The sequence below is a fragment of the Halobellus ruber genome (assembly GCF_014212355.1).
In the GTDB taxonomy this organism is placed as follows: Archaea; Halobacteriota; Halobacteria; order Halobacteriales; family Haloferacaceae; genus Haloquadratum; species Haloquadratum rubrum.
Map to the genome: position 1 here is coordinate 112141 of NZ_JACKXD010000005.1, position 57671 is coordinate 169811.

The 57671-nt window shown below is 66.6% G+C and carries 53 protein-coding genes (2 of these 53 only partly in view); 36 read left to right on the top strand and 17 right to left on the bottom strand.

The window, feature by feature from the left end; all coding sequences use genetic code 11:
- The 12 genes from H5V44_RS13730 to argF form a co-directional block, all read left to right on the top strand.
- Positions 1-467: the 3' portion of a dolichol kinase gene (locus tag H5V44_RS13730; protein WP_185193704.1), read on the top strand. Its footprint begins 202 nt before the window's first position; only the last 467 of its 669 coding nucleotides appear in the window; the start codon falls outside the window, past its left edge; the stop codon is at positions 465-467.
- A 54-nt stretch (positions 468-521) separates the two neighbouring features.
- A complete protein-coding gene (locus tag H5V44_RS13735; protein ID WP_185193705.1) occupies positions 522-1007 on the top strand; it encodes a cation:proton antiporter regulatory subunit in 486 nt (161 codons plus the stop codon).
- Positions 1007-2197, top strand: a complete 1191-nt coding sequence (locus H5V44_RS13740) for a cation:proton antiporter (RefSeq protein ID WP_185193706.1) — start codon at positions 1007-1009, stop codon at positions 2195-2197. Before H5V44_RS13735 ends, H5V44_RS13740 begins: the two co-directional genes overlap by 1 nt.
- A gap of 332 nt (positions 2198-2529) precedes the next feature.
- Positions 2530-3750: an argininosuccinate synthase gene (locus H5V44_RS13745; RefSeq protein WP_185193707.1), complete on the top strand. Its 1221-nt coding sequence runs from the start codon at positions 2530-2532 to the stop codon at positions 3748-3750.
- Between the two features lie 3 nt (positions 3751-3753).
- Positions 3754-5244, top strand: coding sequence for an argininosuccinate lyase (gene argH, locus H5V44_RS13750; RefSeq protein WP_185193708.1), 1491 nt, complete (start codon positions 3754-3756; stop codon positions 5242-5244).
- A gap of 201 nt (positions 5245-5445) precedes the next feature.
- Entirely contained in the window at positions 5446-5625 is a 180-nt protein-coding gene (gene lysW / locus H5V44_RS13755; RefSeq protein WP_185193709.1) for a lysine biosynthesis protein LysW, read from the top strand.
- A 1-nt stretch (position 5626) separates the two neighbouring features.
- On the top strand, positions 5627-6493 hold the full coding sequence (gene lysX, locus H5V44_RS13760) for a lysine biosynthesis protein LysX (RefSeq protein WP_185193710.1): 867 nt from the start codon (positions 5627-5629) through the stop codon (positions 6491-6493).
- Positions 6490-7569 (top strand): N-acetyl-gamma-glutamyl-phosphate reductase, encoded by a 1080-nt coding sequence (argC, locus tag H5V44_RS13765; RefSeq protein WP_185193711.1) that lies wholly within the window; start codon positions 6490-6492, stop codon positions 7567-7569. Before lysX ends, argC begins: the two co-directional genes overlap by 4 nt.
- A 35-nt stretch (positions 7570-7604) precedes the next feature.
- Positions 7605-8612, top strand: coding sequence for an acetylglutamate/acetylaminoadipate kinase (locus H5V44_RS13770; protein ID WP_185193712.1), 1008 nt, complete (start codon positions 7605-7607; stop codon positions 8610-8612).
- Positions 8609-9748, top strand: coding sequence for an aspartate aminotransferase family protein (locus H5V44_RS13775; RefSeq protein ID WP_185193713.1), 1140 nt, complete (start codon positions 8609-8611; stop codon positions 9746-9748). The genes H5V44_RS13770 and H5V44_RS13775 overlap by 4 nt, the downstream gene beginning before the upstream one ends.
- Positions 9745-10875 carry a [LysW]-lysine hydrolase gene (locus H5V44_RS13780; protein ID WP_185193714.1) on the top strand — a complete coding sequence of 377 codons (1131 nt, stop codon included), beginning with the start codon at positions 9745-9747 and terminating at the stop codon, positions 10873-10875. The genes H5V44_RS13775 and H5V44_RS13780 overlap by 4 nt, the downstream gene beginning before the upstream one ends.
- A gap of 6 nt (positions 10876-10881) precedes the next feature.
- The gene (gene argF / locus H5V44_RS13785; RefSeq protein ID WP_185193715.1) at positions 10882-11781 is read left to right on the top strand and encodes an ornithine carbamoyltransferase; all 900 of its coding nucleotides are present in this window, start codon (positions 10882-10884) and stop codon (positions 11779-11781) included.
- Here the strand turns inward: argF and H5V44_RS13790 are convergent.
- On the bottom strand, positions 11745-12506 hold the full coding sequence (locus H5V44_RS13790) for a hypothetical protein (RefSeq protein ID WP_185193716.1): 762 nt from the start codon (positions 12504-12506) through the stop codon (positions 11745-11747). The two genes, argF and H5V44_RS13790, sit on opposite strands and share 37 nt — an antisense overlap.
- A 318-nt stretch (positions 12507-12824) precedes the next feature.
- Here H5V44_RS13790 and H5V44_RS13795 point away from each other — a divergent pair, with 318 nt between their 5' ends.
- On the top strand, positions 12825-13025 hold the full coding sequence (locus tag H5V44_RS13795; RefSeq protein WP_185193717.1) for a ribbon-helix-helix protein, CopG family: 201 nt from the start codon (positions 12825-12827) through the stop codon (positions 13023-13025).
- 679 nt (positions 13026-13704) lie between these two features.
- Here the strand turns inward: H5V44_RS13795 and H5V44_RS13800 are convergent.
- Positions 13705-14532 carry a hypothetical protein gene (locus H5V44_RS13800; protein ID WP_185193718.1) on the bottom strand — a complete coding sequence of 276 codons (828 nt, stop codon included), beginning with the start codon at positions 14530-14532 and terminating at the stop codon, positions 13705-13707.
- A 63-nt stretch (positions 14533-14595) separates the two neighbouring features.
- On the opposite strand from H5V44_RS13800, the gene H5V44_RS13805 reads away from it, so the two are divergent.
- The 5 genes from H5V44_RS13805 to H5V44_RS13825 all read left to right on the top strand — a co-directional run bounded on the left by H5V44_RS13805 (position 14596) and on the right by H5V44_RS13825 (position 23595).
- Positions 14596-19008, top strand: a complete 4413-nt coding sequence (locus tag H5V44_RS13805) for a vWA domain-containing protein (protein ID WP_185193719.1) — start codon at positions 14596-14598, stop codon at positions 19006-19008.
- Positions 19008-20636 carry a CARDB domain-containing protein gene (locus H5V44_RS13810; RefSeq protein WP_185193720.1) on the top strand — a complete coding sequence of 543 codons (1629 nt, stop codon included), beginning with the start codon at positions 19008-19010 and terminating at the stop codon, positions 20634-20636. Before H5V44_RS13805 ends, H5V44_RS13810 begins: the two co-directional genes overlap by 1 nt.
- Positions 20637-21338: 702 nt before the next feature.
- Positions 21339-21836, top strand: a complete 498-nt coding sequence (locus tag H5V44_RS13815; RefSeq protein ID WP_185193721.1) for an SHOCT domain-containing protein — start codon at positions 21339-21341, stop codon at positions 21834-21836.
- A 55-nt stretch (positions 21837-21891) separates the two neighbouring features.
- A complete protein-coding gene (locus H5V44_RS13820) occupies positions 21892-22986 on the top strand; it encodes an AAA family ATPase (RefSeq protein WP_185193722.1) in 1095 nt (364 codons plus the stop codon).
- Between the two features lie 3 nt (positions 22987-22989).
- The gene (locus H5V44_RS13825) at positions 22990-23595 is read left to right on the top strand and encodes a protein sorting system archaetidylserine decarboxylase (RefSeq protein ID WP_185193723.1); all 606 of its coding nucleotides are present in this window, start codon (positions 22990-22992) and stop codon (positions 23593-23595) included.
- Positions 23596-23619: 24 nt separating this feature from the next.
- Here the strand turns inward: H5V44_RS13825 and H5V44_RS13830 are convergent, their stop codons facing one another.
- Together H5V44_RS13830 and H5V44_RS13835 are read right to left on the bottom strand one after the other, a co-directional pair.
- Positions 23620-24036 carry a hypothetical protein gene (locus H5V44_RS13830; RefSeq protein ID WP_185193724.1) on the bottom strand — a complete coding sequence of 139 codons (417 nt, stop codon included), beginning with the start codon at positions 24034-24036 and terminating at the stop codon, positions 23620-23622.
- Positions 24037-24152: 116 nt separating this feature from the next.
- Positions 24153-25142 (bottom strand): TIGR01177 family methyltransferase, encoded by a 990-nt coding sequence (locus H5V44_RS13835; RefSeq protein WP_185193725.1) that lies wholly within the window; start codon positions 25140-25142, stop codon positions 24153-24155.
- A 133-nt stretch (positions 25143-25275) separates the two neighbouring features.
- Between H5V44_RS13835 and H5V44_RS13840 the strand changes: the two genes are divergently transcribed.
- Both H5V44_RS13840 and grpE read left to right on the top strand, forming a co-directional pair.
- Entirely contained in the window at positions 25276-26208 is a 933-nt protein-coding gene (locus H5V44_RS13840) for a hypothetical protein (RefSeq protein WP_185193726.1), read from the top strand.
- A gap of 63 nt (positions 26209-26271) precedes the next feature.
- Positions 26272-27000, top strand: coding sequence for a nucleotide exchange factor GrpE (grpE, locus tag H5V44_RS13845; RefSeq protein WP_185193727.1), 729 nt, complete (start codon positions 26272-26274; stop codon positions 26998-27000).
- Between the two features lie 89 nt (positions 27001-27089).
- Here grpE and H5V44_RS13850 read toward each other — a convergent pair whose 3' ends face one another.
- Together H5V44_RS13850 and H5V44_RS13855 are read right to left on the bottom strand one after the other, a co-directional pair.
- Positions 27090-28613, bottom strand: a complete 1524-nt coding sequence (locus H5V44_RS13850; RefSeq protein WP_185193728.1) for an Hsp70 family protein — start codon at positions 28611-28613, stop codon at positions 27090-27092.
- Positions 28614-28724: 111 nt separating this feature from the next.
- Positions 28725-29909: a vWA domain-containing protein gene (locus H5V44_RS13855; RefSeq protein WP_185193729.1), complete on the bottom strand. Its 1185-nt coding sequence runs from the start codon at positions 29907-29909 to the stop codon at positions 28725-28727.
- Positions 29910-30048: 139 nt separating this feature from the next.
- On the opposite strand from H5V44_RS13855, the gene H5V44_RS13860 reads away from it, so the two are divergent.
- The 4 genes from H5V44_RS13860 to H5V44_RS13875 all read left to right on the top strand — a co-directional run bounded on the left by H5V44_RS13860 (position 30049) and on the right by H5V44_RS13875 (position 35906).
- Positions 30049-30996, top strand: coding sequence for a hypothetical protein (locus H5V44_RS13860; RefSeq protein ID WP_185193730.1), 948 nt, complete (start codon positions 30049-30051; stop codon positions 30994-30996).
- Between the two features lie 123 nt (positions 30997-31119).
- A complete protein-coding gene (locus H5V44_RS13865) occupies positions 31120-33678 on the top strand; it encodes a tubulin-like doman-containing protein (RefSeq protein ID WP_185193731.1) in 2559 nt (852 codons plus the stop codon).
- 305 nt (positions 33679-33983) lie between these two features.
- Positions 33984-34919: a hypothetical protein gene (locus H5V44_RS13870; RefSeq protein ID WP_185193732.1), complete on the top strand. Its 936-nt coding sequence runs from the start codon at positions 33984-33986 to the stop codon at positions 34917-34919.
- Between the two features lie 33 nt (positions 34920-34952).
- Positions 34953-35906 (top strand): hypothetical protein, encoded by a 954-nt coding sequence (locus H5V44_RS13875; RefSeq protein WP_185193733.1) that lies wholly within the window; start codon positions 34953-34955, stop codon positions 35904-35906.
- A gap of 13 nt (positions 35907-35919) precedes the next feature.
- Here the strand turns inward: H5V44_RS13875 and H5V44_RS13880 are convergent, their stop codons facing one another.
- A complete protein-coding gene (locus tag H5V44_RS13880) occupies positions 35920-36669 on the bottom strand; it encodes an endonuclease/exonuclease/phosphatase family protein (RefSeq protein ID WP_185193734.1) in 750 nt (249 codons plus the stop codon).
- 146 nt (positions 36670-36815) lie between these two features.
- Here H5V44_RS13880 and H5V44_RS13885 point away from each other — a divergent pair, with 146 nt between their 5' ends.
- From H5V44_RS13885 to H5V44_RS13900, 4 genes are all read left to right on the top strand, one after another.
- The gene (locus tag H5V44_RS13885) at positions 36816-37397 is read left to right on the top strand and encodes a hypothetical protein (RefSeq protein ID WP_185193735.1); all 582 of its coding nucleotides are present in this window, start codon (positions 36816-36818) and stop codon (positions 37395-37397) included.
- A 56-nt stretch (positions 37398-37453) separates the two neighbouring features.
- Positions 37454-38065 carry a DUF7125 family protein gene (locus tag H5V44_RS13890; protein ID WP_185193736.1) on the top strand — a complete coding sequence of 204 codons (612 nt, stop codon included), beginning with the start codon at positions 37454-37456 and terminating at the stop codon, positions 38063-38065.
- Between the two features lie 435 nt (positions 38066-38500).
- On the top strand, positions 38501-39064 hold the full coding sequence (locus H5V44_RS13895) for a TATA-box-binding protein (RefSeq protein ID WP_185193737.1): 564 nt from the start codon (positions 38501-38503) through the stop codon (positions 39062-39064).
- A gap of 22 nt (positions 39065-39086) precedes the next feature.
- Entirely contained in the window at positions 39087-39470 is a 384-nt protein-coding gene (locus H5V44_RS13900) for a DUF7473 family protein (protein ID WP_185193738.1), read from the top strand.
- 50 nt (positions 39471-39520) lie between these two features.
- Here H5V44_RS13900 and hisG read toward each other — a convergent pair whose 3' ends face one another.
- Entirely contained in the window at positions 39521-40366 is an 846-nt protein-coding gene (gene hisG / locus H5V44_RS13905; RefSeq protein WP_185193739.1) for an ATP phosphoribosyltransferase, read from the bottom strand.
- Between the two features lie 138 nt (positions 40367-40504).
- On the opposite strand from hisG, the gene hisB reads away from it, so the two are divergent.
- Entirely contained in the window at positions 40505-41164 is a 660-nt protein-coding gene (gene hisB / locus H5V44_RS13910) for an imidazoleglycerol-phosphate dehydratase HisB (protein ID WP_185193740.1), read from the top strand.
- A gap of 22 nt (positions 41165-41186) precedes the next feature.
- On the opposite strand, the gene H5V44_RS13915 is transcribed toward hisB, so the two are convergent.
- Both H5V44_RS13915 and H5V44_RS13920 read right to left on the bottom strand, forming a co-directional pair.
- Positions 41187-41978: a hypothetical protein gene (locus tag H5V44_RS13915; protein ID WP_246403992.1), complete on the bottom strand. Its 792-nt coding sequence runs from the start codon at positions 41976-41978 to the stop codon at positions 41187-41189.
- 134 nt (positions 41979-42112) lie between these two features.
- On the bottom strand, positions 42113-42901 hold the full coding sequence (locus H5V44_RS13920; RefSeq protein ID WP_185193741.1) for a sulfurtransferase: 789 nt from the start codon (positions 42899-42901) through the stop codon (positions 42113-42115).
- Between the two features lie 251 nt (positions 42902-43152).
- Between H5V44_RS13920 and H5V44_RS13925 the strand changes: the two genes are divergently transcribed.
- Positions 43153-44022: a sulfurtransferase gene (locus H5V44_RS13925; RefSeq protein WP_185193742.1), complete on the top strand. Its 870-nt coding sequence runs from the start codon at positions 43153-43155 to the stop codon at positions 44020-44022.
- Between the two features lie 183 nt (positions 44023-44205).
- On the opposite strand, the gene H5V44_RS13930 is transcribed toward H5V44_RS13925, so the two are convergent.
- Positions 44206-45729 carry a stage II sporulation protein M gene (locus tag H5V44_RS13930; protein ID WP_343067758.1) on the bottom strand — a complete coding sequence of 508 codons (1524 nt, stop codon included), beginning with the start codon at positions 45727-45729 and terminating at the stop codon, positions 44206-44208.
- Positions 45730-45811: 82 nt separating this feature from the next.
- Complete coding sequence (locus H5V44_RS13935; RefSeq protein WP_185193744.1) at positions 45812-47527, bottom strand: peroxidase family protein; 1716 nt, start codon at positions 47525-47527, stop codon at positions 45812-45814.
- A 200-nt stretch (positions 47528-47727) separates the two neighbouring features.
- Between H5V44_RS13935 and H5V44_RS13940 the strand changes: the two genes are divergently transcribed.
- Positions 47728-48666, top strand: coding sequence for a hypothetical protein (locus H5V44_RS13940; protein WP_185193745.1), 939 nt, complete (start codon positions 47728-47730; stop codon positions 48664-48666).
- 109 nt (positions 48667-48775) lie between these two features.
- The gene (locus H5V44_RS13945) at positions 48776-49384 is read left to right on the top strand and encodes a transcription antitermination protein (RefSeq protein WP_185193746.1); all 609 of its coding nucleotides are present in this window, start codon (positions 48776-48778) and stop codon (positions 49382-49384) included.
- An 86-nt stretch (positions 49385-49470) separates the two neighbouring features.
- On the opposite strand, the gene H5V44_RS13950 is transcribed toward H5V44_RS13945, so the two are convergent.
- Entirely contained in the window at positions 49471-49740 is a 270-nt protein-coding gene (locus H5V44_RS13950; protein ID WP_185193747.1) for a DUF7553 family protein, read from the bottom strand.
- Between the two features lie 126 nt (positions 49741-49866).
- Between H5V44_RS13950 and uvrB the strand changes: the two genes are divergently transcribed.
- Together uvrB and H5V44_RS13960 are read left to right on the top strand one after the other, a co-directional pair.
- A complete protein-coding gene (uvrB, locus tag H5V44_RS13955) occupies positions 49867-51978 on the top strand; it encodes an excinuclease ABC subunit UvrB (protein ID WP_185193748.1) in 2112 nt (703 codons plus the stop codon).
- A gap of 233 nt (positions 51979-52211) precedes the next feature.
- Positions 52212-53294, top strand: a complete 1083-nt coding sequence (locus tag H5V44_RS13960; protein ID WP_185193749.1) for a sulfite exporter TauE/SafE family protein — start codon at positions 52212-52214, stop codon at positions 53292-53294.
- 96 nt (positions 53295-53390) lie between these two features.
- On the opposite strand, the gene H5V44_RS13965 is transcribed toward H5V44_RS13960, so the two are convergent.
- Positions 53391-53546 carry a hypothetical protein gene (locus tag H5V44_RS13965; protein WP_185193750.1) on the bottom strand — a complete coding sequence of 52 codons (156 nt, stop codon included), beginning with the start codon at positions 53544-53546 and terminating at the stop codon, positions 53391-53393.
- 62 nt (positions 53547-53608) lie between these two features.
- Positions 53609-54784 carry an SPFH domain-containing protein gene (locus H5V44_RS13970; protein WP_185193751.1) on the bottom strand — a complete coding sequence of 392 codons (1176 nt, stop codon included), beginning with the start codon at positions 54782-54784 and terminating at the stop codon, positions 53609-53611.
- A 102-nt stretch (positions 54785-54886) separates the two neighbouring features.
- On the opposite strand from H5V44_RS13970, the gene H5V44_RS13975 reads away from it, so the two are divergent.
- Complete coding sequence (locus H5V44_RS13975) at positions 54887-55096, top strand: DUF7554 family protein (protein WP_185193752.1); 210 nt, start codon at positions 54887-54889, stop codon at positions 55094-55096.
- Between the two features lies 1 nt (position 55097).
- On the opposite strand, the gene H5V44_RS13980 is transcribed toward H5V44_RS13975, so the two are convergent.
- On the bottom strand, positions 55098-55649 hold the full coding sequence (locus H5V44_RS13980) for a hypothetical protein (protein ID WP_185193753.1): 552 nt from the start codon (positions 55647-55649) through the stop codon (positions 55098-55100).
- 84 nt (positions 55650-55733) lie between these two features.
- Between H5V44_RS13980 and H5V44_RS13985 the strand changes: the two genes are divergently transcribed.
- On the top strand, positions 55734-56258 hold the full coding sequence (locus tag H5V44_RS13985; RefSeq protein WP_185193754.1) for a 2'-5' RNA ligase family protein: 525 nt from the start codon (positions 55734-55736) through the stop codon (positions 56256-56258).
- Between the two features lie 149 nt (positions 56259-56407).
- On the opposite strand, the gene H5V44_RS13990 is transcribed toward H5V44_RS13985, so the two are convergent.
- On the bottom strand, positions 56408-57671 hold the 3' portion of the coding sequence (locus H5V44_RS13990) for an ATP-dependent DNA helicase (protein ID WP_343067759.1). 914 nt of this gene lie beyond the right edge of the window; only the last 1264 of its 2178 coding nucleotides appear in the window; its start codon lies off the right edge, out of view — the gene reads right to left on this strand; the stop codon is at positions 56408-56410.

The window sequence follows — 57671 nt, forward strand, 5'->3', positions numbered from 1 at the left end:
CGATCTACGACGAACTCACCCGCCCGTACGAACAGGAGAACGTGGCGGGCTACGGGCTGTACATGTTCAGCATCACCGCAGTCGTGCTGGTCTTCGCGCCGCAGGTCGCCGTCCCGGCGACGCTGATGCTGACGATCGGCGATCCGGTCTCGGGGCTGCTGTCGGGGTCCCGCGAGGCGGGCGAACCGAAGCGGCCGCGCACGCTCGCGGCGATGTTTCTGGTCTGTCTCGCCGTCTCGGTGCCGTTCCTGGTGCCGGCCGCGGGACCCGCGGCCGGCGTCGTCGCGGCAGTTGCCGCCGCCGCCGCCGCGACGCTGGCCGACGGGTTCACGCCGGTGATCTCGGGGTACGTCGTCGACGACAACGCCTCGATCCCGCTCGTTGCGGCCGTCGCCGGCGGCGCGGTACTCGCCGCTACCGGCGCCGCGCCCGTGTTCGATGTCGGTGTCGTCCCCGCGCTCGCGTAATCAGTCCCCTCCCGCGGAGCACAACTTTTGTACGGCGCCGACGAACCACCGGGCGTGACCGTCTACGAGAGCGACCTCCCGGGCGTCGGCAAGAAACACGAGATCGACGTGCCGGACGGCTCCCGGCTCGTGGTCGTGACCCACAACGACGGCCACCGGGAGGTCTTCCTGCGGGAGACCGCCGACAGCGACTCCGAGAAGCTCTTCGAGCTGCCGGACGACCTGGCGCGCCGCGTCGGCACGATCCTCGAAGGCGCGTACTTCCAGCCGGTCCGCTCGGAGGACGTCGCGACGCTCCTCGGCGGCGACACGATGCTGGAGTGGGTCGAGGTCGGCGAGGAGTCGCCGCTCGCGGGGCGGACGCTGGCCGACTCCGACCTCCGCGCGGAGACCGGGGCGTCGATCGTCGCCATCGAGCGCGGCGACGAGGTGCTCCCCTCACCGGGGGGTGAGACGACGGTCCACGCCGGCGATATGCTCATCGCCGTCGGCTCCCGCGACGACTGCGACGCCCTTGAGTCGTGGGTGACGGGCGAGTAATGGCGGCCGGGCTCTTCGAGTTCGGCGAGGTGCTCCTCGTGTGTGCCGTCGCCGGGGCGCTCGCGCTCCGGATCGGCCTCTCCGTGATCCCGCTGTACGTCGTGGGCGGAATGCTCGCGGGTCCCTTCGTCGCCGGCCGGGTCGGGCTCCCCGCGGTCCCGCACGGGGAGGTACTCGCCGTGCTCGCGGAGGTCGGGATCGTGCTCCTGCTTTTCTTCCTCGGGCTGGAGTTCAGCCTCGACCGGCTGTTCGCCGCCCGCTCGCAGATCAGCCGCGCGGGCGTCGTCGACGCGGCGTTGAACCTGCCGCTGGGGATCGCGCTCGGACTCGCTTTGGGGTGGTCGGCGACGGAGGCGCTGCTGCTCGGCGGGATCGTCTACATCTCGTCGTCGGCGATCATCACGAAGACGCTCATCGACCTGGGGTGGATCGCCGACCCCGAGGCCGATCCGATCCTCGGCACCCTCGTCTTCGAGGACCTGTTCATCGCGGTGTATCTCGCGGTGGTCACATCCCTCGTCGTCGGCGGGGGCGACGTGGCCGAGTTGGGGCGGTCGCTGGCGGTGGCCTTCGCCTTCTTAGGGGCGCTTCTCGCCGCCGTGCAGTACGGGACGGGCTTTTTCACCAGGGTGTTGGACGTGGCCGACACCGAGTCGTTCGTCCTCCGCACCCTCGGGGTGGTGGTCCCGGTCGCCGGCGTCGCGCTGACGCTCGGCGTGAGCGAGGCGGTCGCGGCCTTCTTCATCGGGATGGGGTTCGCCACCAGCGGCCACCGCGACCGGATCGAGCGGCTGCTCACGCCGGTCCGGGACGTCTTCGCCGCGGTCTTCTTCTTCTGGATCGGCGTCGGCACCGACCCGCGGCTGGTCGTCGGCGTCGTGGTCCCGCTGGCGGCGGCGGTGTTGCTAACTACCCCCGCGAAGCTACTCTCCGGCTACCTCGGCGGTCGCGTCTACGACCTCTCGGCGCACCGGTCGCTCCGCGTCGGGGTCGGGCTGGTGCCCCGCGGGGAGTTCTCCCTTGTCATCGCTGCCCTGGCCGCAAGCGGGTCGACCGTGGTGATGCGGGAGACCATCCCCGCCTTGGCGGTGGGGTACGTCCTGGTGATGAGCGTCCTCGGGACGGTGCTGATGCAGCACTCCGACGCGGTCGAAGGCGCCGCCCGCCGCCTCCGACCCGCAGGGGGATGATCGGACCCCCGCGGCGGGACCTCGGCCGCTCTCGAAACCGTTTAGTGGGAGAGGAGAGTTACGTCAATCGATGACGCGGCTCCACACGCGGGACGGCCGTCGCGCCCCGGGAGCCGCGCGTCCGGCCGTCTCGGCCCCCGAGAGCCGCGGTCCGGTCCGGTCGGCCGGCGTCGCGCGACCGCGACGACGGGCCGCGTAGGCCCAGTATTACCTCCTCCACGTCGTATCGACTGACTGGGAAGCGACCAGCGTCTCCAGAGGCATCCTCGCGTTTTGTTTCCAACCCCCTAAACCGTGTAATTTATACGGGAGAGCGTCCGAGACGGTGGTATATGACAAGCGTGGCGCTCGCCTTCTCCGGCGGGTTGGACACGACGGTGTGCGTGTCGCTCCTCAAAGAGGAGTACGGGTACGACGAGGTCGTCGGCGTGACCGTCGACGTGGGACAGCCCGAATCCGAGTTCGCGGAGGCACGAGAGACCGCAGAGGCCCACGGGCTCGACCTCCACGTCGTGGACGCGAAAGCCGAGTTTGCCGACCTGTGTTTCGAGTCGGTCCGGGCGAACGCGACCTACCAAGGGTACCCGCTGGGGACGGCGCTGGCGCGGCCGGTGATCGCCGAGGCGATCCTCGAGGTGGCCGAGACCGAGGGGTGTGACGCCCTCGCCCACGGCTGCACCGGGAAGGGCAACGACCAGCTCCGGTTCGAGGCGGTCTGGCGGCGCTCCGACCTCGAGGTGGTCGCGCCGGTGCGCGAACTCGAACTCACCCGCGAGTGGGAGATGGCGTACGCCGAGGACAACGACCTCCCCGTCCAGTCGGGCAACGACGGCGTGTGGTCGATCGACACCAACCTCTGGAGCCGGTCGGTCGAGGGCGGCGACCTCGAGGACCCCGGCCACGTCCCCGGCGAGGAGATCTACGAGTGGACCACGGACCCCGCAACCGCGACGGAGACCGAACTCGTGGAGATCGGCTTCGAGGACGGCTATCCCGTTGCCCTGGATGGCGAGGAACTCGATCCCGTCGAGCTGATCCGGAGGCTCAACGACCGCGCCGGCGCCCACGGCGTCGGGCGCACCGACATGATGGAGGATCGGATGCTCGGGCTGAAGGTCCGCGAGAACTACGAGCACCCCGCGGCGACCACGCTGCTCGCCGCCCACGAGTCGCTCGAAGGCCTCGTGCTCACGAAGGACGAACGCGACTTCAAGCGCCGCGTCGACGACGAGTGGGCCCAGAAGGGGTACGAGGGGCTGGTCGATCACCCGCTCGTGGACGCCCTGGAGGGGTTCGTCGCGGAGACCCAAGCCCGGGTCACCGGTACGGTGACGATCAAGTTCGAGGGCGGGCGCGCCCGCCCGGTCGCCCGCGAGTCCGAATACGCCGCGTACTCCGAGGACGCGGCGTCGTTCAACACCGAGGACGTGGGCGGGATCACCCAGAAGGACGCCACCGGCGTCGCGAAGTACCACGGGTTCCAGGGGCGGCTCGCCAACGCCGCACGGGACGCCGTCGAGGGGCGCGAGGACGACGAGGGCGACTGGGAGTGAGCGATGCCGGGCGAGGAGGCGAGTGACGACGGGGGCGACGGCGACGCCGGGAGCGTCGTGCGCCGGGACCGCTTCAGCGGCGGCCCCGCCCGCGGGTTCCTGTCGAGCCTCGCGGCCGACGAGCGGATCTTCGACGCCGACCTCGCGGTCGACCGCGCCCACGTCGTAATGCTGGCCGAGCAGGGGATCGTCGACGACGGCGTCGCCGGCGGGATCCTGACCGCCCTCGACGACGTCGAGGCCGCAGGCCACGGCGCGCTCCCCGACGGCGAGGACGTCCACGAGGCGATCGAGACCGCCGTGATCGACCGCGTCGGCCCCGACGGCGGTCGGATGCACACCGCCCGGAGTCGGAACGACGAGGTCGCGGCGTGCATCCGCTACCGCCTGCGCGAGGACCTGCAAGACGCCGCCGAGGCGACGGTCGCGCTCCGGGAGGCGCTTCTCGACGCGGCCGCCGACCACGTCGACACGGTGATGCCGGGCTACACCCACCTCCAGCCCGCCCAGCCGACCACGGTCGCGCACTATCTGGCCTCCTACGAGTCGGCGGTCGCCCGCGACACCGCCCGCCTGCTGGAGGCCTACGACCGGGTCAACCGGTCGCCGCTGGGGGCGGCGGCGTTCGCGGGCACGCCGTTCGACGTCGACAGGGAGCGGACGGCGGAGCTTCTGGGCTTCAACGGCGTCGTCGACAACTCGATGGACGCCGCCGCGGGGCGGGACTTCCTCGCGGAATCGACCGCGGCACTCGCGACCCACGCCGTCACCGTCTCGGGGCTGGCGGAGGACCTCGTCGTCTTCGCCAACAAGGGCTACGTCGACCTCGACGACGCCTACGCCTCCACGTCGTCGATCATGCCCCAGAAGGTCAACCCCGACAGCCTGGAACTCGTACGGGCGGTCGCCGGCGACGCGGTCGGCGGGCTCTCCGGCCTGCTGACCACGCTGAAGGGGCTGCCGCGGGCGTACAACCGCGACCTCCAGCGGGCGACCCCCCACGTCTGGGAGACGGTCGACGCGGTCACGGAGGCGACCGCGGTCGCCGCGGGCGCGGTCGGCACCGCCGAGTGGCCCGCGGAGACGCTCGAAGCCGCCGCGGGCGAGGGGTTCTCCACCGCGACCGGCGTCGCCGACGCCCTCGCGATGGCGGGGGTGCCGTTCCGGACCGCCCACGAGGTGCTCGCGGCCGCGGCCGAGCGCGCCGACGGCGGGACGCCCGACGTCGACGCCCTCGATGCGGTCGCGACCGACGTGCTGGGGGAGTCGCTGTTCGAGTACGTCCCCCGCGAGCGCATCGAGGCGGTGCTGGACCCCCGCGAGAGCGTCGCCAGCCGCGACTCCGCGGGCGGTCCGGCACCCGAGGCGGTGGCGGCGCACCTCGACGCCGCGGAAGCGGGGATCGACGCCGACGCCGCGGCGCTCGCCGACCGTCGGGACGCGCTCGAAGACGCCGCCGGGGCGCTGGAACGGGAGGTCGCGTCGTATGTCTGACCGCGACGCCCGCGGCCGCGGCACGGAGTTCCCCCGGTGCCGACGCCGAGCCCCGCCCGGGGCTATTAACATACGAAATCAGACATAGGTTTCACGCGGACCGATCGTTCGACTGTTCCACGCCGTTAGTGGCACCGCTACTCAGTTAAGAGATCCGATACTTTCGATGGGTTTAAGTCTCCGCCACGCCGACAGCGAAGTATGGCAGACACGATCACCGCGGAAGACCCGCTGACAGGCGAGGAGATCGAGATCCCGTCCGACGTCGAGGTCGGCGAGATCGTCGACAGTCCCGCGACCGGCGCGGAACTGGAAGTAATCTCCGTCGACCCCGTCGTCTTGGAGGAAGCCCCGGAGCTCGAAGAGGACTGGGGCGAGTGAGATGAAGGTCGGGCTGCTGTACTCCCGGATCCGTCGGGACGAGAAGCTTCTCCTCTCGGAGCTCCGCGACCGCGGACACGAGGTGGCGAAGATCGACGTCCGGGACGAGCAGTTCGGCCTCTCAGATCCGCCGGAAGCGTTCGACGGCGTCGACGTCGTGGTCGACCGGTGTCTGGCGACCAGCCGGAGCCTCTACGTCACCCAGTTTCTGGACGCCTACGACGTGCCCGTGGTCAACGGCTCCGACACGGCGGACGTCTGTTCGGACAAGGTGAAAAACAGCCTGGCGCTGGAGGCCGCCGGCGTGCCGACGCCGACCACGGAAGTTGCGTTCACGACCGACAGCGCCCTCGAAATCATCGAACGGTTCGGCTACCCCTGCGTGATCAAACCCGTCGTGGGGTCGTGGGGACGGCTGATGGCGAAAGTCGAGTCCCGTTCCGCGGCGGAGGCCATCCTCGAACACAAGGCCACGCTGGGGCACTACCAGCACAAGGTGTTCTACATCCAGGAGTTCGTCGAAAAGCCCGGCCGCGACATCCGCGTCGTCGCGGTCGACGGCGAGCCGATCGCCGCGATGACGCGCTCCTCGGATCACTGGCTGACCAACGCCGCGAAGGGGGCCGAGGTGGAGCCCTTCGGGCCCGACGACCGGGTCCGCGACCTCGTCGCCACGGCCTCCGACGCCGTCGGCGGCGGCCTGCTGGGCGTCGACCTGATGGAGGCGGGCGATGATTACACGGTCCACGAGGTCAACCACACCGTCGAGTTCAAGGCGCTGAACGACGCCGTCGATGTCGACGTGCCCGCCGAAGTCGTCGACTGGCTGGAAACGAAAGTCGCAAACGAGACGGAGGCGGCCGTATGAGCGGCGGCGACGGGGGCGAGTCGACCGCGGCCGCCGACCCGACCTACACCGCCTCGGTCGTCGGCGGCTCCGGCTTCACCGGCGGCGAACTCCTCCGCTTGCTGTACCAGCACCCCGAGTTTTCCGTTGTCCAGGCCACCAGCCGCTCGAAGGAGCGCAAGACCGTCGGCCACGTCCACCCCAACCTCCGGGCGATGGACCTGCGGTTCACGTCGCCGGCGGAGCTGGAACCCGTGGACGTGCTGTTCGCGGCGACGCCCCACGGCGTCTCGATGGAGCGGATCGACGCGTTCCGGGAGGCCGCCGACACGGTCGTCGACCTCTCGGCTGACTTCCGGCTCGATTCCGAGGCCGAGTACGACGAGTGGTACGACGGCCACTCGCGGCCCGACCTGCTCGCGGAGTCGGAGTACGCTCTCCCCGAGCTCAACCGCGGGAACCTCCCGGGCGCCGACCTGATCGCTTCTGGAGGCTGTAACGCCACCGCCGCGATCCTCGGGTTGAAGCCGCTGTTCGACGCCGAAATCCTAGCGGGCGACGAGCAGGTCGTCGTCGACGTGAAGGTCGGCTCCTCGGAGGGCGGGGCGGGCGGCGGCGACGCCTCCAGCCACCCCGAACGCTCCGGGATCGTCAGGCCCTACGCCCCCACCGGCCACCGCCACGAGGCCGAGATCGAGGCGTTCCTCGGCACGTCGGTGTCGTTTACGGCCCACGCGGTCGATATGACCCGGGGCGCGAGCGCGACCTGCCACGTCTACCCGGAGAGTCCGGTCTCGACGGGCGACCTCTGGGGCGCCTACCGCGACGCCTACGCCGAGGAGCCGTTTATGCGGACGGTCGCAGGCGGCGGCGGGGTCTACCGCTACCCCGAGCCGAAGGCGGTCGCGGGCACGAATTACGGAGAGGTCGGCTTCGAGCTCGACCCCGGCAACCGCCGGGTGGTCGTCTTCTCCGCGATCGACAATATGATGAAGGGCTCGGCCGGACAAGCCGTCCACGCGGCGAATCTCGCCCTGGGACTCGACGAGACCGCCGGCCTGGAGTTCGCCGGGCTCCACCCCGTCGGCGCTCCCTGACCCGGACACACGGATTTCCATACTGACTGTACACGATGACGCACGAACATCACACACACGACGCGCGCGACGCTCGCCGGACGACACCCGCCCCCGGAGCCGAGCCGCGACCCCGAGCCGACGGCGGCGATCCGGGGCGGGAAGTCGACGAGCTCCGGCCCGACGGCGGGACCGACGCGGCGCCCGTCGTGGTGAAGATCGGCGGCGCCCGCGCCGTCGACCCCGAGGGCGCGGTCGGCGACGTCGCAACGCTGGTCGACTCCGGGCGGGAGGTCGTCGTCGTCCACGGCGGCTCGACGGCCGTCGATGACACCCTCGAAGCGCTCGGCGAGGAGCCGACCTACGTCGAGACGCCGGGTGGCGTGGTCGGCCGGTTCACCGACGAACGCACGATGGAAGTCTTCTCGATGGTGTTGCCGGGGAAGCTCAACACCGATATTACTGCGTCGCTCCGCGGGGCCGGCGTCGACGCCCTCGGGCTCTCCGGCGTCGACGGCGGGCTCCTGACCGGCCCGCGGAAGTCGGCCGTGCGCGTGATCGAGGACGGGAAGAAGAAGATCAAACGCGGCGATCACTCCGGGAAGATCACCGACGTGAACGGCGACCTGCTGGAGACGCTGCTCGGCGACGGCTACACCCCGGTCGTGACCGTCCCGATGCTCGCCGACGACGGCGTCGCGGTCAACGCCGACGCCGACCGGGCCGCGGCGGCGGTCGCGGGGGCGCTCGGCGCCGACCTCGTGGTGCTGTCCGACGTCGAGGGGGTCTACGCCGACCCCGACGACCCCGCGACCCTGATCGGATCGGTCGCGACCCCGGAAGAATTCGACGGGCTAAAGAACGCAGCGGACGGGTTTATGCGCAAGAAAGTGATGGCAGCCGAAGAGGCGCTCGAGGCGGGGGCACGCGCCGTCGTCGTCGCGAGCGCGAACGCCGACGACCCGATCACCGCCGCGCTCGCGGGGAGCGGCACGCACATCGCGGCGAGCGCGGTCGTGACCGACGAGGAACCGACGGACGTCGAGGGGGAGGCAACAGGATGACCGGCGGGTTCGTCTTCTCGGAGAAGCCGATCGAGATCGAGTCCGGCGAGGGCGCGTACCTCTACGGGACCGACGGCACCGAGTATCTCGACTTCGGCGCCTCCTACGCCGTGGCCGCGATCGGCCACTCCCACCCTGCGGTCACCGAAGCCGTCCAAGAGCAGATCGAACGCCTCACCTACGTCCAGGCGTCGTACCCCGTCGAGGTCCGGACGGAGCTCTACGAGAGGCTGGCGGCGCTCGGCCCCGGCGACGCCGACAACGTCTGGCTGTGTAACTCCGGGACCGAGGCCAACGAGGCGGCGATGAAGTTCGCCCGCTCGGCGACCGGCCGCTCGAAGATCGTCGCCACCAAGCGCGGCTTCCACGGCCGGACGCTGGGGGCGCTCGCGATGACCTGGAAGGACAAGTACAAGAAGCCCTTCGAGCCGCTGGCCGGCGGCATCGAGTTCGTCCCCTACGGCGACGGCGAAGCGCTCGCAGAGACCGTCGACGAGGAGACCGCCGCGGTCTTCTTAGAGCCGGTCCAAGGCGAGGGTGGCATCCACCCCGCCCCCACGGAGTACCTCCGGGCCGCCCGCGAGGCGACCGAAGACGCCGGTGCGGCCCTGGTCTTCGACGAGATCCAGACCGGCGTCGGCCGGACCGGGTCGCTGTGGGCCTGCGACGGCGTCGGCGTCGAGCCCGACATCCTCACCGCCGCGAAGGGGATCGCAAACGGCCTTCCGCTGGGAGCGACGCTCGTGAAAGACTGGATCGCCGAGGACTCCGGCGACCACGGCTCGACGTTCTCCGGCGGGCCGGTGGTGTGTGCGGCGGCCAACGCCACCCTCGATACGGTCGTCGACGAGGACGTCCCCGGTAACGCCGCGGCGGTCGGGGAGTACCTCCGGAGCGAACTCGAAGCCGCGGTCGAAGAGCACGACCTCCCCGTCCGGGAGATCCGCGGCGTCGGCCTGATGATCGGCGTCGAGGTGAAACGCGGCGCCAACCGCGTGCTCAAGAACCTCGCGCTGTCCGAGCAGGTGCTCGCGCTCCCCGCCGGCCGGACGGTGGTTCGGCTGCTCCCGCCGCTGACGATCGACGAGGCCCACGCCGACCAGTTCGTCGATTCGTTCGTGGAGGTGCTGGGATGAGCACGGAACTCGATGTCGACGAGGTCGACGCCGAGGAATCGCCCGACGACGCCGTCGGGTTCCTCGCGGATCACGACGTCTTCGACGTCCAGCCCGGGCTGACCGAGGGGCTGACCGAGGCGCAGACGCTGCTTGCGGACCTGGTGTCGATCCCCTCGCCTTCGGGGCAGGAGGCCGCCGCGGCCGAGCGGTTGGTGGAGTTCTTCGAGGCCAACGACCGCGAGGTCCGGATCGACGACGCCGGCAACGTCCGGGCGCCGGCCGACGACGCCGTCCTCCTGACCTCCCACGTCGACACCGTCCCCGGCGACGTGCCGGTGAAGATCGAGAACGGCGTGCTCTGGGGCCGCGGCAGCGTCGACGCCACCGGCGCCCTGGCGGCGATGGCGGTCGCGGCGGTCGAGACCGGCGTCTCCTTTGCGGGCGTGGTCCGGGAGGAGACCGGCTCCAACGGGGCGTGGCACCTCGTCGAGGATCGCGACGCCCCCGATGCCGTCATCAACGGCGAGCCCTCGGGGTGGGACGGCATCACCCTGGGCTACCGCGGGTTCCTGTCCGGGACCTACGTCGCCACGAGCGAACTCGGGCACTCCTCGCGGCCCGACGACAACGCGATCCAGTCGGCGGTGAACTGGTGGTCGAGCGTCGCGGCGTTCTTCGAGGTCGACCACTCGGAGGGCGTCTTCGACACCGTGACCACGAAGCCGGTCCGCTTCGACGGCGGCCCGACCGAGGACGGCCTCGCCGTCGAGGCGACCGTCGACGTCCAGTTCCGCGTCCCGCCGAAGTACACCATCGACGACGTCCGGGAGGTCGCCGAGGGCGAACTCGACCACGGCGGCGTCCACTGGGAGACCCCCATCCCGCCGGTGATGGCGAGTCCGCGCACGCCGGTCGCCCGCGCGCTTCGGGCCGCGATCCGCGGGGCCGGCGGGGAGCCGCGGCTCCTCCGGAAGACCGGCACCAGCGATATGAACATCTACGCCGGGTCGTGGGACTGCCCGATGGCGACCTACGGGCCGGGGGATTCCGACCTGGATCACGCGCCGAACGAACACCTCGATCTCGCGGAGTACGACAGCTCGATCGGCGTGCTGGTCGACGTCTGTGAGCGCCTCGCGGACTGATCGACGATGCTTGAGACCGACCACTTCCTCGACATCGACGACCTCGCGCCCGCCGAACTGGAGACCGTCCTCGACCGCGCGGCGGCGATCAAAGCCGGCGAGGACGCGGCCCGGCTCCCCGACCACACCCTGGGGATGCTGTTCGAGAAGCCCTCGACCCGCACCCGGATCTCCTTCGAGACCGGGATGACACAGCTCGGCGGCCACGCCATCTTCCTCGGGCCGGAGGACATCCAACTCGGCCACGGCGAGCCCCTGTCGGACACCTCCCGGGTGCTCTCGCGGTACGTCGACGCCGTGATGGCCCGGCTGTTCGACCACGACGACCTCGTCGAGATCGCCGAGTACGCCGACGTCCCGGTTATCAACGGCCTCACCGACGACGCCCACCCGTGTCAGACCCTTGCGGACCTGCTCACGATCCGGGAGGCCTACGGTGGGTTCGACGGGGTCGAGGCGGCGTGGGTCGGCGACGGCAACAACGTGGGCCAGTCGCTCGTCGTCGGCGCGGCGATGGTCGGGCTGGACCTGACCGTCGCGACGCCCGAGGGCTACGGAATGGACGACGACGTGCTTGAGCAGGCCGCCGACCTCGGCCACCCCCCGACGGTCGTCGACGACCCTGCCGACGCGGTCGAGGGCGCGGACGTGGTCTACACCGACGTCTGGATCTCGATGGGCCAGGAGGACCGACGCGAGGAGAAGCTCGCGGCGTTCGAGGGCTACCAGGTGAACAACGACCTGCTCGCGGGCACCGACGCCGACGTGATGCACTGTCTCCCCGCCCACCGCGGCGAGGAGATCACCGATTCCGTTCTGGAATCCGACCGGGCGCTGGTGTGGGACCAGGCGGAGAACCGGCTCCACGCTCAGAAGGGGCTGTTGGTCGAACTCCTCGACGCGTAGGCGTCCGCCCGGCCGCTACTGCTGCCCTCGTCGCCGTCGTCGCTACCGCCCCCTTCGTCGACTGACGTCACCCTGATCGCGTAGCCACACGCCGGGCACGCGGCGTCGGCGGGCGACACCTGCGACCGGCACCGCTCGCAGAACCACACCCCCTCCCTGATCGTCGCCCGGTAGGTCGTCTCGGCGTCGCGGTCCTCGGCCACGTCGAACTCGACGTCCCGGGCGCGAAGGACCGCCTCGGCCTCGCGGACCGCCTCGGCCGACGGCAGCGAGAGGGTGGTCTCCACGGGGTCGTCCCGGAGGACCGACCGGAGACGGCCGGCGGCGTCGTGCTCGATGGTGAGCGTTCCGGCGTCGCGGTCGAGCGTGACGGCGTCGACGGCCGACCTCGGAATCCTCGCCTCCCCGACGTGGCGCCGTCCCAGCCGAGCGGCGAGGAACAGGCCCACTATGAGGTATCCGATCGTCGACACTCCGGCCGCAACGCCGGCAGTACCCGCGGCGACCGCGGCTGCGTAGCCGACGAGGCTGGCGACGGCCCAGACGACTCCGACGACCTCGAAGGCCAATCCGGCGCGGTCCCACCGGTCACCGTGCCGCCACCGCCGGCGCTGGCCGGCGAGGAGACGCCCGGGGGTCGACCGGATCCCGAAGGCGCCGTCGCGGACCGTCGCGGTCCCGGTCCCGGTCGCGGTCCGAAACCGGAAGGATCGGTCGTCTGCCATCGGCGGACGGAACGGCGCGAACGCACAAATAGCTCCGGGACGCCCGATCCCAATATAGTAGCGTTTGCAAGTCTTCGCTCACTCGATCGCACGACGGCGTGCGATCGGATGTGCAACCAGTTGCAAACGCTACTATAGCGTGGTTGGCTGATACTGTCGGCTATAGTCACGTGAAGGATTTCGACACCCCGGGGTGTCGAAAATTTTCACGTAGTTATAGAGGGTGTCATAGAAGAGTTCACATAGCCCGGTGAATCAGCTTAGATAAATTGAAACCGCCGTACACTTGGTGCACGCTGTTCTTAGGTTGTTTTAGCTATGGCGAAAGAGAAGTTCGGCGTCGCTGTTGACGAGGAAATCGTGCGAGAAGTGGATGAATTGGTCAATGAGTGTGACGATCTCGGAGCCAGCCGCTCCGAGATCGTCGAAGCCATCCTCACAGCATTCGTTCAATCCGAGACGAATCACGTTGAACGGGTGCGAGAAATCATTATTCGGAAACGAAAGGGCACTCTCTGACTAATTTTGAACACCGTGCACCAAGTGCACGTACTTCTAAGCTAATAATCCACTATAACAGTAACCAGACTGACTATAGTGTGTGAAGAGTTCTATGACACGCTCGTAGTTATAGCCAACAGTATGAGCCAGTGCTCCGCGGTCGCAATGCCTGGACACGGACGACAGGCGAAGCAGATGGCGATCCGGTACGCTGTCGCGGCTGGCAGGACTGATGGAACGTACACTGCTGTCGTGACTCAGCAGTTCGGGCAGATTAGGCGATTTCGACGCAGAACGTCGAAGAAACGCACGCATTCCCACAGCAGGCAGTCCGACGCGCTACAGGCTGCTCTGTGTCACGATTGAAGCCGTCAGCGTTCTGAGTTCTGAATTACGGCGTCAATAGCGGAGAAAGGAGTAGCCGGTGATCTGCTTTGCATCGTCGTCGCAGTCACCAACTACGAACGGGGGGGATAATCCGGGAAGTGCTGTGATCACGGTTTGAGAACCTTCTATAACCCTCTATCATTTAGACAATTGCTCTTTTTATGCAATTTTAGATAATGTGTTATTAGTATATTGCCGTCAGTCTCCATACTACGGTTGAGGACTCGGAGGCGCACTGCTCACACAACTCATCCGGAATGATATAGATTGTGTGCCTGTGGGACTAAAATCGAAACTTGCTACGGAGTGATTACCTATTATTATCGACTCTCGCCGTTTCAGCCTCTTCTATGTCAGAGACAGCGACAATCTCGACAGCACGAGGATATGCGACCTGACCCTCGCTTCCAGCCCACACTACAGCTCTCATTTCTGTCTGATACGCACGAACAGTCACGTTGAATGAGGTATTAGAGGCTCGTTCCTGAAACCCCTCCGGTGCAGCCGCTCGCGGGATAACGTAGCTCGCATTGCTTGTTACGAGTCGGAGAAATTTTGTTCCGTCGGTCTGCCACTGCACGGTCCCAGAGTACTCAGATACATTAGCAGTAACCGTTCCACAGTCCTCAACACGCTGTCCTCCCCGATTCGCGAGCGCATCAGCTGCAGCACGTATACCCCATTTCCCTCCCGAGATTACGATGAGGTGTCCCTCGTCCGATGAGGGGTTATCTACGACAGTTATCTGGGCACTAGTCGTTGTGGAAGCCGAGTTGTTGATATCCACGTGACGACCTATCTCAGAAGGGAGGTTACCCTGTGGAGCAAGAACGACTAACGAGCGACCTTCCCCAATCGTCAACTCAGAACTGGAGACGACCGCGGGATACTGTTCTGTATGATCGGCATAGCTATGTTTCAGTACAGTTATAGATCGATTAATTGCAACACCGTACTCATCCGGTACTACCACGGCAAGTGGTGACGACACCGAGGCAGGATAGTTATCTACAAGCTGCTTATTATTTTGGATATCACACCCCTCATTCGGAAGTTTGGTCTCTTCAGACTGGGGTATCCCACTTGCGCATCCAGCGGTCAGAACAAGGAGCGAAACCAGCCAGATACTCTTGCTCATATAGGTATATATATGATCTTGGATTATGATTAAATTTTTTATCCTGTACTAACAGTAGGTACTATGAGCATAGGCAGGGGGTTCAGAGCAGCAATTCTGGTCTGTATTGTGCTAACGGGAAGTATCGGTGGGCAGGTGGTGGCGGCCGAGTCACCGGATGCAGCAGAAAGCGTCTCCGACGAGACAACCTCGCTTGCCGACTCAGAAGACGGAGCAGCCGAATCTAACACGACGACTGGTAACGGATCAAGACAGGATGGTACCGCTACGATTACGCAAACACACCGCAAAGCGGGACGCATACCAAACCTGTCTTCAGACAATGAAAGTTCTATCAGAGCGAATACTATCCAAAGGCAGGTCGGGACACAGGTGCAGTTTTTCGTGCTGGGGCCAGGATTCCGCGACGGTGTAGATAACGATAACGACGGAAATCTGAATAATCCGGCTGAAATATACGAACAGCGGACAGGCGTGGTTGAGGCAGTCACTCCCAACGCAGAGATCATCGTTGAAAATGGGGTAGCTAATAACCCCGACGTTAGCCAACAGGATGTTAACGCCGCTGCCGAGGCGTTTAATCAGACGGTTCATCCAACTGTAAATAATGACTATGGAACCTTCAACGATATCAATAATGATGGACGGATTGCAATTTATCTGACGGAGGTTCCAGGTTTTAACGTTTTTGGATATCACGACCCGTATCAATACACAAACAACCAATTTTCTGCGCAGAGAGATGGCTTTTATATGGATTATACCAACGCGCAACCCGGGACTGATCAATTTAACGAGACGATGGCGCAGGAATTCGCTCACGCGGTTATATTCAATTATGATCAGAATGAGGAGCTTTGGCTTGATGAGGCGTTAGCCAACTACGCTGAGTACCGGACGTATCAAGACACGAATCAGCGACGTATATCAGGTTTCGAGCAGAACCCGCAGTCACTAACTGAGTTTGATCTCCGAGACGGCTTTATTAATGCCGACTACGGTGCTTCGTTCGCGTTCGCAACGTATCTTGCGGAGCACTATGGCGGTGTCAGCACTCTGCAGGAACTCGTGAGAGATACCGACAATGGGGTCACCTCCGTTAATCGAGTTCTAAACAACAACGGGTACAACGAACGCTTCCCCGAGGTTTTTAATGACTGGACAGTCGCTAACCGGATCGATGATGATAGCGTTGCCGACGAATACGGATATTCGACGTTCGATATAGAGATTCAGGACTCGGCTACCCTTCCAGGTTCGAGTGTAACCCAACAGACGACGGTAGATCCCTCTGGACAGACTGAGACCGATACCGTCCGGCGTACGACTGCAGACTATTATTTAGTTAATTCAAACTTAGAAAGCTTGTATCACGAACTGGAGGTACGGGGCTCCGATGATGATGTGGAGCTCATCATCGTAGCGGAGACCGCATCGGACGGGGTCGTCAAGACCGTTTCAGTTAATACATCGGAACCAACAGCGCCACAAATCAGTGAAGGATTATCGAACGCAACCGATAATCAAAGCTCGGTACAATCGTCAGGGATTAGTGCGAGCGTACTGTCTTCACCGCCGATCACCCCTGAAAACACAATCACTAACGCTGATGAGTACGGTGAGATAACGGTGGTTCTACCGAACTCAGCACCCAATATTGATCATAATTACGAGTTATCTATCGAACCCATCCCAGCTCAAAATCAGTTCAGTGGGACGCTTGATGACGGCGAGTCGGCTAAATACGTCATTCCCGTCAACAAGTTTGGCACTCCAACCCTAACGAGCGTTTACGAGTACAACGGAGATGTGTACACTTCGGTCTGGGGTTCCGATGGTGAGGCACAGGTTGATCTATCGCCGAAGTCGGGTGCCGCTCCGAGCATTATACTCGGTCGGGCCGGAGTGCCTGGTAACGACCTGGTCGGATCAAATCCATTGACGGCGAGCAACGTTTGGGTGTTAGAAACCACAAACCCGTCTGATGGCGACGGACCGATCGCGTTTCAGGCTGCGAGTCGGTACAAGGAGGGTTCGATAAATAGAGATCAGATATTCACGCTACCTTCCGACGCCTCGGTTACCGTGCTCAGTAGGATCGCTGGAAACGCGTCGGATCCTGGATCGGTCGCGGCCGAATTTAGCGTTGAGTCAGCCGGTGCGCCATACAGATATACTGACTTCGGCAAACCCGACAAATCACACGTTAGCGTGCGTGTCGGCAATCAAAAAGTGAACAACCTGAGTTTCTCGCGGGTCAATAACCGACAAGATAGGTATCGAATAGAGTTTGTCGCACCCGAGCAGCAGTCGGCCGGTAATTACGATCTAACAGTTGAGTTCACCGACGAGAAATTCGGTGTCTCCGGTACTGCCGAAGGAACGGCCACAGATGCAATTGAGTATACAAAGGGTGGCGGTGCAACCGGAAGCACCGCGACCGCGATCATCATCGACGAGTCCGGTAGTATGGGAAGCGACCAGAAGATTGAGAATGCCAAGGCGTCCGCTAAACTGTACGTCTCGCTGCTCGGTCCAGGAGACTACGCGGCTGTCGTCGGGTTTGACAGCGGGGCACGCACTCCAGCACCGATGCAGCGCGCAACAGCGGCGAATAAGTCGGACCTGAGGAGTGGCATTGACAGACTCATCGCTGGTGGCGGAACCGATATCGGGGATGGGATGCGCGAGGCTTTCCCCGAATTCAATAGGGCGCCGGAGAATACGACAAAAGCGGCGATTCTTCTCGGAGACGGCAGAGCCAGCTATCCCAGCACCCAAGTTCAAAACTATAATAATAGCGATATTCCGGTCTGTACGATTGCGCTCGGCTCGAATGCCGACAGGGACGTTCTTAGGCGTATCGCAGGGAACACCGGCTGCGAACTTAGAGAGGCGAACTCCTCTAATCTTCAAGCTATCTATAACGAGCTCAGTCAGAACATCAGCGGTTCAAGTACGGTCGCCGAGGAAAGTGGGACAATTGGCAACAACAGTACCGTTGCGACACCATTCAAACTGGATGATTCTATCGACAACGCGAACGTACGGGTGAACATTGGTTCGGCTTCGAGCGCGTCACCGTCCGGATCGGCGGCCGTCACGGCTAATAACGGACCGACGACCGTCCGACTGCTGTACCCGAACGGGACCGTCGTTCCGCTGAACAGCAGTTCGCCGACCGGAACGGACGACCCCTCTATCACATACAATGACCTCGGGGACACGATTACTTACCAACTCTCCGACCCGAAAGCGGGTGAGTGGGCCACCGAAATCCGGAACCAGCAGCCCTCGCCCGTGTCTTACTCGTCAGAAGTGACAGCGAGTGCATCAGCGACGTTGAGTACGACGGCCGACGGCAACGAGTTCTTGAAGGGATCGGCGACAACCCTCACAGCGACGCTGGTGAACAATCAAGGGGGTATCAGCGGGGCAACGGTAACGGCGAACGTCATCCAGCCGGACGGGACCACCGACACGGTCCAGCTGAACGAAACGTCGTCCGGAACGTACCGCGGCCAGGTGGTAAACAAGGCCAACGGTAGTGTGTCAGCTACGATCACAGCGACTAGTCAGAACTTCAGCCGGCAAGAGTCACTTAGCTGGTCGGTGGTCAACCAATCTTCAGTGCTGCGAATCAGTGTCGTGAACAACTCGACGCCAACCGCTGCTGAGGGCGGGTCAGTCGACATTGCGGTGAACGTCACGCGACCGGCCGGCAGCAGTTCGACGAGCGTCACTACGTCGACAAACGCCTCAACAGAGACGGACGATGTGGAGAGCGCATTTATGACTCAAGTGCTCGAAGTTGCCGCATCCGAGCCGGGAACGTACAATCCGGAGGACGTTGACTCGGCCGTGCTAGCGGCCGCGCGTGCGCTACAGAACGAGTCAAATGAGACCTCCTCGGAGCGCACCAACAAGACGTTATCAGTCGCGGACGCGGATCGTTCGGTGGGTGTAACGGCGAGTAATACGGGAGCACCGGTGTTCGTGTCAGCAAGTGAACTGACGGCCTCAAGCGGGGCAACCATTCCGGCGAGTGCAGTCAAAACGTCACCGTCCGCCGTCAGACTCCGGAAAGGTGCAGAGGATGAAGTCGCTGTGTCTGTTCGAGTGCCGGACGACACACCGTCAGGAGCATACAATGGCACGGTAACGGCAGTTATCGACGGGAAGGTTGTCCAGACCGAGTACACGATGAACGTCACCGAGGCAACGGCAGCAACCTACCAGAACCGGATCCAGCAGACTGCCCGACAATGGGAGACGGCTGGACCGACGGGTAAACGGTTCTACGAGGGGCGCATCGCTGACAGCCTGACACAGATATACTTCGGAAACACCAGCGCCGGGGGGTCGTCAACAGGGACGGCGGATCGACGGACATCAGAGAACCAGCTCGTCAGTAACACGCCTGTGAGAGCGAGTCCCTCGGCAAAGGTACATCTACGCACCTGGAGGGCAGAATAATGTCGCTACTTGGACTCGATGATGGGGAAGCCATACGAGTATGGATCGCGGTTGCCGCTGTGGTGAGTGCCATCGCCGTCGGGGTCGTTCCAGTGCAGGCTCAGACCGATGTGACTCTCACCTACACATCATCGGGACAGCCCGCAGGATCGGAGCTCGTCGCAGCGGGAGACACCTATCAGCATACGGTGGCTGTCGATACCAACGCGACGTCGGGGCCCGTTGAGTTGGTACTGTTCTATAACGACTCGGCAAACATCTCCTACGAATCATACACGGCCACTCTGGGGGGATCAAACCTTTCTATGGTCACCGCTACATCAACAGTAACCGTCGACGGACGGACGATGACGCGCGTTCGCTTCGTAAACCGATCTCCACCAACGTCCGGAACGGAAACCCTCCGGCTTACCGCTGATCTCGAGATGCCCGACGCCGTTGCGACTGAAGAGGTTTATACGGGTGGCACGCACGCCCCGAGTGGGACGGTCCTCCCCCGCCGTACGACGGCGGTGACGACGTCTCGACCTGACCTCTCCGTCGGCGGGGTTTCACTCACCCCGTCGTCACCAACGCAAGGAGAATCGGTACTGGTGAATGCGACGGTCCGAAACCGCGGACGGATCGTTGCACCAAGCAGTCAGATTGCTCTCCAAGTAAACGGCACCTCGGTGGCCAGTACGTCGGTATCGCTCGCGGCAGGGAATAATACGAGCGTTTCATTTAGTTGGACCCCCTCAGCGGCCGGAACCCGGGGAGTGACCATCATCGCTGATCAGAGAAACACTATCCCGGAGTTAGTTGAGATCAACAACCGGGTTACTGTGACGGCCGATGTAGGGTCGTCATCGCCAACTGGTGGCGGCGGAGGTGGTGGCGGCGGAGGTGGTGGCGGCGGAGCAGCCGGATCCGGTGACGAGGGTGCCACCGTCTTCCCCCTGCTTAATGCAGATCCAAATGTCGTCGAAGAAGCCAGTACTGAGCAGCAAACTGTCGAATTTGAGGAGACCGACTCGGTCGCCCGCGTCACTTTTGAGGACAATCCTCCTGAATCAGTCACTGTCTCCGAGTTTGCAGGCCTATCGGATTCGATCACCGCGTTGGTCACTGAGCGGATCTCGGAGGACGCGGACGGAATTGAAGATCAGTCAGATGTTGATTTCGTCACTATCGTTGATGTCTCGCTGAGCTCTCAAACGTCCAGCCAAACGCCAGCGACGGTCGAAATGGAAGTACCCGCCGAGCAACTGGACAACCCGGAGAACGCGGTTATCGCACATCGGACTGCCGGGGGATGGGAGCTGCGGGAGACGACTGTGCAGGGGGTGGAGGGTGGAACAGTGACTCTGACCACATCCGTCGAATCGTTCTCACTATTTGCCGTCGTTGAACGGTCTCCGTCACAGGCGACATCACCAACGTCAACGCCCGAAGTGACGACTGACGGAACGACATCACCGGACGTGACGCAGACACCCGAAACACCCGAAGAGGTTGATACACCACAGCCCGCGACAACTGTTACAGAACCGGGTGGGTTCAGCGTACCTGTACTCGTGATTACTCTCGTGGTATTAGGCGGGGTTATCGTTGCTGTGGTAGTCCTGCGACGGCAAGACGTACTGTAATCGGCTCTCCTTCCGAGTCTGCTATTTTAAACCTTTTACGACGTAACAGGAGGGTGTCGAGGTTAAGAGAGAATTACGGTATAATTACCGTAAACTACCTCAGTCTGCGAGCCCCCGACAGAGTAGACGAGCTAATTCAGCGTCTGAGAGTGGTTCTGGATCACGAGCTACGTCGGCTGCGTAATCAACCGTATCAGCGACGCTATTTCGTTCTCTACAACGATTTCAGTCAGTTTACCGGCTGTTTCCTCTGAAATTGTGATCGTCGTATACCTTCCTGGAGGTATGGATCCACATCCAATCTAAATTACCGTAAAATCCGTACGCTAAGATTGACACCCTTCAGTAGCAGGTCGTGCTTGGCTAATACCGGGAGTAATTATTCCGTATGGTGTCTGGTTCGCGAGGTTCTGTGACTTTTCCATCCGCCAGCGGTCCGTTTTCGATTTGACGCTACTAACTTACGAACTGTCGCCGGGGAAATCAAATACAGCCAGTGATCACGGACCGTACAGATGCCCTTGCGCTTGTTACTCTGATGACTTAATTGAACACTATAGTAGCGTTTGCAACTGGTTGCACATCCGATCGCACGCCGTCGTGCGATCGAGTTGAGCGAAGACTTGCAAACGCTGCTATAGCGTCCGATCCCTCCCGTCGCTCCGACGTGGGTTTTTCATCGACCGGCCGCGTACGACAGGTATGCAGGACGGCCGCGCCCCGGGCTCGGACCAGCCCCACGAGCCGTTCGCCGACGCCGATGACCCCGTCGTTGGCGCCGTTGCGCTCCTGGTGCTCGGAGCGGGACTGGGGTCGCTGTTCGGCCTCCCGGTGCTGAACGCCGTCGAGTTCTGGGTGATCTTCGCCATCGGATACGCGGTCGTGGTTCCGCTGACGGCGCTGCTCCGCGGGCGGGTCGCCGACACGGGGACGGATCCCCCACGCGACCGATCCAGGGACGCCGAACGGGCCGACTCCCGGGGTATCGACGACGCCGGGGCAGACGACGTCGACGCCGCGCTCGAACGCCTCCGGGATCGCTACGCCCGCGGCGACCTCTCGGAGGCGCAGTTCGAGCGGAAACTGGAAGCGCTGTTGGAGACGGAGACCCCGGAGGACGCCCGCGAGCGGCTGGACGGAACGCGGAACTCCGAGGCACGCGCCGGGGACGCCGCGCGGGAGCGCGAACGGGATCGGTGACCGATCCGCCGCGAAGGGGGGAGTTTCTTACCCTCCGACCGACTACCCGCTGTCGATGGACGCGCCCCTGTGGACCGAGACGCACGCCCCGTCGCTATCGGAGCTTCCCCAGTCGGAGGTCCGCGAGCGGCTCTCCCGGACGGTCGAGGAACCGATGAACCTCGTGGTCCGCGGCCCGCCGGGCGCCGGGAAGACCGCGGCCGTCCGGGCGCTGGCCGCCGCGGCCCACGACGACCCCGACGCCGACCTGATCGAGATCAACGTCGCCGACTTCTTCGACCGGACGAAAAAGCAGATCCGGGAGGATCCACGGTTCTCGCGGTTCCTCCAGGGCCAAACCGAGTTCTCGAAGCAGTACCGCCGCGGGGAGGGCCGGAACAAGTACAAACGCGACTGGTCGAAGCGGGATATGATCTCCCACATCATCCAGGAGATGGCGTCGTACCAGCCGGCCTCGGGGTCGTACAAGACGGTGCTGCTCGACAACGCCGAGACCATCCGCGAGGACTTCCAGCAGACGCTGCGGCGGGTGATGGAGCGGCACCACCGGAGCACCCAGTTCGTGATCGCGACGCGGCAGCCCTCGAAGCTCATCCCCGCGATCCGGTCGCGGTGCTTCCCGATCCCGGTTCGGGCGCCCTCGACCGACGAAACCGAGGCGGTGCTCGCGGACGTCGCCGACGCCGAGGGGGTCGACGCCGAGCCGCTGGCGCTGAACCTGATCGCCTCGAAGGCGGGCGGGGACCTCCGGTATGCCGTCCTCGCGGCTCAGTACGCCGCCGTCGAGGGCGACGGCGAGATCACGGCCTCGACCGCCGAGACCGCCCTCTCCGACGTCGGCCACGACGACGCGCTGAAGGACGTACTCGACGACGCCGCCGCCGGGGAGATCCGCGACGCCCGGAAGACACTCACTTCGCTTTTGGACGACGAGGGGTTCGGCGGCCAGGAACTCCTCTCGGAGCTGCTACGGGTGGCCGACACCTACCCCGAGGAGTTCGGCGAGCGGAACATCGTGCGGCTCCACCGGCTCGCCGGGAGCGTCGATCTCGACCTCGCGGAGGGCAACGACCCGCGGCTCCACCTCACCCACCTGCTCGCGGCGTGGGCGGGCGGGCAGTCGGAACTCGACCGGGAGGTCGCCGTCTGACCGATGCGGTTTGCGCCCGGCGTCCGGCGGTTCGCGCTCCCCGCGTTCGGGGCCGCCGCGGTTTTGGCTATCGTGGCACCGCCGCTTTCGATCGTCGCGCTCGCGGTCGGGGTGTTCGTGGCGTGGTTCTTCCGGGATCCCGACCGCCGGCCGTCCGGTCCGGGGGTGGTGTCGCCCGCCGACGGGGAGGTATCGGTGGTCCGCACGGAAGGCGATCAGGTCCGGATCGGCGTGTACCTGAGCGCGACCGACGTCCACGTGACCCGTGCGCCGTTCGACGGCACCGTCGAGCGCGTCACCCACCGGCCGGGTGCGCACCGGCCGGCGTTCTCGAAGGCCTCCGAGCGCAACGAGCGCGTCGACGTCGACGTCACGACCGACCACGGCCCGGCAGAGGTGTCGTTGATCGCCGGCGCGTTCGCGCGGCGGATCCACCCCTACGTCGACAGCGGCGAGGCGCTCTCGCGGGCCCAGCGCATCGGCCACATCGACTTCGGGTCCCGAACGGACGTACTGCTGCCGCCGACGTACGACCGCGAGGACCTCCTCGTTTCGGAGGGCGACCGCGTCCGGGCCGGCGAGTCGATCCTCGCGCGCGGCGAGTCGTAGCGCGTCCGAGGGTTTCGCCACCGCTCACCCACAGGAGTGGTCCGGACGGTTCGTCGGACACGGGTAGGAGGTGTAAAAGGACACGTCGCGGTCGGCGGCGCCGTCCTCGATCGCGACCTTCTTGCAGATCCGACCGCGGTCGGTCCACCGGATCGTCTCGGGGTCGTCGCTGCCGGGGAGCCGGACCGACGCGGCGTACGAGATCGCCACGCTCGGCCACGTGCAGCCGAGGTGAATCCGGTCGCCGGCGTCGAGTTCGAGGGTTCGGTCGATCGCCGTCGTCCCGTCGGCGCGGAGCTCGAACTGGACGTTCACGGGCTCGTCGCGGCGGTTCACGACGAACACGTCGTAAAGACTCGTCGGCGTGGGGACGCCGAGGACCGCAGCCGCGAACGACGCGGCCGCGACCCCGCCGCCGACCAACAACTCCCGGCGTCGCATAGCAATGGTGTGACGGGTAGGAGAAATAAATCGGCCGGAGGTCGAAACGGGCGTTTGAGCCACCGACAGGACGTCGGTGTGCCACCCGCCGCCGTCACCTCATCCGTCCTCGCGGATCAGCCCCGCCCCAGCACGTGGACGTGGCGGGTCAAGGAGCCGTGGACCCGTCGCTCGAACCGCGCCTCGACCGTCCACCCGGCGTCGCGGGCGGCGTCCTCGTAGGACCGATCGCCGACGAGGACGCACGATGGCGCGACCCGGGCGGCCTCCCCGAGCGCGCCGCCGACAAGGGATTCGAGTTCGTGGCCCGCGACCTTCGACTGGCGGCCGTACGGCGCGTCGAAGACGACCGCGTCGGCGACGCCGTCGGCGAACGGCAGGGCGGTGGCGTCGCCGCGGACCACGTCCCACCGCGCGTCGGGCAGGAACCCCGCGAGGTTCTCGGCGGTCCCGCGGGCCATCTTCCATTGGGCGTCCGAGCCGAAAGCACGGGCGCCGATCAGGCCCGCTTCGAGCAGGAGCCCGCCGGTGCCGCACATCGGGTCGAACACCGTCGCATCGGGGAGTGCCGGCCCGGCCGCGAGGTTGACGTACGCCCGAGCGTCGACCGGGGCCATGCTCCCCGGCTGGAAGAAGGGGCGGTCGGTGGGGGCTCGCGACCCGAACGTCGCCGCCCGCTCGGCGACCTGCCACCCCACCAGACAGACGTCGTCGGCAAACACCGCCCGGAGTTCGTGGTCGGGGTCCTCGAGGTCGACCGCGAACCCGCGATCGACCAGGACGGTTCCCAGGTCGCGCTCGGCGGCCGCGGTGCTCACGTCGGCGCTCGACCGGACGTTCCGGGCCCGGACCGCGACCGTTCCGGTCCGCTCGATCGACGCGGCTTCCAGCAGCGCGGCCGCGTCGTCGGCGTCGGCGGCAGTCCGGCCGAGGAGTTCGGAGGCGCGGCGGGTGTACGCCAGCGTCGGTGCGCGGTCGACCCGGAGCCCGCGGGCGGTCGCCAGCCCCGGCGCGACCCGGTCGACCGCCGAGGCGGCCGCCCGCTCGGCTTCGAGCGCCGCGATCGGCTCGTCGGCGGCCTCCCCCGCGAACTCCAGGCAGTACACGCTCGGATCTCGCCCGCTGCCGCAATCAGCGTGTCGGATCCCGCGGCCGCGTCCGACCGGATATGCGGCCCCGCGCCACCGGCGGCCGGTTCCGACAGGTTTCCATAGCCGACCCCCAAACGGTGCGACACGAATGCGTTGGCGCGGGTCGGCCGATCCGGATCGGGGGGACGCCGCCGTTAGCCACGACTCGCGGTTCGAGTGGCGGTTCCGCGGGGAACGGTTCGGGATCGACGTGTCCGTCCCAGCGTACCTGTACCGGTACTACGACGATCGGTGGCGGACGCGCGAGTTCGGGACGTACGTCGTCGACCCGTTTCACGACGACGTCGTCGCCGCGGTCGCCGACGGGATCGAATCGCGGGTCCGGGACCGGGGGTACGGCGACCGGGCGGTGACCGAGTGTGCGGTCCGCTTCGCGCAGTCGATCCCCTACGAACAGGACATCGTCACGACCGGTCAACCGGAGTACCCGCAGTTCCCCGTCGAGACGCTCCACTACGAGCAGGGGGACTGCGAGGACCTGAGCATCCTGCTCGGCGCCTTGCTCCGGGAGTTGGGCCACGACGTCGCGGTGCTCGCGCTCCCGACCCACTCGCATATGTGTCTGGGTGTCGAAACCGGGTGGGTGGAGGGGGCTCACGTCACTCACGACGGTGCCGACTACTACGTCGTCGAGAGTACGAGTCCGGGATGGTCGATCGGTGAACTGCCGCCGCAACACCGGGGGGCGTCGATCAGGCCACACCCAGTCGCCGACGTGCCGCTCCTTCTTCACCAGTGGGAGGCCGTCGAGAACGGCGACGGCACCGCCGAGGTCGAGGGGAGCCTCGTGAACTACGGCACGGGCAGCGCCGAGGACGTCTCCGTTGTCGCCTGGTTCGAGGCCCCCGACGGTCGGATCGGGGAGACGACCGTGCTCGACACCGAAGCGGAGGTCCTCCCGCGGACGTCGGTGTCGTTCGCCGGGCGCGTTCCGCTGCCCCAGGCGGGACGGTTACGCGGCCATCTGCAACTCCGCCTCGACGGTGGGGTACACGACCAGACCGCGAGCGACTGGGAGTGAGGCGTCCGGATCGCCCGACGCCGGAGTGAAAGTTTGATTACCCGACGCGTCGTTGCGCCCGCTATGTTCGGTTCAGACGACGACGAGGAACCGTCTCGGTCGACCGACGAGGACGCCGACGGGACCGACGCGGGAGCGAACGACCACGCGAACCCGGCCGACGACCCCGACGAACGGTCGCCCGCCGGTGGGGAAGGCTCACGCGCCGGTGACGACGACGCGAGTCGGGACGGCGCGCACGACGAGGGCCCGGCCACCGAGGGGGAACCCGCAGAACCGGCTGACGGCCCGGACGACCGGGACCGACGGGCGGCGGTGGACGAGCGGCTCCGGGAGGTGGAAACGCGGCTCACGGAGCGGATCGGGGACGTCGAAACCGCAATAGCGGCCAATCGTGAGCGGATCGACGAGTTGGAGTCGGGGCTGGCGGACCATCGTCGACGGAGCGAGAAGGAACGCGAGGAGATCCGGGAGTTCGCGGTCGAGGAGTTCGCCCGGGAGATGGTCCGGGTGAAAGACAGCCTCGAAACCGCGATCCAGGTCGAGGACCTCGACGACAGCGCGGCCGAGCGGCTCGAACTCCTCACAAGGGAGTTCGAGCAGGCGCTGTCGAAGGGCAACGTCGAGCCGATCGACGACTCCACCGAGGAGTTCGATGCGCTCCGGCACAAGATCGTCTCGAAGGAGCCGTCGCCGGACCACGAATCCAACGAGATCCTCGAAATCGCGGAGCCGGGCTACGCGATCGGTGACCGGGTGTTGCGGCCGGCGCGGGTGGTTCTGTCGGCCTGAACGCCGCGTAGGGCCGGGCGGCGCATCCTCGTCGGACGCTCCCGACCCGTCCGTAGACACACGGACGGCGCTCCCGGCGCCCGCAGGGATCACGCCTCGTCTTTCGTCCCGGTGATGTCCTCGGTGACCTCGCCCTCGATCTCGGCGTCGCTGGTCAACTCGTCGGCCTCGACCTGGAGGATGCCGTCCTCGTCGACGTAGAAGGTGACCTCGATCTGTGGCTTGCCGGCGGGCATCGGCGGGATCCCGGTCAGCCGGAAGTCGGCCAGTTTCGTGTTGTTCTCCGCGACCGGATCCTCGCCCTGGTAGACATCGATTGTCACGACGGTCTGGTTGTCCTCGACCGTGCTGTAGTACTCCGTGCCGTGGGCGTTCCCGAGGTTGGTGTTGCCCTCGATTATCGGGTCGAAGCTTCCGTCGTGGAGCCGCGTGCCGAGCGACGCCGGAATCACCTCGATGACGTCGATGTCCCCGGGCTTCCCCTCGATGTCGCCGCCCTCCTGGCCGCCCGCCTCGATGTTCACTTTCTCGCCGTAGACGGCCGCCCCCTCGGCGACGACCTGATCGGGATCGCGGCTCCGTTCGGGTTCCACGCCGGTCTCCTCCTCGACCGCGTCCCTGACCGCCGGGACGTAGGTCGAGCCGCCGACCAGAAGCACCATATCCAGGTCCTCTGCACCGACGTCGGCGTCGTCCATCGCCTTGGTGATTTCGTCGCGGACGGCGTCCAGTTCGTCGGCGATCAACCCCTCGAAGGTCCCGCGCGTCAGCGTCGTGTCGATGTCGATCGGCTCCCCGTCGACGATCCCCAGATACGACTTGACGACCTCGGTCTCCTCGTTCGTCGAGAGGTCGATCTTCGCGTCCTCGGCCGCCTTCCGGAGGTTCTCCTCTATCTCGGGGTCGTCCAGGGGATCCGCGCCGTCGACGTCGAGTTCGCCCGCCAGGTGCTCCATGATCGCACGGTCGAAATCGCGGCCGCCGAGTTCGTTGTTCCCCTCGGCCACCTTCACCTCGTATTCGGGCACGTCCCGATCGGTCTCGATCTCGATGATCGACACGTCCAGGGTTCCGCCCCCGAAGTCGAACACCAGCGTGGTGCCGTCGATCTCCTGGCCCTGCTTTTCGCCGTACGCGAGCGCCGCCGCGGTCGGCTCGTTGGTCAGTTCGACGCTGTCGAACCCGGCCTCCTCGCCCGCCCGTTTCGTGTTGCGCTTCTGGTCGGAGCTGAAGTACGCCGGGACCGTGATGACGACGTCGCTCACGGAGGCTCGGAGGTAATCCTCCGCGTCCCGCTTGATCTTCCCGAGGATCTCCGCGGAGATGTCGACCGGCGAGTGTTCGGTGCCGTCGACGACGAACTCGTAGTCCTCGTTGCCCATCTCCAGTTTGATCTCGCGTTTCGTCCGACCCGGACGTTCCGCGGCGAGGCTGTTGGCCCGCTTGCCGACGTCCACGCTGCCGTCGTCGCCGAAGGAGACGACCGACGGCGTGAGGTCGTCGCCCTCGTTGTTTTGGAGCATCTGCGGCTCGTCGTTCTCCAAGATCGCCATCCCGCTGTTTGTCGTCCCGAGGTCGATACCGAGGGTCTTCTCGGAGGTATCCCCACTCATCGTATCCTATACAGTACGGCTATCTCTTATGATGTTTTGGGTTCATATCCCGCCGCCGCCCCTCGATTCGGGTCCTCTCGCCCCGCTTAGACCCCCCGTTTGCGCGGCGGGTCACTCGGGATCGATCTTCGTCAGCCCGGACGTGATCGCCCCGCCCTCCTCCGTTTCCGCCTCGGTGAGCTTCCGGCGGAGTCCGGTGACGACGTCGTCCCACTCGTCGTTGGCGCGTTCGATCTCGTCGACCGTCTCCCGGACGTCGGTCGCGGAGGTCCCCGTATCCCGGAGGCCGGCCGACACCTTCGCGTCGGCGTGTGCGACCCTGATCCCTTCCGAGGCCGCAGTCACCGCCTCCGATGTCACGTACTTCACGTCGACGGACGCCTCGTCGAGTGGCTCCCCGGCGATCAGCTCGAACTCCGCGAGCCGGTACTCGATGCCGGGGTCCCGCGGCGGCGCGAGGAACCGAACGGTCACCGCGATGTCCTCGTCGGCGGTCAGATCCGGCAGCGGGATGGTGGCCGACTCGTCGCCCGCCGACACGTCTGTCGTCCGGGGGTTCGGGGGCGTCAGGAACGCCTCCTCCAACCGGAACCCCTCCCCGGTCCCGATCGCGAGTTCGGGGTTGCTCGCGACGACGGTCCCGGCCTCGGAGACGACCTCCCGGAAGAACGACTCCATATCCGTTGCGGCGGTCAGATGCTTCGGCGTCCCGTTCGAGCCCTCCGCGAGCGCGATCATCACGTCCTCGTTGTACGCCGCGCCGATCCCCGCCGCGACGATGGAGATGTCGTCGTCCGCGATGTCGCCGGCGAGCGATCGGTACTTCGATACCGGCGTGAAGTCCTGTCCGTCCGACAGCAGCACGATCCGGCGGGCGACCGCGGGACCGGCGTCGCCGAACTCCTGCCAGGAGCGTTCGAGCGCCTCGTAGACGTCGGTCCCGCCGCTCGCGACGAGCGAGTCGATCGCGTCGATCGCCGCCGACTCCGTGAGCGCTCCCCACGAGTCCATCGGAACAACCACCTCGGGGTCGGAGTCGAACCCGACGACGGCCAACTCGTCGTCGGGGTTCAACTCGTCGAGGACCCGCCTTGCGCCGCGTTTGGCCCGCTCGATCTTCCGGATGCCGTCCGCGTCGTCCGACCCCATCGAACTGCTGGTGTCGACGCAGAGGACGACCTGCCGCCGGGACGTCTTCGTCTTCCCGGTGGTCGAAAACGAGATCTTTATCGTCGGGCTCCCCCCGGACGGGGGAAGCGTCGCACTGTCCGCCGTGGCCGACAGACTGACCGTCATACTCACACGGTCGCCCGGGCCCCACATTAGTGTTGCCGGCGCAACCGTGCCGCGGCGATCATCCGCGTCGTCCCCGCCGCAGTCCCCCGATGACGGGGAAAAGCCTATCTGGCTTTGTGCGGAAGCCCCTGGTACGTTTATGTCATATCGTGCGTTCGCCGTCGTTCTCGCGGCTGTCCTTTGCCTCTGTTCCGCGCCCGCGGTCGTCTCCGCGGAGGTCTCGACGTCGGTACAGACGTCGTACGACGGGACCCAGCCCGACGCCGACCAGGCGGTGCAGGTCACGTACACGATCTCCCCGGAGGGTGACACCGTCAACAATCTCACCGTTGACCTCGACAGCACGTCCGGCAGCTTCATCGAGTCGCGCTCCAGCAGCTACACGATCTCGCCGGGCGGAGCCGGGGTGAGCGTCGAGGGACGACCGGGCGACCGGTACTTCATTCGCGAACTCAACCCCAGCGAGGAGGTCACGATCACGTTCCAGGTGTATCCGAAGCAGATCAAACGCGAGGAACTCGACGTGGCGGTCGTCTCCGCGGACTACATCCAGAACGGTCAGCAGCTCTCGCGGTCGGACACGGTGACGGCGGACCTGAGCGCGTCGCCGTGGTTCGCCCTCCAGACGTCGGAGCGGCGGGCCGACTCCCTCCAACGGCGGATCACGGGGATGCGAACCCTGATGTTCGGCGGGGCGGGCGTCGGCGTCCTCGGCGCCCTGGCGGCGTTCGGCACCCTCCTGTGGAAGCGGCGGGCGATCAGCGGGCTGAAACAGGACCTGAGCGACGAGTTGGACAAGCTGGCGACTCGTATGCAAAGCCAGGGGCTGGAAGACGGCAGCACCGAGCACAAGGAGTTCAACAGCTGGCGGCGCGAGATGGCCGACGAGTACGGGATCGACTTCACCGGCGGGATCGGACCGACCGAGCCCGCCCCTGGCCCCGGCAACCCGTTCGATGGGACGGATGACACCGACGAGGGCGGGTTCGGCGACGACACCGACGAGGGCGGGTTCGGCGACGACACCGGCGGGTTCGACGGCTCCGACGACGACACCGGCGGGTTCGGCGGCTCCGACGACGACTGAGCGACCCCATTCCCGTTCGATTGCCGGACGAGCGCACGGTCCGAACGGAGCGAGTCCCGGGCCGTCCCCCGATACCGCGGTAATGGGAAAAATTATCACGCCTTGGATGAATGGAGGTATCAAATGGCGGAGTTCACACCGACCGCGGTGATCGGGATCGGGGAGTCGGGGGCGCGAATGGTCTCACGGATCGACGAGACGATGCGGGAGGAAGGCATCGAGGACTCCCTCCTGCCGATCGTGGTCGACACGAAGAGCGACGAGATGGAGAACTACGCGTCGGCGGTCGGGGAGCGGAACCAACACGTCCTGCGTCACCCCGTCGACGACCTCTCGGAGCCGCTGCCGGAGCGGCCGTACCTCGATTCCGACGAGCGCATCCCCGGGGAGGGCGGCGCTCAGAAGAGCCGGTCGCTCGGGCGGTTCTACCTCGACAGCGAGGAGAACTTCGACCGGACGTACTACTTCTTCGAGGACCGGTTCGACGAGCTCATCAGCAGGCAACGGGACGGCATCCAGAACTTCGACGTGTGGATCGTCAACGCCTACGGCGGGGGCACCGGAAGCGGGGTCTTCCCGCTTCTGTCCGCGATCGTCCACGAGGTCTGTGGCGACGAGGTCGATCCCGCCGCCCGCATCCGGGGGATCGGGACCCTCCCGAAGTTGGTCGCCGACGACGTTGACGTGACCACCCCGGAACAGGCCCAATCCGTCCTCGTCGCCGACGAGGAACTGACGCTCGAAGGGCGGCCGGAGGGGGACAACCGGCATCGGCTGAACACGTATGGGGCCCTGCGGGACCTCCGGATGCTTCTGGACGACACCAACGACGGCCCGGTCAAGTTCGAGTTGTCGGCCAACTCCGACGTGTTCAAATACGGCGAACTCCGCCTGAACGGCAGCCCGTTCGACGATTACTTCCTGCTCGCGTTCGACGAGGAGAAGAACGGCCGGGAGACGTACCAGCGGGAGATCAATACCATCGTCGCGCAGCTGGTGTACTACATCGCGACCGTCGAGAGCGCGGAGGACTACCCGGAGGGCGTCGCGCTCTCGAAACTGACCGACCTCTGTACGATCGACGCGGCAATGCTCCAGTTCCCGACCGACACCGCCGCGGAGTACCTCTCGGCCAACCAGCGGCAGGGACAGATCGAGACCCTGCTCACCTACATCGAGCGCCAACAGGGGCAGTTCGCGGATGACCTCGACTACCTGAACAGCGTCCTGGCGCTCCCGCAGGGCCGCGTCCCCGACGAGGAGTCCTCGGTGGAGCAATCGACGGTCCGACTCACGCGGGAAGAGAGCCAGGTCGGCGTCAACGACTTCCCGATGGAGTATTTCGACGAGGACACCGTCCGCGACGCCGCCACCGACACCGCGAAGGCAATCGTCAACGAGCGCAAGACGAGCCTCCAGACGCGGTTCTCCCTCGCGCACCTCGAAATCGACGCGGACGGACTCTCGACGTTCGACGACATCAGCGGCGGACACGACCTCGTCACGCAGCCCCGACAGGACTTCCGCGGCGCGAAACAGCGGTTCTCCGGCGAGGACGACGAGGAGGCGGACGACACCCCGGAGCGCTGGGACGACCTCCGCTCGCTGGACGTCGAGACGGTCGTCGAGTACCTCTACTACGACCAGTTCGCAACCCGGGTCCGCGAGGACCTCCGGCAGGCGGAGTTCGACCTCGATCAGACCGTCTCGGAGCTGTGGGGGGAGTACGCCGACGAGTTCCGGGAGCAGTTCCCGCAGGAGTACGAGAAGTACCAGGGGGCCGAATCCGAAAAGCAGGCCGAAGGGCTCAGGCAGTTCCTCAACGAGCAGGTCACCGGCCAGAACACCGACGACGGCGGCCTCCTGGATTTCAACCTCAGCCTCGGCGGCTCCGACGCCGACGACTTCAGGGAGGACAAGAAACGGCTGAAACGGAAACAACAGGGGCTCACGACCGCGCGGAAGCGCCAGCGGGTCATCGAGGAGATCCGAAGCGACGTGAGCGAGGAACTGAAACGGCGACGCAACCAGATCGAGGACGCCGACGACGCCCTCGAGGAGTGGGCGGACCGCCTCGAAAGCCGGAAGGAGCAGGCGGAAAACCGGGCGACCGGGAAGCGGCAGCGGTTGGAGAGTTGGTACGCCGACCGGTTCGCGGATATGGAGGTCGCGAACGTCGACGGGTTGGAGCCGTCCGTGCTGCGGGCGCTCCGCAACAACGAGAAGACCGTCGACGAGCTCATCACCGACGGGATCCTCTCGGAGAGCCGCGTGACCGACAACATCAGCAGCCTCATCGGGAACCTCGACGAGCCGCTTGAGGATCTCGACGTCGTCGACTCCGACCCGACGTCGATCCTCTCGCTGCTGTACAGCGACGGGAACTCACAGGGGGTGTGGTTCGAGGAGTTCAGCCGGATCGCCAAGGACCGCAACATCGATCAGGCGTCGGAGAAGCGCGTCCACATCCGGAACAGCGCGGCGTTCTTCTTCCTCGCCGTCTACACGAACATCGACGTACGGAATATGAGCGAGTACTCGCTGCTCCACGAGGCCGCAGCGGACGACGTGGTGAGCGAGCTACTGGTCGGCGACCACCGCGACGCCCTGGAGAACCACCTCCAGCGGTCGATCGCGTACCCGGACCTGCTCGACCAGGAGTCGGAAGTCTCCGCGACCTGATATCCCCTCACGCTGCGGTCGTGGACCGCTCCCCCGGCCATACAACCGTCGTGACGTGTCCGCTTCCCGGCATAGACACCGCACCGGATTACCGGCCGTCGCAGACTCCCGCGGGCGATGACCCGTAACTACCCCGTATGAGGCCCTACGGACCCCGCAACGCGTCGGTCGAACGAAGTCCTCATTGCTCGTGCGGAGACGACCACACCGTCGAGCGGTCGGGTGGACGCGCTCGATACACCCCACAGATGGACCAGGCTTTCGACTGCGGGACCGGGGATCGGAAAAACGGGTGTGGATAGCCGATGGTACGGGACGTACTCCTCTTTTATCACACGCACACGCACGATTCCAACCGGTTCGAACGGAAGATCAGAGGGGTACAGATCGAGAGTCACGCCACCGATTACGTCCGCGTGGCCGATCGACTCCCCGCGGGACAGGATGCCATCTTCGTGAAGACGGACCACTGGCGGACCGACCCGGGGTACTTCGATCGGTTGGAAGCGAGACTCGAATCGCGCGACGTCGCGCTGAACCGATTCGAGGCTCACGTGTCCTTCGAGGTGACCGGCAGCCGAATAGCCGTCATAAACGGGCTCGAAGCGGCCGTCGGTCGCCGGCGCCACCACGTCACGATCTGCGGCGTGCCGGTGAACGAGGCGGTAACGTACACGACCCTCGATATCCCCTCACTCGGCGATGTCGCACGGGATGTCGCCTGGATCGCCCCCGCACACGTCGGGATGCCGTTCCACCGCTACCCGACCGACCTCGTGGGAGCGGTCTGTCGGATGGATGCCGAACCCGATATCGAGGTCGCGCTCGGATACGCGACGGGCTACGTTCGCGCCTACAATTCGATCGCCCGGAACGAGGTTCCATTCAGGACGACCGTCGGGGAGTTCTCCGAGGAGTTCGGGTTGTCGCTGCTTCCCGAACTGGACCTCCACGCATTCGTACCGGACGGATACTCCGGCTGCGGAATCGTTGACCGCGGAGCGATCGACGCGCTGTGCGACGGACGGATCCCGGTCTCCGACCTGTTTAACGCGGATCTCTTCCGTCCGAGCGACTGTCGCAGGGGACTCACACTGGGACAGTTCCTCCGAAACTACGCCGCCTTCCTCCCGCTCTTCGAGAGTGTGACGGACTACGATCTCTCGTTCAGCCGATCCCTCCCCGATCCCGAGTGGCTCCGTGACCTCGACATCCCCGCGAACACCGTCTCCCTGCGGTGACCGCCCGGATTCCGGACGGATGACCGACTGGATATGAACGGAGTTTATAACTGGAGCGGGACCCACGTCCCGCCCGTGAGCCGCTTCCGGAACAAACTCCTCGCTGCGGTCCCGGTCGCCCTACTCGGCTACCTCTCGCATAGGACACGCCTCCGTGGACTTCTGTTCGATCGGCCTGCGTTGCGTACGAGGGATTCGTGGCGTCGGATCTCCTCGACTCCCGGTGCGGAGAACGGATACTCCCCCCAGGGGATCACTTACGCCGACGACGAGCTACTGTTCACGAACCACTGGCACGGCGACCGGAGCTGTCTCTATCGGCTCGACCCGAAGACCGGCGATATCGAGGCTTCCTCGATGATGCCGAGCGAAGCCACCCACACCAGCGGGCTGGCGTGGGACGACGAATCCCTGTGGGCCGTCGACCACGGGAGTAACTACCTCTACGAGTTGGATCCCGAGGCGTCGCTATCGAGCGACCGAGTCCACGTGAAAGACACGTTCGAGACGGGTCTGAGCGGGTCGTCCGCGCTCACTCGAATCGAGGTGGACGGGGACTCGTTCCTGGCGCTGTCCGATTTCCTGTGGACGATCGAGACGGATCTGCCGCTTCCGCTGGGTACTGCGAGGACGTACGTCTTCCGCCCCGAGGAGTTGGGGCCCGGCCGTACGGTTCCGGAGTGTGCCGAGTTGACGTACTCGAACGGCGGGTACAGCCAGGGACTCGCGTGGGACGGCGAACATCTGTTCGAATCAGTCAACGTCATCGGCACCAATCGGATCGACATCAGGGACGTGGCCGGCGGACTGCGGGGGAACGGCCGAAGCGCCGACCGTATCGGGAGCCTCGAAGCCCCCGGCTACTTCGTGGAGGATCTGACGACCGACGGGTCGTCGATCTGGACCTCCGACGAGCACTCGTATTCCCTGTATGAACTCCCCTCACTCGACAGGATCGTGCGGCGCGCGCTCCCAGTACCGGAGTGAACACACCCGCTGATCAGTCGTGCCGCGTCTCCGCGACGATGGGCATATGATCGGACAGCCTGATCCCGTCTAAGACCTCACACCGACCAACCGTGACCCCCTCAGTGGTCAGAAACACGTCGTACGTGTGGTTGGGATTGGCGGTCGAGAACGACTTCCCGGGAACGTGGAGTTCGAACCCCGCCTGTTCGACCAGCGGCTCGAACTCCGTTCGGTGCTTGACGTTGAAATCCCCGGTGAGTATCACCTCGTCGTGGTTGTCTGTGACCCCCGCGAGTTCCCGCATCTGTTCTTCTCTCGCACTCTCGGTCTTCGACAGGTGGACCGACATCACAGTCGGCACTCCTTCGGCCTCAACGACCTGAACCAGTCGCTTCGTCCCCTTCGAGAGATACTGTGCCCGACCGTGTCCCGCTTTCCAGAAGATCGCGTTACTCATGTTCCGGAGGACGGGGAGATTGGAGATCGGGTTGTCCACACCGTACTTGACGTCCGCGCGACTCCGGTAGGATAGCTCCGTCCTTTCGAGGTAGTTTGCGATGGTCTGACACTGGTTCTCGAAATGCGAACGGATGGATCCCTGATCAACCTCCTGTACGGCGACGACGTCGGGCCGCTCCTGCATCACGACCTCGACGAACCGTTCGATCCGTTCCCGACCGCCCGTCCGGTCGCCGACGAGCAGCCGGTGGGGCCTTCGAATCCACTCGCGCTGAGACTGAAACCCTAAAAAATAGCCCACGTTGAACGAGAGGATTTTCATCGATACGTGGCCGTGGGATCCGACCGGTCTCAACTTTTCCATTCGCGTCCGAAACCGGCGGGACCTCAGCCGGTCGCCCCGTCCGCCGCGCGGCGCATCAGGCCACCGCCGAATGATTCATTCGATTCCGAGTGTCACGGGGAGGTATGGAAACCACCCAACACAGTGGACGGACCGAGCTCACCAAGTCGGGGAGAACGTTCAGCTCCGTCGAGAACGCCGAGAAGATGGAGGTCCTGGTCTCGATGTACGAACAACTCGATCAGAACCACCACCATCACAACAAGGTCATCTTTCAGACCTACTATCTGAGCGTCATCTTCTTCGGGGCGATCGGATCGTTCCTCCTGAACCCGAGCTATTCGGACACGGTGACGGCCGGGATCGCAACCTTCGGTGCCCTCGTGATGTTGGTTCTGTGGTTCTGGGCGTACATGTATCTCAAAGGACGTCGACAGATCAAGGAACACAAATCGGTTGTCATTCGCGAACTCGAACAGCACGACGAGGAGTTCGTGGTTATGGACAGCGTTCGCGAGGCGTTCTTCTTCAAACACAAGGAGACCCCCCAGAGAACGGTCCTGGCGAAGCTCCTGAACGCCGTAGGTCTCGAAGTCGAAGGGGACTTTCTCGGGGTCGAACACCGGAAGGACGTAGCCCAGTGGGGATACTTCTTGATGCTCAGCCTCGTTTTCTCGGCCTTCGCCGGTTACGTCCTTCTGGTGTGACGACCCCTCCGCGACAGGGCATCGTAAATTAATACCCGGGGCGTGACGGCGGACATATGAGTATCCCGACCGGAATCGACCGACTCGACGAACGGCTGGATGGGGGCGTTCTGCCGGGAACGCTGTTCGTGATCACACTACCACCCGGTGGGGAGTACATCCCGCTGATCCGGGACGGACTGAAAGCGAGACGTGCGGTCATTCTCACGTCACTCAAGAGCGAGACGCTGATCCGGAAGATGCTCGAACGGTCCGGCGTCGGTCTCGAGGACGTCGCTCTCGCCGAACTCGACCCGGGCAAAGCCCCGGAGACGATACCAGCGACGCTCGACACACTCGATTCGAGCACCAGTCTGTACGTAAACGCAGCCGATCCGATAGAGAAGTCCGTCCCGACGGATCTCTACGTCGATCTGATGAACCTGGTCTCCGAGCGGCTCTACGAGGTGGGGACCACCGGCTATCTGTCCTGCTACCGCGACGGTGAACCCCGTTACAACCGGACGGTGACGCTCAACGTTGCCGATTTCGTGGTCGAGATCGAGAGAGTACACGAGGCCGGTCGGTTGACGCACCGGCTCAGGGTACCGAAGGCGAACGGCGTCGCCTTGACCGAGTCGGACCGAACGTTCGAGGTCACGATCGATCAAGCCCCACCGGGCGCGTGACCACGCGGCCGGGAGTTCCGTCCTGACCGGGGTACTCGCCGCGGAACTCCGGCGAAAAATCCCGTTTCCAACGCAGTCTTTCCGGTTGCTGCTGTGCCCCGGCCGCGGGCGGCTTCCCGTCGCAACCCGCGGGTTCCACCCCGTAACTCCCGGGAATCGGAACGCCGTCGAACCCGCTCCCGAAGAACCGAAACGCCGAACCGAGCCACTCGCCAACCGCTTCACACTGTCGGCTGTAACTACGTGAAGATTTTCCACGCCCCCGGGGTGTCGAAATCCGTCACGCGACTATCGCCGACAGTATCGGATACGCTCGGCCGAACACCGTCGAGACGTGGTTACAAGCGTCCGAACCCCGTTTCAACCGACCGACCCGGACGGCAGCCGCTTCGCACCAATCTTTTTAAACGTTAAATACGTCGTTTAAGTCGATATATGAACGACCCCAAGGACACGATCAACATCGAAAACGTCGTCGCCTCCACCGGGATCGGTCAGGAGCTCGATCTCCAGAGCGTGGCGATGGATCTGGAAGGCGCCGACTACGACCCCGAGCAGTTCCCCGGCTTAGTCTACCGGACCCAGGAGCCGAAATCGGCGGCGCTGATCTTCCGGTCGGGCAAGATCGTCTGCACCGGCGCGAAGTCGACCGACGACGTCCACGAGAGCCTCCACATCGTCTTCGAGAAGCTCCGGGAGCTGAAGATCCCCGTCGACGACGACCCCGAGATCACGGTGCAGAACATCGTCACCTCCGCGGATCTCGGCGAGAACCTCAATCTCAACGCCATCGCCATCGGGCTCGGCTTGGAGAACATCGAGTACGAACCCGAGCAGTTCCCCGGCTTAGTCTACCGGCTGGACGAACCCGCCGTCGTCGCGCTGCTTTTCGGCTCCGGGAAGCTCGTCATCACCGGGGGCAAAGCGCCCGACGACGCCCGCGAGGCCGTCGACGTGATCGTGTCCCGTCTGGACGAACTCGGGCTGCTTGCGGACTGAAGCGTCCGTTACGGCCGTCAGTATGCTTCTCCCGCTTCAGGCCGCCCCCGAGGGTCCGCTCGCGGTCGCCGGCACGTTCGCCTCCTTTGCGATCTTCCTGTCTGTCACCGCCCACATCGCCGCCCGGAACGTCCTCGGCGACGTCCCCGTCCGCAACGCGTTCGTGGTGGGCCCCGTCCCGGCGGCGATCAGCGTCCTTGTGGCGACGTTCGCCGCGGGCAACTCCACCGTTATTCTCGTCGGGGTGGCCGCGGCGATCGCCCTCGATTGGGCCGCGATCCGGGCGCTGTACGACGAATCGACCCGCCTGTCGGCGTACATCACCTTCATCCACTTCGTGGTCAGCGTCATCCTGGGGGCGATCGTCTTCGGGCTCTGGGCGCTCTCGCTCAGCGCGCCCGGGTAGCGGGGTTCGGTGGCCCTGCCGCCACGCTCGCCGCGTCGACGGCCCCCGACTCACTCCACCAGCCGCTCGATCTCGGTGACCAGGATTCCGGACGCCCCGACCGACTTCAGGGCGTCGACGGTCTCGAAGACGTCGCGCTCGTCGACGACGACGTGGACGGCCACCGTTTCCTCGCCCGCGACGTCCATCACCGTCGGGCCGTCCAGCCCCGGGATCACCTCGCGGATCTCCGCCAGCCGGTCCTCGGGGGCGTTCATCATCACGTACCGTTTGTCCTCGGCGGCCAGCACCGACTCGAAGGCGGTCACCAGCTGCTGGACCTTCTCGTCGCCGGCGCGGTCGGGGTGGGCGTAGAGCCGCACCGACGACGAAAGCACCTCGTCGATCACCGCAAGGCGGTTCATTCGGAGCGTGGTCCCGGTGGAGGTGATGTCGACGATGGCGTCGGCCATCTCGACGTGGGGCGTGAGTTCGGTCGCGCCCGTCACCTCCACCACGTCGGCGTCGATCCCTTCCCGATCGAGGTACTCGCGGGTGATCCGCGGGAACTCGGTCGCAACGGTACCGTCTCCCAGGTCGGTCGGCACGGCGATGTCGCCGTCCTCGGGTGCGGCCAGCACCAGCCGACACCGCCCGAACTCCAGGTCGACCAGCTCTGTCAGGTCGACCCCGGATTCGACCACCTGATCGCGGCCGGTGATCCCGACCGCGGCGGCCCCGTCGGCCACGTACTCGGGGATGTCGGCCGCGCGGGCGAACAGGATCGTCACCTCGGGGTCGACGGTGTCGGCGTAGAGCTTCCGGTCGGCCGTGCTCTCGATCGGGAGCCCGGCCCGTTCGAGGAGGTCGACGCTCGGCTCGTGCAGGCGGCCCTTGTTGGGGACGGCGACGCGCATACCACGGGGTCACGCGCCTGCGACGTACCACTTTCGCTCGCGGGTCGGGGTGGCTGATGGGACGACAGGCGCGGGGGCGACAGCGCAGCACCGACTCGGAGGCACAACCATCATACCCCCGCGCGTCGATGCGCCGGTATGACCGACGCAGACGGCGGGGACGACGCCGGACCGGACGGCAGCAACGACGCCGCCGGGACTGAGAGAGCGGACGGCGACCGCGCCGCAGCCGTCTCCCGGGCGACCGCCGAAACCGACATCGATCTCACGCTGACCGTCGACGGCGACGGCGACGCCGCGGTCGACACCGGGATCGGCTTCTTCGATCACATGCTCGAATCCTTCGCGAAGCACGGCCTGTTCGACCTGACGGTGCGGTGTGACGGCGACCTCTCGGTCGACGACCACCACACCGTCGAGGACGTCGCGATCGTACTCGGCGAAGCGTTCGACGCGGCACTGGGCGAGAAACGCGGGATCGTCCGCTACGCCGACCGGCGGGTGCCGTTAGACGAGGCGGTCGCGGGCGTCGTCGTCGACGTGAGCGGCCGGCCGCACTTCGACTTCGACGGCGAGTTCTCCCAGGCCGCGATCGGCGAGTTCACCAGCGACATGGCCCGCCACTTCGCGTACTCCCTGTCGATGCACGCGGGCCTGACGCTCCACGCCGAGGTCGACGGCGAGAACGCCCACCACGAGGTGGAGGCGCTGTTCAAGGCGCTCGCGCGGGCGCTCGACGACGCCACCGTGGTCGACCCGCGCCGGAGCGACACCCCGAGTACGAAGGGCGAACTCTGAGGCCACCGACGCCCGCCGGGAGTCAGTTTCGGCGGAGCGTCCCGCCGTCGTCGACGATCACGCCGCGGTCGACCGCGTGGTCGACGATCCGGTGGACGTGGCCCTCGTCGAGGTCGTAGGCGCTCGCGGCGAGTTCGACGATGGCGGTGCGCTCCACGGGGAACTCCCGGTTGCCGAGCAGCCGCATCACGGTCCGGAACTCCTCGGGGCCGTCGTCGCTCCCGGCAGCCTCGGTGCCGGTTGCCCTGTCGTCGTCGGTGTCGTCGGCACCGTCCGCGGCGCTGCCGTCGGCGTCGGTTGCCGCCCCGCCCGTTCCAGCGCCCGCCTCCGTCGCCGCCGGCGAATCAGTGTCGGTTGCCGGGTCGACATTGGGGATGCCGTCACGGATAGGTTCGGACCGCGGGTGTCCCGCGTCGTCCGCTCCCCCGCCGGCGCGGTCCGGGTCGCTCCACTGGACCGGTTCCCCGCCGGGGTCGTCGGGCGGCGTTGCGTCGGTGTGTGAGTCGGCGGCGTCGGAGCCCGCCCCGTCGCCGGGGGCCGCCGCCGACCCGCCCGTTGCGGACGATGCGGCCGCTGTCGACGAGTCCTCGGACTCGTCCCCGGCGTCGACCCCCGACGCGTCGTCGTCCGCCTCGACGCCGAGCCGTTCGAGCAGCGGGTCGATCACGGTTTCGAGCGTCCCCGCACAGTCCGAACAGAGGACGATCCGTCGCTGTTCGGCCTCCGTCGGCGAAAGCGCCGGCGGGAGCACCTCGTAGACGCCGGCGGCGTCGGCGCCGCAGAACTCGCAGGTTCGGAGTTGACGCATCGGCATACTCGTGTCTCCGCGAGCGGGCTGATAAAACTATTCGACGGGGTGGTGGCTACTCCAGCACTCCGTCGGGAACTGACCCGTCCCCGCGGCTCCCCTTCGGTCGCCGCTCCGATCCGGGGCTCCGTTCGGTGCCGTCACTCAGCCTCGCTTTCTACCGGCCCGCCGCGTTCGGTCCACTCGGTGAGGCTCCCCTCGTAGAAGCCGACGTCGTCGTAGCCGAGCGACCGCAAGACGACGTAGGTGTGGCTGATCCGGCGGGCGGTGTTGCAGTACAGTAGCACCCGGGTGTCGGGGGTGACGCCGACGTCCGCGAGGACCCCCGCGAGTTCGTTGGCGGGCTTCAGCCCGCGGGTGTCGTCGTCGACGAGGTCGCGCCAGTCGAGGTTGACCGCGCCCGGGAGGTGCCCCTCCGCGAACTCCCAGGCCTCCCGGGTGTCGACGATGACCGCCTCGGGGTCGTCGAGTGCAGCCCTGATGGTGTCGTAGTCGACCAGCGGGGACTGTTCCGGCTCGCCGACCGCGTACTCCGATTCGGCCGGCGACGGCGACTCGGTGGTGGTCCGATGCTCGCGGTTCCACGCGCTGAAGTCGCCGTCGAGGAGGTGGAGCCGATCCGGCGGGTGGCCGTACAGCTCCGCGGTCACCAGAAAGCGCGCCGCAAAGACCCCGTGGGTGTCGTCGTAGGCGACGATGTCGTCGTCGGGGGCGATCCCCGCAGCCGACAGCAGCGACTCCCAGACCTCGGCCCCGGGGAGCATCCCCTCGTCGCCGGACTCGCTGCGGAACTCCGCGAACGGGAGGTTCACCGCGCCCGGGACGTGACCGATGCCGTCGAACTCCCACGCGTCGCGGACGTCGACGATCCGCACCGACCCGGACCGTTCGGCCACCCACTCCGCCGGGACGACGACGTTCTCGTACATACACGTGGGTAGTCGACCGCGGCTCTTGAACCTGGGCGATCCACGCGCCGTTTCGGGCGTCGAAGAAAGTGGCAACTGTTGCTGGTAGAATCCGCAACGAGCGGTGAGCCGCCGGACGCCGTGTCCCCACGACGATTCCGGCGGATGACACGCGGCCAATATCCGGCAAAAATCTCTCCATCGCGGGAGGGTTGGCAGGACGCGCCGTTGCTGTGGGGATTATACGGGAAGAGGTCGTATAGGGGAACGCAATGACAGACAACGACTACGCGAAGGACGTCCTCGTCTCCGCCGACTGGGTCGAGGAGCGTCTCGACGAGTTCGAAAGCGACGACCCCGCCCACCGGCTGGTGGAGGTCGACACCGACACCGAAGCGTACGACGAGAGCCACGCGCCCGGCGCGATCGGGTTCAACTGGGAGACGCAGCTCCAAGACCAGACCACCCGGGACATCCTGACGCAGGAGGACTTCGAGGATCTGCTGGGCAGCCACGGCATCTCAGAGGACTCCACGGTGGTCCTGTACGGCGACAACTCCAACTGGTTCGCCGCCTACACCTACTGGCAGTTCAAGTACTACGGCCACGACGACGTCCGACTCCTCGACGGCGGCCGCGAGTACTGGATCGAGAACGACTACCCGACCACCGACGAGGTGCCGGAGTTCCCCGCGCAGACCTACACCGCGAAGGGTCCCTACGAGGACATCCGTGCGTACCGCGACGACGTCGAGAAGGCGATCGACCGCGACCTCCCGCTCGTGGACGTCCGCTCGCCCGAGGAGTTCTCCGGCGAGATCCTCGCGCCGCCGGGACTGCAGGAGACCGCCCAGCGCGGCGGCCACATCCCCGGCGCCCAGAACGTCTCGTGGGCCGCGGTCACGAACGACGACGGGACGTTCAAGTCCCGCGAGGAACTCGAGGAGCTCTACGCCGAGCACGGCATCGACGGCGACACCACAGTCGTCGCGTACTGCCGGATCGGCGAGCGGTCCTCCGTGGCCTGGTTCGCGCTCCACGAACTCCTGGGCTACGACTCGGCGATCAACTACGACGGCTCCTGGACCGAGTGGGGCAACCTGGTCGGCGCGCCGATCGAAAAGGGCAGCGGCGCAGACTGAGCGGCGCGAGGTCGGCGAGTGAGCGAAGCGAGGGAACCGGAGCGGCGACCGTAGCGAGCCGCGAAGACGGCAGCGACGCCGACTGACGGCACGGAGTAGCGCCGGCTCCCGCACCGGTCGTTGTCTTCGAGCACACCTCGAATTTTTGCGCTACGACGTCGCCGCCGAGCGCCCCGACCGGCGCTACCCGCCGAGCACGACCCTCGCGATCGCTGGCGTCAGAAACGCCTCGATCGCGGCCGCGACGACGAACAGCGGCACGAGCCCCAGCAGCACCCGGTAGGTACGCCGGATCGCCGCGGCCACGTCGCCGTCGTCGTAGCGGCCGCGGAGGGCGCCGACCCCGACGCCACCCAGCGAGAGGCCGGCCGCGCCGCCGATCACGAGCGCCGGGATCTCGATCACGCCGTGGGGGGCGACCAGCGCCAGGAACGCGACGGGGTCGACGACGCCGCCGACGGCGCCGACGATCAGCCCGTTGAACGCGAGCGTCACCACCGCCGGCACGCCCGCGGCGATCCCGCTGTACGCCAGGTCGACCGCGACCAGCCAGTTGTTGATCGCGAGGTTCAGGAAGGTGCCGAGCGGGAGCGCACCGAAGATCCCGCCCACGTCGCCGCCGACCGGGAGGTTCACCCCGGTCGATCCCGCCGCGACCCACCCGGCCGCGCCGCCGGCGGCGAAACAGGCGAGGGAGGCGAGGTTCGCGATCGGGTGGTCGCGCACGAACGCGCCGACCGCGCGGAGGCCGCCGCCGAACGCCGTCCGGAGCCGCGTCCCGAGCGACGGACTGCTCGGCGCCGCGGGGAGTTCCGTCCCGGCGTACAACGCGGTTTTGAACCCGTCGACAACCGGCGGCACGAGTACTGTCCCGACCAGCGCAGTCGCGCGGGGCGCGCCGGCGGTCGCGCCGAGGCTCCCGACGACGCCCGAAAGGATGACCGCCCCGATCGCGACGGCGACGTAGCCCAGCACGGCTTTCGGGCGGCGGAGCGGGAGCCGGACGCTGCGTTTCACCGCCGCGACCGCGCCGACGTCGTCGATCACGACCGCCTGGTCGGCGAACGCGAACAGCACGAGCACCAGCAGGACGACCAGAAGCGTGACGAGGCCACCGAGGACGGCGGCCAGAACCCCGAGCACGCCGGCCGCGGTCAACTCACCGGCACTGGCTGTGGCCCCGATCACGGCGGCAACGAGGCCGAAAAGCGGCGTGAGGACCGCGAGGACGGCGGCGAGCAGGAGGAGCCGAACGCCGACGAAGGCCCGCCAGTGTCGCCGGACGCCGGCGACGGCCGCGCGGACCCCGTCGTCGCCACGGAGCAGCCCGAACAGCCCGCCGACGGCCGCGGCGTTCCCGACGGCGGCGGCGAGGACCGCGAGGACGGCCGCCGACAGGACGCCCGCGGCGACTAAGAGCAGGACGCCGGGTGTCAGGATTCCCGCGACGGCGTTGCCGAGTTCCGGCGGGAGCGACCCGTCGGTGCCGGGAGCGACCGACCCGTCCCCCACCGTGCGGAGCCGGTCGAGGAACGGCTCCAGCCGGCCGCCCGCTGCGAGGAGCCAGACCGCGGCGACGCCGGCGACGACGAGCGGTGTGCGTGCGATCCCGTAGAGGCCGCTCGCGAGGAGGTACACGGGTAGGACCGACGCCGGCCGGTCACGGAGTAATCGGGCGCCCGTCCGGAGGGCGGTGGAGGGGTTCACGCAACTGAAATGCCGGGCGAACGACATAGAAGTTCGGGCGGCCGCACCTCGGTCCAGCCAGTCCCGGTCTACGCCCCGGACGTCAGTCGGTGATCTCCAGCGCGAACTCGAGGAGGTCAGCCGTCCCGAACTCCCCGGCCGCCGAGTGCGGGGCGGGCAGCGTCGGCGTCCAGTCCGGCTGGATCGTCAGGAACGAGCTCGTGTCCGAGGCGATCAGGCCGACGAGCACCTCGGCGACGATCCGACTCCCGACGGGGCCGAGGTGCTCGCCGTCGGCGAGCTCTCGGGCCTCCGCGAGCACGTAGTACCACAGCGGCATCTCCGTCCCCTCCGGCCGGCCGAACCGCGACAGCACCTCGTCGAAGCCGACGTCGTGGTTGTGCAGGACGGGGGCGTCGGGCATCGCTCGCGCGATCGTCTGTCCTGACGGGAGGCCGAGCCGGCGGCCGCGCACGAGGTTCCGCGACGCGAGCGACCGCCGCCAGTCGGCGTCGGCCGTCACGAACGGCAGGTCGAGCAGCTCAGAGGAGAGTTTCGGGTCGATCGCGCGGACGTCCTGCGGACGGGTCTCGGCCCGCTCGAAGTCGAACAGGTACCGCCAGTCGACGGCGTCGGCCGGCGACACGGGCTGGAACCCGGGGCTCAAAGCGTCGTCGTCCATCGGCGAGCCGAACAGCTTCCCCTCCGTGGAGTCGTTGACCCGGTGTCGGCGCCGGACCTGGCTGTGCCCGAACCGGTACGCCGCGCCGGCGAACTCCAGGGGGAGGAACGGCCGCTCGTCGGGACCGACGGTGAAGAACCGCCGCTCGTCGCGGACCGACTCGACGATGTCCTCGTCGCAGACAGTCGGTAGGTACTCCTCGAGGACGATCCACTGGTAGTGCCACCGCGCCAGCTGTTGGGCGCGCTCGAACTCCTCGCTCTCACGCTCCACGATGGCGTTGTGGAAATTCAGCATCGCGTACTGGAACTGTGAGAGGATGAGGTTCTCGTCGTTCCGCGGGTCCGCGATCAGCGCGACGTCCTCGTGGTTGCGCGGGAGAAAGTGGTCTCCGTCCCCGAGCAACAGCAGCTCGCGGCTGCCGCCGGCCATCGGCGACTGGTACCGGAACCGGTCGACCTCGGGACCCGCCCCGTACACGGAGTCGAGGTCGAGCCCCGGCGTCCGGAAGTTGCGGATCGCGTCGGGGTCGTTCTGCCGGGAGAGGCTCGACAGCGGATCGAGCGTGATGTCGTGGTCGATGAACTGCCCGAGAAACACGAAGCCCGCGGGCACGTTCGCGGTGTCGACGTTCTCCGGGGCGGCGTCCTCGTCGAGCGGGCCGCCCGGCAGCCCGAGCTCCCGCAGGAACTCCACATCGTGGTGGGCGGCTTCGAGGTGCGGGAACATCCGGCCGAACCGCCCCCGACCGGGGTGTGGCGGATCCCGCGGGACGTTCGACATCCCGCGCTGTCCGCCCATCCCGTGGTGCATGTCCTCGACCGCCTCCATCATCGGGTGGGTGTGGCTGCTGCGGTCCTCGACGGTCAGTTCGTGGTCCTCCTCGTCGAGGGTCAGCGACCACTCGCCGACGACCTCCCCGTCCGCGAAGCCGTAGCCGTGGGGGTCCGGATCGGTCAGTTCCTCGTGTGCGTCGGCGCTGAACCGCACCTCGAACCGGCCGTCGCCGCGCGTCGTCACGTGCCCGAGCGGGTCGTCGAGCCCGAGGTCGGCGTCGACGACGACGATCTCGATCCCGGCGGCGGGCGTTCCGTCGGACCGTCGCACGTCGCCGGCAACCGTGTGTTCCGTTGGCATACTTCTACTGGTACTTCAACAACGTATAAACTTTTACTACGATCGGTGACAGATACCGGAACCAACCGACGGACGCAGTCCGGTCGCGTTCCGGCGGTCGCGGGACCCGCAGACTCGTCGCTCGTCGGGTCCCGCCGGGTCCGACACCCACAGTTTAGTTCGTTGGACCTCATCGACACGACAACCGGAGTGCCGGATCGATGGAGAACCTGGGTAAACGCCGGCTGGAGGGGAGGTACACCGCCTTCGAGTCGGAGTTCGAGATGCTGAAACGGCGGGCGGACGCGCAGGAGGACCCCCCGGAGTGGGCGGGCGAGATCGACGGCCTGCTGACGACCGGGCGGGCCGCCATCGAAGACGAGGACCTCGAGTACGCGTGGTACTGCCTCCACGCGGCGGAGCGGCTGAAGCTGTACGCCGTCGCGGAACTCGACGACTCGGACGCCGTCCTGCGCCGGGAGGCCGCAGAGCGGCTCGTGGAGACGGAGAACCTGGCGCCGTCCTGGCGGTCGACCGCGGTCACCGAACGGCTGACGGGCGACGACGGCTCGCTGCGGTCCGACCTCTCCGACGCCGACCTCCGCTCGGCGGCGGAACTCCTCCACGAGGGGTACCACAAAATCCACTCGAAGCGCCAGCACCTCCAGGACCAGTTCAGCTACCTCCTGTTCTACGGCGCGATATCGACGGCGCTCTTCGCCGTCGTCTCCCTGTCGAGTCCGCACCTCCCGTGGCTTCCCTCCCCGTTCTTCGACGTCGCTGCCGCGCTGGAGGGTACCTCCCGGGCGAGTCCGGTCTCGTTTCTGCTCTACGTCGTGCTGTTCGGGGCGCTCGGCGCCTCGGTGTTCGGGCTCTACTCGGTGCGGAAGCGTCCGACGTCCGCGAGCGCGCCGCAGTACCTCACCAGCCGGCGGGTGGCACTCTCGCGGCTGACCGTCGGCGTCGCGTCCGCGTTGGCCGTCTTCTTCTTCGTCCGCTCGGGGGCGATCGTGATCAACGTCGGCGGGGGGACGGGCGACGGTCCGTTCCTCCTCACGCTCGCGTTCGTCGCGGGCTACTCCGAGCGCCTCGTCCACACGGCGGTCGAGTCGATCGCCGAAACCGCCGAACCGGGCGGCTCCGGCGGCGGCGGATCCTGACGGCCCTGGAGACGGCGCGCGCCGGCGCACCGGTCCCGGGGCGGACGGCCGGCGGAGACTACTGCGGCGTGTCGATGGCTACAAGCGATCCGACGGTCAACAGAACCGTATGAACGGCGAGGACCTCGCAAGCGAACTGCGTGACGACCACGAGACCGAGTTCTCCCGGCTCGGCTCCTCGAAGGCGATGTACGCGCTGACCGGCGGCGAGATGGACGGCGACCGGGTACGGGCCGCCGCCGCGACCGATGCCCTGGCGTTCGCGGCGGCACTCGAAGCGTGGGACCCAGACGACCCGACCGGGGAACTCTACCCGGACCTCGCGGCCGCCGCACGCGAGCACGCCGCGGCGGTCGCCGACGACCCGTCCCTCGACGAGGAGCCGCCGCTTTACGACGCCCTGGCAGGGTTCGACGCGACGCCGGCCCGTCTCGGCGGTCTCCTGGGCCGCTATCTCGTCGTCTCCGAGTACGCCAGCCAGATGGTCGGTTTCTTCGTCGGCGACGCCGACCCGATGGCCGCAAACGACTTCCGGGACCTACGCTCGGAGGTCGACGCCGAACGCGACCGGGTCGTCGACGCGCTGAACGCGGCCTGCGGAGCCGACGAGGAGTGGGCCGTCGCCCGTGACGCCGCCGAGACGGTCATCGAGGCCGCCTACGACGACTACGTCGAGACGCTGGAGTCGATGGGGATCAAACCGAAAAACGTCTGTTGATCGGCGCCGACGTAGCTCGCCGATCCACCCGTGTGAACGCACCCCAATCTCCACCCGAAATAGAGGGGTAACGCGGCTGACACGCGTCAGACGCCGTCGACTCCCTCCCGGAACTCCGCGAGCTTCGAGCGGGCCTCCCGGATCGCCTCCGCTGTCGACCCCTCGGTCTCCTCCGTGAGCTCCGTGAGCGCGTGCATGTGCCGGGCGAGCCGGCCGTGGTCGGCGCCGTGCTCCCGGGTTGCGAGCGTCGCGAGCGCCTCGGACTGGTCGTAGAGCCGCTGGCGGGCATCGCCCTCCGCCGCCTCCGCGGCGGCGCGCAGCCGGTCGCTGGCGTCTTCGAGTAGTTCCCGTGACATAGCCGGGCGTAGGCGCTCCCGGGTGAAAACCGTTGCACCGCCGCGGGTGGGTCCCGCGTCACAACTCCGACCCCGCCGGCCACGCGACCGACCGCCTCAAGTGCGTGTGCGCCCAATCCGATTTCAATGAGCGACACCTCCGAAGCGGGCCCGCTGTCGCCCGATCGGCCGGCGGCCGACCGGGAGTTCCGCGTCGACGCCCCGTTCGACCCCGCGGGCGACCAGCCCGATGCGATCGAACAGCTCGCCGCGGGCTTCGAGTCGGGGATGGACAAACAGACGCTACTCGGTGTCACCGGCTCGGGGAAGACAAACACCGTCTCCTGGACCATCGAGGAACTCCAGCAGCCGACGCTCGTGATCGCCCACAACAAGACCCTCGCCGCGCAGCTCTACGAGGAGTTCCGGAGCCTCTTCCCCGACAACGCGGTGGAGTACTTCGTCTCCTACTACGACTACTACCAGCCGGAGGCGTACGTCGAGCAGACCGACACCTACATCGACAAGGACATGTCGATCAACGAGGAGATCGACCGACTCCGCCACTCGGCGACCCGATCGCTGCTCACCCGCGACGACGTCATCGTCGTTGCTTCGGTGTCGGCGATCTACGGCCTGGGTGATCCGACGAACTACACCGAGATGGCGCTCCGCGTCGAACTCGGCGACCGGATCGACCGCGACGACCTCCTCTCGAAGCTCGTGGATCTGAACTACGAGCGAAACGACGTCGACTTCCAGCAAGGGACCTTCCGGGTCCGCGGCGACACCGTCGAGGTGTACCCGATGTACGGCCGGTACGCCGTCCGCGTGGAGTTCTGGGGCGACGAGGTCGACCGGCTCACCAAGCTCGATCCCCTCACCGGCGAAGTCGTCTCCGAGGAACCCGCCGCCCTCGTTCACCCCGCGGAGCACTATTCGATCCCCGACGAGAAACTGGAGACCGCGATCGAGGAGATCGAGGCCCTGATGGAGGACCGCGTGGCGTACTTCGAACGGCAGGGCGACCTCGTCGCCGCCCAGCGGATCGAGGAGCGGACCACCTTCGACATCGAGATGCTGCGGGAGACGGGCTACTGCTCGGGGATCGAGAACTACTCGGTACACATGTCCGACCGCGACTCCGGCGAGCCGCCGTACACCCTGCTTGATTACTTTCCCGACGACTTCCTCACCGTCGTCGACGAGTCCCACCAGACGCTCCCGCAGATCCGGGGGCAGTTCGAGGGCGACAAATCACGGAAGGACTCGCTCGTCGAGAACGGCTTCCGGCTGCCAACCGCCTACGACAACCGGCCGCTGACGTTCGAGGAGTTCGAGGCGAAGACCGACCGGACGCTCTACGTGTCGGCGACGCCCGGCGACTACGAGCGAGAGCACTCCGAGCGGATCGTCGAGCAGATCGTCCGCCCGACCCACCTTGTCGACCCCGAAATCGAGATCGCCGACGCCACCGGCCAGGTCGACGACCTGCTCGACCGGATCGACGACCGGATCGACCGAGAGGAGCGCGTCCTCGTCACGACGCTCACGAAGCGGATGGCGGAGGACCTGACCGAGTTCCTGGAGGAGTCGGGCGTCGACGTGGCGTATATGCACGACGAGACCGACACCTTAGAGCGGCACGAACTGATCCGTGACCTCCGGCTCGGCAACATCGACGTCCTCGTCGGGATCAACCTCCTCCGTGAGGGGCTCGACATCCCCGAGGTCTCCTTGGTCGCCATCCTCGACGCCGACCAGGAGGGCTTTCTCCGCTCGGAGACCACGCTGGTGCAGACGATGGGCCGCGCCGCCAGAAACGTCGCGGGTGAGGTCGTGCTCTACGCCGACGAGACCACCGACGCGATGGCGTCGGCGATCTCCGAGACGCGGCGTCGCCGCCGGATCCAGCGGGAGTACAACCAGGAGCACGGCTACGAGCCACAGACCATCGAGAAGTCGATCGGCGAGACGAACCTCCCGGGCAGCGGCGACAGAAGCGAGCGGTCCCCGACCGACGAGCCCACCGACGACGAGGAGGCCCGCGAGCAGATCGCCTACCTCGAAGAACGGATGGAGGAGGCCGCCGACAACCTCGAGTTCGAGCTCGCGGCAGACATCCGCGACCGGATCCGGGAGCTCCGTCAGGAGTTCGGGATCCCGGAGGACGACGGGGGCGCCCGCGGCGACGACGGGGTCGACCCCGGCGTCGACCCGCTCGACGGCGGGCTCCCGCCGGAGTCGAACTCACAGTGACGTCACGTGTCCGGCCGGCGTACGCAACCTACGCTCCGTCCGAACATCAAGCCTTATGCATACCTCGTCGCTACCTGGCGGCTACGATGAGTTGCGTGTCGACGTGCCGCCGTACCGAAGCGAGGGGTCACCGAACGGTACAGGACGTGAGTCGGTGATGTACCGGCACGACCGTCCGAACGCTCCGGCGACCGCCACACCGACCCCCGGACACTGACAGACGGCTCACCCGGATGAATCCGATCTCCGCCACCCGTGTCCAGCGGCTGTTGCTCCGGTATCAGTACGTCTTCGTCTTCCTCGCTCCGGTCGCGTTCGTGACCGCGGTCGTCGCCGGCGCGCCGGCATCGGGGACGGGGACGGGCTACTGGCTGGAGTACTGGTGGCTGTTCCCGGCGTTCCTGCTCGGAGCAACGATCGTCAACACGGTCGGCATCAGCGGGTCGGCGCTGTTCGTCCCGTTTCTGATCTTCGTCTTCCCGCTGTTTGCGAGCCCGCTCGATCCACCTACGATCGTGAAAGTCGGCCTGATCAGCGAGGCGTTCGGCCTGTCGAGTTCCTCGCTCGCGTTCATCCAGTACGGCCTCGTGGACCGCCGACTGGCGGTCGCCCTCGTCGGCGGCGCGGTCCCGTTCGTCGTCGCGGGGGCGCTGCTCTCCTTTGTCATCCCGGAGCCGCTGTTCCACGGGCTGTTGGGTGTCGCCCTGTTGACGGCGTCGTACCTGCTCTTCAGGATCGACCTCGGCCACGGGGGAGCGAGCGGCTCCGACGACGCCGACCCCGAGGCGGCCGTCGACGGCGGCCGTCCCGGGCGGCCGGACGACCCCGGAAAGCTCGGCCCCGCCGGCGTCGAAACCGACGAGACGGGCACCGTAACGCGCGTCGACCGCGACGGCGGCGACTACCAGTACACCCGTGGCGGCTACCTGCGCCGGTTTGCGAACTACAGCGTCGGCGGGACGTTCCAGGGGCTCGCGGGGTTCGGGGTGGGCGAGCTCGGGATCATCTCGATGCTCGGAACGAAGGTCCCGGTCCGGATCGCGATCGGGACGAACCACATCGTCGTCGCGCTGACGGCCGTCCTGGCGTCGCTGGTCCACGTGTTCGGCGGCGGCCTCGTCGGCGGGCACAGCCTCAGCCTCGCGTCGACACCGTGGAACATGGTCGTGTTCACCGTCCCGGCGACGGTGACGGGCGGACAGATCGCCCCCTACGTCTCGAACGCGCTCAGTACGTCGACGATCAAAACGTTCGTCGGCGGGCTCTTCGCCGTGATCTCGATCGCCCTGTTCCTGATGGCGGCCGGCGGGGTCTGATACGGATCATTGTAACGAAATACCGGTCATCGCGGGAGACGGGGTCGGCGATGACCGGTAGTTGACTACAACAATCCGTATGAAGCCGCCGAGCGCCTACTCGGTCCGCTCTTCGATCACGCCGACGCGCATCTCGACGTAGCGGCGCGGCCACTCGGCGAGGTGTCGTTGCACCGCCCGGAGGAGGCCCGGTTCCGACGCCGCCGGCGCTCTGTCGCTGCCGGGAACGTCCGGATCGCGCTTGTGACTCATATGCATACGTTTCCCCCGGCCCGAATTAACTGTAACGATCGTTCGTGTCCCGCGGGAACCGGTCACCGCGTCGACTCGTAGGAGCCTTCCAGATTCAGGTCCACGTCGGCCGCACTGTCCCCCTCCCGGCCGTCGAGGTCGCCGACGGCCTCGCCGCTTTCGGCGTCCTCGACCGCCGCGATGATCTCGTCGATGTCGTCGAGTCCGAGGAGTTCGCGGGTTTCGCGGTCGAAATCCAGGCTTTCGAGCCCGGCGGACTCCTGGACGTCGGAGTCGGTGAGTCCCCGGCCGTACCGCCCGAGCAGGCTGGTGAGCTCCTGGGGAAGCACGAACGTCGACGACGGCGACGTGCCGATCCGTTCGAGCGACTCCAGCCCGCGGTCGACGATCGCGCGCTCGCCCATCGACTCCGACGCGCGGGCCCGGAGGACGGTCGCGACCGCGTCGCCCTGCGCGCGGAGCACCGACGCCTGCTTCTCGCCTTGGGCGCTGATCACGTTCGACTGGCGTTCGCCCTCCGCGGTCTCGATGGCGGAGCGGCGTTCCCCCTGGGCTTCGAGGATCATCGCCCGGCGGCGGCGTTCGGCGGAGGACTGCTGCTCCATCGCGTCCTCGACGCCCCGGCTGGGCTTGACCGACCGCACTTCCACGCTCTCGACGCGGATCCCCCACTCGTCGGTGGGTTCGTCGAGTTCCTCGTTGATCCGGCGGTTGATTACCTCCCGCTCGGAGAGGGTGTCGTCGAGCTCCATATCGCCCAGAACGGCCCGGAGCGTGGTCTGTGCGAGATCCGAGACCGCCCCCTCGTAGTCGTCGACTTCGAGAAACGCCCGCTTTGCGTCCATCACCCGGATGTAGACGACCGCGTCAGCGGTCACCGGGGAGTTGTCGCGGGTGATCGCCTCCTGTTTCGGCACGTCGATGGTCTGGGTCCGCATGTCGAAGGTGTAGGTCTTCGAGACGAACGGCGGGACGAAGCTGATCCCGGGCTCCAAGAGCCGGCGGTACTCCCCGAACACGGTGAGCGCCCGCTTCTCGTAGGCGTTGACGATCTCGACCGCGCTGTAGACCGTCGCGACCGCCACGGCGAGCACGGCCAGTCCGACGATGGTGGTCGGGTCGGTCCCGAAGATCGTGACCGCGAGGATCAGGGCGACGACCACGGCCGCCGCGGGGAGAAGCCGGCTCGGCACGCTGCCGACGGAGCGGCGCCCGAGTTCCCGGAAGATGCTCGACATACCGAACGTTGGGAACGTATCCCATTAAGGGTGTCCCGGGCGAACGCGTGATGGGACGCGACCGACCCGAAGGCACTTGACGGCGCCCGACTCCCACCGGGTATGCCTCGTCGAGCGTCGGGAGGCGATCGGGGTGATCTCGAAGTCGAGAGCCTGCTGCGGATCGTGTTGGTGCTGGCCGTGATCTGGCTCGTCCTGGAAGTCGTCGGCGGGGTTCTCGGGATCCTCGGGGAGCTTCTCGGCCCGCTCCGCCCGCTGTTGGGACTTCTCGTGGTGGTGCTGCTCGTGCTGTGGCTGACCGACCGGCTCTGAATCAGCCGCCCGGACACGCCTCCCCGTCCGTCGACTGCGGCTCGGGCCCCTGATCGACGGTTCGGATCGCGCCCGAGTCGGGAGCGACAACCGCGAGTCGGCCGCCGTACCCGTGCGTCTGATCGTGTCCGCGGACGACGACGCAGTCGACGCCCTCGGGGATCTCGATCGTCTCGGAGCGGGTGAACGGCTGTCGGGAGTGGGCGTGAAGCAGGTCCCGCCGACCCAACTGCCCCCCGTCGAGGCGCTCGACCTGCCACCAGTTCGCGTACCCCTCCTCGCCGTCGTCGTCGTGGTGGAGCGTCACCGCGAAGTCGTAGGCGTCGCCGTCGCGCTCGACGGCCACGTCGACGACGTTGGCCTCCCGGAGGTCGAGGTCCGCGCCGTCCGCCGATGTCGCCCCGGTCGTGACGGCCGCGTCGGTCACGGCCCCGGCGGTGGTCCGGTCGTCGCCCCCCGACCCGGCCCCGCCCGCACAGCCCGCGGTCGCTCCGGCGACGATCCCGGCGACCGCGGCGAGGACCCGACGTCTGGCGGGTGCGTCGTCGCGCATACCCGTTCGTTGGTCGGTGGGAAATAAACGTCTGTGGACGGCCGGTCCCGACGCGTTCTTGTCCCCGGCACCCCAGAGTCGGCCGTGTTCAGCCTGAACGTCCCCGTCCCGGGGGAGATCCGGCGGGTCGCCGGCGACCTCCACCCGGAGTTGGTCCGGTTCGATCGGAACCGGGAGCGGCACACCCTCCTGGCGAAGCGGTTCGACACCGCGCTCGACGACGACGCCGACTCCCTCCCCCGGCTCCGCGAGCGCCTCCGGCCGCTCCTCCGCCGTTCGGCTCCCGCCGACGGGATCGACCTCCGGGTGACGGGGCTCGACTACTTCGAGCGGCCGACCCGCGGCCCCGGGCCGGTGGTCTACCTCGCCGTCGAGAGCCCCGGCCTCCGCGCGCTTCACCGCCGCCTCTGCGACGCCTTCGGGACGGTCGCGGGGATGGAGGGCGACGACTACGTGCCGCACATCACCCTCGCCCGCGGCGGCAGCGTCGCGGACGCCGCCGACCTGGTCGAACGGCGGTCGATCGACCCCGTCGCGTGGACCGCCGGGGAGCTCCGGATCCACGACTCGCGGTACCGCGAGGACGCCGCGCGGCTGCCGCTCGGATAGTCGGCGGCGCCGGCTCCCCCGCCGGGTGGCAACCCGACTTCCTGCAGGGGATCGAACGATGACGGCGTTCCACCGCTCCGCGTGATGGCGATCGAGGAGAGACCGTCGGAACTCGCCCGCGGGTCGGCCGGTGGCGGGCCGCACTCGGGCTACGGCTGCGGCGGCGCCCCGTCGTAGGCGTCGAGGTCGGCGTAGAAGTTCAGCATCGAGAACTTCAGCTTCCCGGGGGCGACGTCGACGAGCTCCGCCCGTTCCTCCCGGGGGAAGCTCCCGCGGACGCCGTACTTCCCCATCTCGACGCTCTCGCGGGTGTACCGCCGGTCGACCAACAGCCGGACGCCGTAGTCCTCGGGCGACCGGATCACCCGGCCGAGCGCCTGTCTGGTCTTCCGGATCGTGGGGATCTCGACCGCGTAGCGCCACCCGGCGTCCTCGCGGTCGTCGTACGCCCGGTCGTAGGCGTCCTGGATCGCCTCCAGCCGCTCGGAGAGCCGCGGGTACGGCACGCCCACGACCGCGACCGTCCGGGCGGCGCCGTCGTCGAAGCTCACGCCCTCCGCGAGCGTCCCCCACAGCGACGTACAGAGGACCGCGTCGTCGGCGGCGACGAACGACCGCCTGAGCGACTCTGTGTCCTCGTCTGAGCCGTCGCGGAGGAGCCTGGCGTCGACGTCCGCGCGGTCCCGGAGCCGGTCGTGGTACCGCTCGGCTTCCGCGTACGACGGGAAAAACAGCAAACAGTTCCCGGGCGTGAACCGGACGGCGTCGGCGAGGACGTCCGTGATCGTCGCCTGCGTGTCGGGGTCGTCGCGGTCGGAACTGAAAAGCGCCGGCGCCTCGACCGCGAGCGTCCGGCGGCGCTCTTCGGGATACTCCAGGCCGTATGCCATCGTGACGGGCTCGTCGAGTCCGAGCACGTCCTCGATCACGTCGAAGGGCCGCAGCGTCGCCGACATCAGGATGCTGGCGTCGACCTCCGCAAACAGGTCCTCGGTCACTTTCCGGGGGATGCAGGTGTACAGCTCCGCGCGGCCGTACACCTCCTCGCTCCCGGCGTCCCGGCGCACCGCACACAGCGGGTGCTGGCCCAGCTTCCCGCCGTCGGCCATCCACGACGCGACGAACTCCGCGGCCTGGAGGGTCTGCGACTCCGCGCGCGTCGTCGCCGACCCGTTCCGGTAGGCGTCCTCGTACTCCTGGTCTAAGACCTTCCCCAACTGGAGTGCGAGGTCGACCTCGCTGTCGATCCCGCGGCCCTCGTAGCGGTCGAGAAAGGCGAGCGTCAGGTCGTCTCTCCGACCGGAGTTGGCGATCGAGAGGTCGTACCACTCCTCGCCGACCTGCTCGCGCTCGCCGAAGCCGAGGGCGTCGTTGCAGGTCTCCCGGAGCGCTCTCAGAAACGCCGACAGGACG

Coding starts and splice junctions, on each gene's coding strand:
- H5V44_RS13740 (WP_185193706.1), top strand. CDS start 1,007: ATGGCGGCCGGGCTCTTCGAGTTCGGCGAGGTGCTCCTCGTGTGTGCC.
- H5V44_RS13745 (WP_185193707.1), top strand. CDS start 2,530: ATGACAAGCGTGGCGCTCGCCTTCTCCGGCGGGTTGGACACGACGGTG.
- argH (WP_185193708.1), top strand. CDS start 3,754: ATGCCGGGCGAGGAGGCGAGTGACGACGGGGGCGACGGCGACGCCGGG.
- lysW (WP_185193709.1), top strand. CDS start 5,446: ATGGCAGACACGATCACCGCGGAAGACCCGCTGACAGGCGAGGAGATC.
- lysX (WP_185193710.1), top strand. CDS start 5,627: ATGAAGGTCGGGCTGCTGTACTCCCGGATCCGTCGGGACGAGAAGCTT.
- argC (WP_185193711.1), top strand. CDS start 6,490: ATGAGCGGCGGCGACGGGGGCGAGTCGACCGCGGCCGCCGACCCGACC.
- H5V44_RS13770 (WP_185193712.1), top strand. CDS start 7,605: ATGACGCACGAACATCACACACACGACGCGCGCGACGCTCGCCGGACG.
- H5V44_RS13775 (WP_185193713.1), top strand. CDS start 8,609: ATGACCGGCGGGTTCGTCTTCTCGGAGAAGCCGATCGAGATCGAGTCC.
- H5V44_RS13780 (WP_185193714.1), top strand. CDS start 9,745: ATGAGCACGGAACTCGATGTCGACGAGGTCGACGCCGAGGAATCGCCC.
- argF (WP_185193715.1), top strand. CDS start 10,882: ATGCTTGAGACCGACCACTTCCTCGACATCGACGACCTCGCGCCCGCC.
- H5V44_RS13790 (WP_185193716.1), bottom strand. CDS start 12,506: ATGGCAGACGACCGATCCTTCCGGTTTCGGACCGCGACCGGGACCGGG.
- H5V44_RS13795 (WP_185193717.1), top strand. CDS start 12,825: ATGGCGAAAGAGAAGTTCGGCGTCGCTGTTGACGAGGAAATCGTGCGA.
- H5V44_RS13800 (WP_185193718.1), bottom strand. CDS start 14,532: ATGAGCAAGAGTATCTGGCTGGTTTCGCTCCTTGTTCTGACCGCTGGA.
- H5V44_RS13805 (WP_185193719.1), top strand. CDS start 14,596: ATGAGCATAGGCAGGGGGTTCAGAGCAGCAATTCTGGTCTGTATTGTG.
- H5V44_RS13810 (WP_185193720.1), top strand. CDS start 19,008: ATGTCGCTACTTGGACTCGATGATGGGGAAGCCATACGAGTATGGATC.
- H5V44_RS13815 (WP_185193721.1), top strand. CDS start 21,339: ATGCAGGACGGCCGCGCCCCGGGCTCGGACCAGCCCCACGAGCCGTTC.
- H5V44_RS13820 (WP_185193722.1), top strand. CDS start 21,892: ATGGACGCGCCCCTGTGGACCGAGACGCACGCCCCGTCGCTATCGGAG.
- H5V44_RS13825 (WP_185193723.1), top strand. CDS start 22,990: ATGCGGTTTGCGCCCGGCGTCCGGCGGTTCGCGCTCCCCGCGTTCGGG.
- H5V44_RS13830 (WP_185193724.1), bottom strand. CDS start 24,036: ATGCGACGCCGGGAGTTGTTGGTCGGCGGCGGGGTCGCGGCCGCGTCG.
- H5V44_RS13840 (WP_185193726.1), top strand. CDS start 25,276: ATGCGTTGGCGCGGGTCGGCCGATCCGGATCGGGGGGACGCCGCCGTT.
- grpE (WP_185193727.1), top strand. CDS start 26,272: ATGTTCGGTTCAGACGACGACGAGGAACCGTCTCGGTCGACCGACGAG.
- H5V44_RS13850 (WP_185193728.1), bottom strand. CDS start 28,613: ATGAGTGGGGATACCTCCGAGAAGACCCTCGGTATCGACCTCGGGACG.
- H5V44_RS13855 (WP_185193729.1), bottom strand. CDS start 29,909: ATGACGGTCAGTCTGTCGGCCACGGCGGACAGTGCGACGCTTCCCCCG.
- H5V44_RS13860 (WP_185193730.1), top strand. CDS start 30,049: ATGTCATATCGTGCGTTCGCCGTCGTTCTCGCGGCTGTCCTTTGCCTC.
- H5V44_RS13865 (WP_185193731.1), top strand. CDS start 31,120: ATGGCGGAGTTCACACCGACCGCGGTGATCGGGATCGGGGAGTCGGGG.
- H5V44_RS13870 (WP_185193732.1), top strand. CDS start 33,984: ATGGTACGGGACGTACTCCTCTTTTATCACACGCACACGCACGATTCC.
- H5V44_RS13875 (WP_185193733.1), top strand. CDS start 34,953: ATGAACGGAGTTTATAACTGGAGCGGGACCCACGTCCCGCCCGTGAGC.
- H5V44_RS13880 (WP_185193734.1), bottom strand. CDS start 36,669: ATGAAAATCCTCTCGTTCAACGTGGGCTATTTTTTAGGGTTTCAGTCT.
- H5V44_RS13885 (WP_185193735.1), top strand. CDS start 36,816: ATGGAAACCACCCAACACAGTGGACGGACCGAGCTCACCAAGTCGGGG.
- H5V44_RS13890 (WP_185193736.1), top strand. CDS start 37,454: ATGAGTATCCCGACCGGAATCGACCGACTCGACGAACGGCTGGATGGG.
- H5V44_RS13895 (WP_185193737.1), top strand. CDS start 38,501: ATGAACGACCCCAAGGACACGATCAACATCGAAAACGTCGTCGCCTCC.
- H5V44_RS13900 (WP_185193738.1), top strand. CDS start 39,087: ATGCTTCTCCCGCTTCAGGCCGCCCCCGAGGGTCCGCTCGCGGTCGCC.
- hisG (WP_185193739.1), bottom strand. CDS start 40,366: ATGCGCGTCGCCGTCCCCAACAAGGGCCGCCTGCACGAGCCGAGCGTC.
- hisB (WP_185193740.1), top strand. CDS start 40,505: ATGACCGACGCAGACGGCGGGGACGACGCCGGACCGGACGGCAGCAAC.
- H5V44_RS13915 (WP_246403992.1), bottom strand. CDS start 41,978: ATGCCGATGCGTCAACTCCGAACCTGCGAGTTCTGCGGCGCCGACGCC.
- H5V44_RS13920 (WP_185193741.1), bottom strand. CDS start 42,901: ATGTACGAGAACGTCGTCGTCCCGGCGGAGTGGGTGGCCGAACGGTCC.
- H5V44_RS13925 (WP_185193742.1), top strand. CDS start 43,153: ATGACAGACAACGACTACGCGAAGGACGTCCTCGTCTCCGCCGACTGG.
- H5V44_RS13935 (WP_185193744.1), bottom strand. CDS start 47,527: ATGCCAACGGAACACACGGTTGCCGGCGACGTGCGACGGTCCGACGGA.
- H5V44_RS13940 (WP_185193745.1), top strand. CDS start 47,728: ATGGAGAACCTGGGTAAACGCCGGCTGGAGGGGAGGTACACCGCCTTC.
- H5V44_RS13945 (WP_185193746.1), top strand. CDS start 48,776: ATGAACGGCGAGGACCTCGCAAGCGAACTGCGTGACGACCACGAGACC.
- H5V44_RS13950 (WP_185193747.1), bottom strand. CDS start 49,740: ATGTCACGGGAACTACTCGAAGACGCCAGCGACCGGCTGCGCGCCGCC.
- uvrB (WP_185193748.1), top strand. CDS start 49,867: ATGAGCGACACCTCCGAAGCGGGCCCGCTGTCGCCCGATCGGCCGGCG.
- H5V44_RS13960 (WP_185193749.1), top strand. CDS start 52,212: ATGAATCCGATCTCCGCCACCCGTGTCCAGCGGCTGTTGCTCCGGTAT.
- H5V44_RS13965 (WP_185193750.1), bottom strand. CDS start 53,546: ATGAGTCACAAGCGCGATCCGGACGTTCCCGGCAGCGACAGAGCGCCG.
- H5V44_RS13970 (WP_185193751.1), bottom strand. CDS start 54,784: ATGTCGAGCATCTTCCGGGAACTCGGGCGCCGCTCCGTCGGCAGCGTG.
- H5V44_RS13975 (WP_185193752.1), top strand. CDS start 54,887: ATGCCTCGTCGAGCGTCGGGAGGCGATCGGGGTGATCTCGAAGTCGAG.
- H5V44_RS13980 (WP_185193753.1), bottom strand. CDS start 55,649: ATGCGCGACGACGCACCCGCCAGACGTCGGGTCCTCGCCGCGGTCGCC.